Origin of the sequence: Carboxylicivirga linearis, assembly GCF_018271995.1 — a bacterium.
Lineage (GTDB): Bacteria > Bacteroidota > Bacteroidia > Bacteroidales > Marinilabiliaceae > Carboxylicivirga > Carboxylicivirga linearis.
This window is the reverse complement of sequence record NZ_JAGUCO010000012.1, coordinates 1-57,671: the sequence shown is the minus strand read 5'-3', so window position 1 is coordinate 57,671 and position 57,671 is coordinate 1. Positions and strand designations below refer to the sequence as shown.

Sequence of the window (57,671 nt, the reverse complement as noted above, 5' to 3'; positions counted from 1 at the left end):
ATAAGCCCCCAATTCTTTCCATGTAAGATAGTACCAGTGCACATAATGAAAATAGTATGCCATCATCAGCTGACTATCCTCAGCTCCGAAAGGTTGATTTTTCCTATAATTACATTGTACATTACTATAAAACCAGGGACGGTTAGGCATCTGAAGATTATAAGAGACATCAGGTTTTCCATCGTCTTTATACTTTGTTTTATTGATTTCTTCCAGATAACTAATGTTTGCGATTACCTGTAAGACATTATTATAGCTGTAGCGAAATTCGCCTTCAACCCCTTTTACCGTAACATTTTTATTGTTCTCATATTGTCCGTTTCCTTCATTTTGAGCAGCAATTAAACGGATATAGTCTTCTACTTTTCGATAAAAAAAGCCTCCCTCGTAGAATAAGCAGTGCTTTCCTGTAAAATAAAGTGTTCCAAAAACACCTGCATTGATATTGTCACTACTCTCCGGTCGAAGCTTAAAATTAGCATCGATGGTTGTTCCATTCCCTAAAAATTCCCTGGCCACAGGAAGACGAACACTTTGTTCGTATGATACTTTAAAACCTAAGGGGTTGTTCAATTGCAGGCGAGAACCAAAACCATAGCCCCAATTATTGGTAGTAAATGAATTGGGTACTTCATCAGAACCGGTTATCCAATAGTCATCTTGTTGTTCTATTTTAAGATGATTAATATAATCTTTTACAAAAAAGGTGTTATTCAATTTATTATTCCAAAAACTTTGGGAATAAGAGATTCCAATTATTTGTTTCCCCAACACATCTTCAGATGGTTCAAAGGATTCATCCAGATCGTCGTAGCGCTTATTTGATAAATAATTTATTAAATAGTTGAAATTGAATGTATGTCGATCATTCAATAAGTAATTAAAATTGACCCTACCAATGGTTACAGGTCTATCAATATGCCTGATTGATTTGGGGCCACCTCTAAGCTCATTGCCATCTCCTTCAAAAGATTTAGAACCATCCCATTTATATTTATAAAACGATGTATCAGTTACTATTCTATTATCCCAGGTGTGCATTAAACTTAAATCGGCCGCTAAACCCTCTACTAAAAAATTATGTTTTTGATATTGCCCTGATATATTAAACGAATTATTGCTACGGGTAGCAGCTCCTCGCACCCATTGTTGTTGCGATCCTGTTTGCAACTCTTTATCAGAATAAAAGTAAGAAGCTGATACCGAAAACAAATCAGCCCATTCTTTCTTTGCAACTCCCACCTTTATTTGAGAGAGAACCGAGAAAAAATCATCATGAAAACGTTTCGCATCTACGGTATGAAATCTACCACTGTAATCGGAAACCTCTACCCCTTTCATTAAATAATTATTCTTGGAATAATTAATACCTAAAGACGGTTGTATAAAAACACCTGATTTTGGGGATATATATTGAGCATTAAAATCGGCTTTATGAGTACTAAACGAGCCAACTCCATACGAAACATCCAAAAAGTTTTTTTTGTTTTTTTTAGTTATGATATTGATTGTTCCTCCCAAAGCGTCACTTCCAAGAAATGCAGGAACTACACCTTTGTACACTTCAATGCGTTCTACAATATTTACAGGTATATTGCCTAATGTAACACCGTTTCCGATGGAAGAAAGAGGTACTCCATCGATAAAATAACGAATGGAGTTACCGGCTAAACCGTTAATAGAAAGATCAAAGTCAGACCCGACTCCTCCATCTTCCCGTATTTTTATACCACTACTACTGCCAACTAAAGTGTTTAAATTATTTAAGCTACTGGTAAATTTTTTAATATTGATGGCATTGACTGAAAAAGCACTTTCACGTAGTTGTTGACTTGCACTTTTTCCATACACATCAACACTTGTAAGTTCTTTTGATTCATCTTTTAAAATAAAATGAATCACTTGATTATTATTTATTTCTATATCTTTTTTTAGGGTATGATAGCCATAGGCCATTACTGTTACAGTATATTTACCCGAAGGAATTTTTAAAGAGTAATTACCTTTACTGTTGGAGTAAGTACCCATTGCAGTTTCTTCAATGGCAACCACTGCCTGACTAATGGGGATATTAGCCGTATCTCTGACTTCTCCTGTTAGGTTAAAAACATTTTGTGCTTGAATACCTATTGGTAAAAAAGCAAATAGAATTAAGTGTATTATCAAAAACTTCACTTTCCAATCTCTTTAATTACTTAATTGAATTTCCCCTGTTTAAATACAAACCATAAAAACATATGAAATCAGCCATCGCTATTCTTTAAAAAGTAGGAGAGGAAACAGCCAGGCTGAAATCATATGTGGCAGATTAAAACATAACACTACTATTCTTAGTCATTCATGGCATCTGATAAATGCTGCATCCAAATGGCAACAATTTCATCGTAATCACCTAAACCCTTCATTACATCAGTAACCTGGTAACCTTCTGCTTCTAATCTTTCTCTCCACGATTGTTCTTCCGGATCTGTCTCGCCAGTATTTCCGTTCATATCATTATTGGCATGATCGCCGGCAATAGACATCATAGGCGAAATGGTTACTTTTGTTGGTTTTGGAGATAAAGTTGCTAGCTCATTAATAATTCCGCCAATAGAAGTTGTACCATCTTCAAACCCGATGCCTTCAACCGTACCGACAAAGAAGTTAGGATTGATTTCTTGCAATTCGGTTTGCAACTTCAGATATTGTGCATCGGCAGTATGAGGGGTTCCGTGTCCCATAAAACAAACCGGACCTTCGGCAACTGCTTCTTTAAATTTATCAGCCATTATTTCGGCTACTTGTTTAATATCAGCATCTGATGTTAAAAGTGGATTACCAACCAAACACTCAACACCCCGATACTTAGTCTCCAGATCTTCAACAGCTTCTTGTAACTCGTCGAATTCCTCACCCGGAATAACGTGCAACGATTGGATGGTAAATTTTGAATAGCCTTCCTGTACCATCACTTCAAAACACTCCTCAGGGGTATCTCTGTCGATAATCACACCATTTAAACTACCTTCGCCATTACCCTGACGTAATTTATTCAGAATAATATCTGAAGTGTATCCCCATCTGATTTCTTCGCCCGGGAAAGCAGTTTTTGCTTTGGTATCTACATTGGTAAACGTTTGTTGTGGTGCTTCGTACGATGATCCGAAAGTAACCAATACAATTCCTTCTTTATCGCCCAAAACAACCGACGAATTTTCGTCATCATCGCTACAAGCTGTAAACCCTGCCAGGGCCATTAAAAAATAAGCTACGGTTCTGTTAATCTTTTTCATTTAATCTAGGTTTATATAAGTAATTCTATAACTGATCGTGATATTTATGGTATTTGATATTTAATCCTACCAGATAGGTTCTACCCGGAGAAAGTGTGGCATAATGCGATCCGTAAGGACTATCATCGATAAAATTCAGCAGGTTATCGATACCTAATACGGCTGTTATGTCACAGTTATTTAAATGATAAAAGGTATGATTGGTGGTTATTTTCCAGAGTTGATATGGCTTCGCATAAGAGCGAGTATCATCTTCTTCGAGGTAGAATTTATCTGACTTATAAACCCCCGATACATTGGCGTTTAATTTATAATCTTTCCATTTTTTTGTCCACGATGCTTTGGCTGTGGCACTGTGAGCTGAAATTCCATTCAAACGGATGTTTTGGGTAAGGTTTTTGGCATCGACATAACTGTAGCCCAAATTAACTTTAAGCTGTTTAAACAGTTTAATTCCCACATGGCAATCAACTCCAACAGTTCTCGCCTCGTCGATATTATATCTCCATTTAAACTCCTCAATTTCTTTTTTACGATTGTATGATAAAGTATCGCCGGTTAAACGGGTATAATCATCGTCACCAATAATCAAATAATCAATCATATCATTTACCTTATTGAGGTAAAGCGATACTCCTGCTGTAAATGATTTGTTTTTATAATCGGCTGCTAATGAAAAATAATGCGACTTTTGCGGTTTTAAATCTTCATTGCCCATATACAATCGATGCATTCCCATGCGATCGCTCTCGTAGAAATAATAAAGCTCGCGCAAAGTCGGACTCTTAAATCCATTGGCATAAGTAGCCCGTAAGGTAAAAGGCTTTAGGTTGTACATAGCCGATAGTTTGGGTGTATACTCCATACCCGTTTTATTATAATAGATGGCTCGCACACCTGCTACTACACTAAAAGCATCAGCTAATTTTATCTCATCTTGTACATAAACCGAATAGGTACTGGCGTTGGCATCGGCAACCGTAAGGCGATATTGCGATTCTAACATTTCGTACAAAAACTCTGTTCCCACACTCAGGTTGTGAGTATCGTTTAATTTAAACACTGCTTTTGCCTGAGCAATCAGTGTTTTTTCGTCGGAGTTTTTAAAGCGATCTCCCGGATAAAAGGTTAATCGTAAAACACTACCATCAACCATGTACGACTCGTTATATTTATAAGGGTACTCGGTATAATACAGGTAGTTATTATAATCAACACTAAAATTTATTTTACTGTTTGGGTTGATGATATAATCTCCTCCGGCCGATACTCCCCTATTATTGTAATAGTAGTTGTGCATCTGGGCTTTAAACGGGAAGTACAGGGTCTTTTCGTACCACGAACCACCAGCATATACTTTTAATTTTTGATTGATGTGATAATCTAAGTCTTGTGTTATGGTATACGCATTACTTTTATTAACAGGCTTATAATAGGTTTCTTCTAAAAACGGAAGATCGTGATTGCTTTGCCAGGCATTGTTATGCTTCATGTTGTTTAACTGCCATCCATCGGTATGCCTGTAAATAAACGATGCTTTACCGGCCCATTTATCCCCATTAAAACTAAGTGTGTTTAATTGTTTAACTCTACCATAATTTTGTATTGATGAGTTATTGGTAACATTGAGTTTATACAGTGTTTTTTTGGTAATGATGTTGATAACGCCTGCAATAGCATCTGACCCATATAAGGTTGAAGACGCACCCTTCACAATTTCTATTTGCTTAATATCATTGGCATTTAATCGACTTAAATCGGTGTATCCACTCAAACCACCAGTTAACCTTTTGCCATTTACCAGAATCAGAACATAATCGTTACCCAGGCCATTAATCTTTAGGTTGGTTCCCATCGAACTCAAAGTAAAATCGAGCGAAGATGAAACGCCTGCCAAAACCTCTTCTACACTTTGTTCGCCAACTTCAGCAATATCTTTTTGGGTAATAATTTCGGTTTGAACAGGCACATTATCTAAATGATACGAAGTTCCGGTACCGGTAACAACAATTGGCGAAATAGTTTCGGCCTTTGGTGTTAAAGCAATATCGATTGTACTGATTCCCTTTGATAAAGTAATTTTCTGACTATATTTTTCATACCCCAAATGAGTAACCTGCAATATATATTCACCTTGAGGTAAATCATCAAAGCGATACTGTCCATCGGTACCCGACGAAGCAATACGATTAATATTTTCGATATATACATTGGCAAAGTCAACATTTTGCGAGTTGCTTTTATCGTACACTTCACCTTGTAAAACCACACTTTGCGCACCTACAGGCAATAAAACAACCTGCACGAGTGCCACAAATAACAATTTATGCATTGTAAAAAATTTACTAATGCATCCTGGAAATTAATTGATAATAATTCGGAAAATCATCTGAATCACTACTTACTTCTATTCCCGGAAGCAAAATATTATTAATCCAAATGGCAGGTTTCCTGACTTTCCCGATTCTCATCTCCTTCCCATTTTCGTCCGTTACGGATTTCTGTTCGTTAGTTGAACACCCTGCATTGCTGCCGGGTAACAGTGGATTGTGATTGATGAGAACAAATTAACACGTATGTGTTAACGGGATTACAGTAGCGGGTACTGTTCCGGACTCTCACCGGATTCCCTTTTCATCATCGTACCGATTTAGTACGACAATCACCAAATGTTGAGCAAAAGTAGAATTATTTTTAAACTATTTATCCATTTAGCAATAAAAATAAATGAACAATTGTAAAGAAATCGGGTTATATCTTGTTGGATTTATTTTGTAATGCCACGTATTAATGCTATACCTTCCTCGCTATTTACATTTATATTCATCAAACAAAACCGACCTAAAAGTATCAGCATTAAGGCCTTTAATGCGCTTTTTGCTTCTTAAAAGATTTAGTACAACCTGTTTTATTCAATGCCTCAATTTGCATCTCCAAATTCTGATCTTTGGTAGATACCCTTGCATAACCAATTTTCCTAACTTTCTCTTTTAAGGTTAACCCATGAGATACATTATTAAAACCAGTTTTTTAAGACTGCCAATGCCTGCGTGGGATGTATAGGGGAGAATTATCTCAGTAAATGGTGATTTGAAGATATAGCACTACCTTCCTTACTAATGACCAACTTCTACCTCAGATCCAATAAAATCAACTGTTTTGATAATACTGCATGACATTCTTTCAATACATCAAAACAAGAATGAATTATTTCCAAATCCTCTTTTTTCAGCATATAGGTGTTATAAGCATTGAGTTTATGAGCTACCTGATTCAAGTTGATACCCAGTTTTACTAAATCGTAATCCAATGTTCTGAAAAGAGTGTAAAACTCATCACTTACTTCAATATGTTTGCTCAGTCGTTTTCGAAATATTCTTTCCCTGACAAAATCACTTACACAACTAATTCTTTCCTTTGAGAACATTTTCTGCAATTTTTGTCGATCAGCTAATGTCAGATACACCTTTAACTGCACATTTCGTTTCTTATCATCATCTATTTTTGGTCTCATAATATTCATTAACTACCCATAAATTTCATCATCTCTCGGAGAGCAAGAATTTTGTTTTCAGGTACTGAAAAACACATCTTGCATTTGTTTTTAACAGATAACATATCAGCCACAATTTCCTAATAAGATTCTATTCCATTTTCTAACTTCATATACATACATTACTGCTTTTTTACATGCGTAAGCCACCTATTAAAAAGGTCATGGTTTCGCAAAAGGAAACGGAATAAATAGCCCTTGCGTGAGCAAGAGAAATCAATTCAAATAGATTTTGAGCGGACAAAGCAAAGGGCTTGTATTATGAGGTACGAAATAATAACAAGCTTTTTGCTGTCGGACTTGTGCGTTGGCAAATAAAATGTGTTCGATTGATTTCGGCGGGTTTATGCCGAACGCTTTTGCAGGGAACCATGGCCGACAGCATCTTTGCTGAAGCATGGATAAAAAAGCCTGCCTTAAAAAAAATCTCTTTGATTATCATATGTCTGTAATTTAATCCTGCTTTATTGCAGAATTTTAAATTACCGGATGGATTCTAACTTTACAATATATAAAATGTGCCAAAACCAACCAAATAGTATGACATCCTGTATCTTAAGGAATATTTATAGCTGTCAATTGAAAAAAAGTAGAAAAAATAAGATATCATTTTCTACCGATCGTTTCTCTATCCTCCTTCAAAAATTAATGTCTCTTTCTGTTGAATTGCAAGAGTATATAAACTCCATCCAATGATGTCGCTCTTGTATTAACAAAAAGTGCCATTTTAGCAATTTTTCGGAGGAGCGATACACTATACGGCAGAAATATTAAAGTGATTAAAAAGAACATAGTTGGGCCATATTAATTATCTTTTGGGAGGAAGCTCTGACTATTGGCAGAAATATGTCATAATTATGAAAAAAAGGCCATTCAAAAGCGATTAAATTGTGTTAAAAATTATTAAATCAACCACTTACAAATGTTAAGTGCAAATTATGTGCAAATAAAAAAAGCAGCTACAACTTATCGATGTAACTGCTTCTTACAGAGGGTGGGCCCACCTGGGCTTGAACCAGGGACCCCCTGATTATGAGTCAGGTGCTCTAACCAGCTGAGCTATAGGCCCGGCATTTAAAGGTGTAATACCTTTTCAGCGGATGCAAAAATAGAAAGGAATTTGTTATTATCAAAAGCCTTTAGCTATAAAATAACACTAAATGTTGCATATTTTTCATCATCCACACCTATTATTCACGTATACAATAGGATATAAAAAGTATTAATCTGAATTATTTTTTCTTTCCTGCCAAATTGCCATCCATAATACCTTTAACGACGGCAACTAACCCAATTATAAATAGAATTGGTGGATAATAGAAGATATATCCAGCTGCTAATCCTCCAAAAAACCAAACTATGGCAATAGTTATCATAACAACCCCTCCCAAAACACCTTTTTTCATCCCTTGCTTTTCTGCTCCAAAAAAGCCACTGGAAACTTCTTCTTCCTCTGCTTCTGATCTTAATTTCTCCAACCGTACTGCTTCCGCTTCGTCAAGTTCCCCATCATCACATCGATCTTGGAAGTTTGGCTTTTCCATTGTTAATCCACAAATAAGCCCCACAGAAGGGCTAAATTTTCGCTTGGTACAGACTTTGCACTGCTGCAGATTCATTATTGTCATATGATTAGAATTTAGTTAACGATACAATATATATAATTATTAAATAAATAGGGTAACTGAATCGAATATAAAATGAATCTACTTATGAAATAAAAATGGCGGTCTTTATGTAAGACCGCCTCATGAAACAAACCAATTCTTAGTTATGATTCCACACTATTAGATGTAACCCATTCGTTATAGGCTCCATCGTAAACTTTTACATTGGAATAACCAAGAGTAGATGTTAGTATAGCATATAGCAATCCAGCCCTTGTACTGGTTTGACAGTAAAGAATAACTTCTTTATCCTTTGTTACTCCTTTTGATGAAAATAGCTTCTTCAATTCATCAGAAGATTTAATTAATCCTTTTTCATCACGCATTAAATCAGAGTTTATACTGATAGCTCCAGGGATATGCCCTTTACTTTTTGGATCTGTTCCATTATAATATGCATCAGCTCTGGCATCAACCAAAACAACATTGCCATTACTAATCTTTGTTTTCACATCCTTTTCGCAAAAATAGGACGACTTATCCCAACTAGCTTCAACTTTACATTTCTTTGCCATCTTAGGATTTCTGGTTACTGGTTTACGAGCCGCTTTCCAGGCATCCAGATTACCATCCAGTAATTTTACATCAGTTGCACCCATCATTTTAAGTACCCAATACATTCGTCCTGCATTACTTCCTTTATTGCAATACAAGATGATTTCTTTATTTAAATCAACACCATGATTACCGAGTATAGTAGCTACATCCGATTCACTTTTAAGTATTCCTTCAACAGGTGATTCAGTAGATAATTCTTCCACAGGAACACTAATTGCATTTCGTATATGTACCTTCTGGTAATCAGACTTTTTTCTGGCATCAATTATAATACATTTCTGATCGTTTAATTTTCCAGCTAATTCTTTTACAGAGATAAAATCTCCCTGAGCATAACTCCCTAACGAATAAGCTATAAGAGCCAGCATTATAATAAACTTTTTCATATGAATATCTTTTAGTTAAAACTTAACTTGAAGTTGTACATAAAGACCATCGTCGTTTATCTCCACCGGATCTTCTGCCCGGTATAAGTAATTAACTTGTAGTCGAGTCCAGTCATTAAAGAAATAATTAACTCCAAAAGTCATTATGTCTTCCTTATAATCATTGATACCTGCATCAAAAAATTCATATTTAAACACAGGCTCAATATTCCACTTAGTTAAATACATTGCCTGAACATAGGCTCCTGATCTTTCATCTCCGAGGGCAATCAATTCCCCTCCACATCCTCCTCCAAGAGAACGATCGTATTCACCTTCATCAACAATATATTCGGCCATCAATCGGAAATTAGAATAATTTACTTCCGCTTCTACGGCATATGAAGTTCGTTTATCATCGTCGGTGGTAGGGTAACCTAATCGATAACTACCTCCCACATATAGAAAATCAAGGGGGTGAAATACCACACGACCAACAATATCTTTTGAGTTATTGTTATCTTTCTTCAATCCTGCTCCATTCATGTAGGCCAATCGATACTGAAGAAATGTATTACGGTCTCCTCCCAGAATCATCAAACCAATATCACGCTGTGGCACTACTAATTGATCAACAGCCCTTGAGCGAAAAACGGTATGTAATCCGCTACAGGCTGTTCCACCTAAATCTAAACTAAACGGATTTTTAAATGATCCGATTGACACATTAGCCCACTCCCAACGATTATAGGTAATGAATGCATCTAACAGGTAAGCACTTGAATTACTGCTAAGCATTGGACTCATTTCCATGATAACATAATATGAAAAATCGTAAGGTATATTACCGGTAGCACCTAATCGAGCTCTTCTGAAACCAAAGGAACTGGTTGTTTCATCTTTGAACTGCTGATCGTACTCAGCCTGAAGAAAACCAAATATTTTCAGCGCTTCGTCATCACTTGCTGTACCCTCACAGCCTTGAGCCCAACCGTGAAGTGGTACCAGCAAAGCTGTTAAAAGAACTATAAATAGCTTATTCATAATTTTATTGATTAAAACGGGTCATTTAAAACAACCCGCTATTAATAAAACGGTTATTAATCCAATGGAAGGTCTTTAGGATTGGAATCACCTCTCCACTGGTTAGCAGACCAGGCTGTACTTGAATTTGCAAACTTGTTCATTCCGAACTTAAGGCTATATGCATCATACCCTAATACTCTTAAGTAAGCCGTAATAACAGCTGAAGTTTGTCCTGTATAGCAGTAAGTAACTACTTTTTTATCCGGATCAATATTAGACACACCCGCTTCATCACTTGAACCAGGACTTACCAATAATGGATTTAAACGATAAGCTCCATCAACATGCCCAAAGGCACTATAGTCGGTAGTATTGAAATAATTATTTACGAAGTAACTGGCAGGACTATCTAATACATCAGAAGCTTCTACACCTTTAAAGCCTTGAGATATGATGTATTCAACACGTTCTTTTAAAATATCTACACCTTCGGTTGCTGTTGTTGAAAATTCAGGAATATCATAAACTCCCAATGAAGGTTCAGAAGCGTCAAAAGACCAGTTTGAATGACCATCACTAAGGTCGGCAATTGCATTGTCCCACGAAGCAGCAGTTGATTCACTCCATCCTGACATTCCCCATTTTAAGGCTTGTGCATCATGATATCCATACAAGCGTAACAATGAAGTTGCATAACAAGCTGTTTGACCAGTATAACAAACAACTAAAATAGGTTTATCAGCTGAAGCAGCCTCCGTTAATATATCGGAAAAAGCAACATTATGCGCACCCGCTATATGACTGGTATTATAAGCATCAGCATTTCTTATATCAATAATATATTTTCCACTTACATCTCCACCATCCGGCGCCGCCATAACAAACTTTTGGCCGTCGGAATTTTTAAGCACATGATTGAGATCCATATCTATCTCAATCAGATAATCCATTAAAGTTTCAGCAGGATTAACGGATGCAGTAGGATCAGTATCATCTTTACAACTGGTAAATACGATAGAACTTATGGCAATAACCATAAAAAAATAACGAAATAGATTTTTCATAACTCTTGGATTTAAATTAGAAATTGATTTGAATAATTATTATTAGCAGCCCCCTCCGTCATCATGCTTTTCACCTCCTCCGGCAAGCATTTCAAGGTTTTTCTCGGTATAATCAGGATACGATAACTCCCAGTTCTTCCATCCATCTTTAAGTACCAGTATTTTTTTATAACCCATATGCTGAAGCGTTTGAGCAGCAAGCATCGAACGTTTTCCTTTTTTACAGTATAAGATGATTGTCTCATCCTTGAGTGGCATATATAATCCCTCGTTTTCCCAGAAAAGCTCATTATTGATATTAAACTCAATACTTCCCCTGGGAATATTTACTGATCCGGGTATATATCCATAATAGAATTCATCTCGTTGGCGTACATCAATAACTGTATACACCTCCTCTGAATCCATTATCTTCATAACTTCATCAGGCTTAATAATATTAACTTCTTCGGAAGCCATACCCACCATCTGATCGACAGTAAGATTCGACGGGCTGTTAGTGCAAGAGATTACAACCCATAATATGATTGAGTAACTAACTAATTTCTTCATGATATGCAGTTTTAATTTTCGGTTTGTTCTAATTCTTCATAACCTGTAATCATTGCTTTTAGGTTTGATCCAATTGTGTGTCCTGTGGTAATCAGATATAAATGAATCATTACAAAAACAACCAATAGAAATGCGCCCAACGTATGCAATACAGCAATAGTCTCCAGTCCTTCAAGCGCAAACGGATTGTCGGGATAATGAAAGTATAGATATAGAAAACCTGTAATTAGCTGAACTGGAAAAACCAAAATAATCAGCCCAAAATAGACGATACGCTGTAATGGATTTAACTTTGATTCAGGTGTTTTGGGTACAGGATGTGGTTCATTTCTGAAAATACCGGAGATATAGTACATTACTTGCGACTTCACATTATTACGAACCGGAACAAACTGTCGACTTTGTCCAGTTACAATCATCCAGAATAAGGCAAAAATGGTGAGTACCAGAAATGCCCATCCCGAGGCAGAATGAAGACGCACCGATTCTTCAAATCCAAACAAATGGTACGAACCATGTATCTCAAATCCAGTAAGCCCCAAAGTGATGATCAACATCATCTGTGTCCAATGCCAAAACCGTTCAAAACGACTATATATTTTTACTTTTTCCATTTTACTTATTTTTAAAATATGCAATGAGGCGTCCTGCCAGATGAGCAATTATTCCAGCCAAGGCGAGATACATTAATCCAATACCTGCGTAATCAATCGCCTTTGATTTGTCACGACCGGGTAAATAAAAATCAGTAAGGTTTTCCAGCCTGCTATCATCCGAATGGCACTCGGTACAACGAAGCGTTTCATGTTTGGGCGAAACCATATGGTTAATGGGCCAATACGCTTCTGTTGAAATAAAATCGTAACTCCCACTATATGGTCTTTCATTGTATTCCATTCCTAAACGAGCTGATTCATCCCAATCAAAGTCTTTCCAAAATGCCCCTTCTCCTTTTTGAGCAGACCATAATTTCATATTTATTAAAGTATTGTATTCAGTGTCATACATCTGCTTACCCCTATGAACTTTAACAGGCCAAATTTTAGATGTAGAATCAAGATATTCACCAAACAACTTGTTAATCTGAACAGGTACTTCTGTGATGGTATCAGAGGTAAGAAAATGATCAGCAGTTCCATTAAACCAGTAATATTCAGGCTTAACATCAGTGTCCCACACAAAATTCCCTTTTATCGACAGGTAATTATGATTGCCATCTGCATCATTTTCGGAGTAAGGCTCTTCCGTTTCATCCAACATTCCGGCTGATGACCAATCCCAGTACAATTTCGTAGCATTGGCTTTAGCATATACAGGTATATGACATGATTGACAGGCCACTTTAATATAATGCTCATCAATAACAGCATCGTTATGAGGGGTTGAGGAATGGCATTGTTCACAGTCAATTCGATTCACATTCATTGATGATACCGAATACAACTTCCCTTTTATATTATGCCTTTCTGTTTTATGACAATCAATACATGCCATATCTGGTCCATCATAACTCATATGTACATCCACATGTTGTGTGCACGATAGTAAAGCCTCCTCAAGATCTCCGTGCTTAACATTATTTCCGCCACCTCCGTAAAAATGACAAATACCACAATTATTCTTTTTGGGTAAACCTACATTTTGAGCAACATATGGATAATCCGGAACCTGATAGCTACTGTTAGCTGTAGCAGAGGTAGCTGGCATTCCTGCTTGTCCTTTTTGTTTGAAATAAGTATCTGTTTGATCATGACAAACCAAACAATCGATATTTCTGTTATCCGAAAAGTCAAATGACTTATCTTTCCAGCCTAAACCAATATGGCAACGCATACACGAGCCATTGTTGCCATTAGCTCCGGTACAGAAATTATTAATCAGATTCTTCTTTCCGATACTAACTTTTCCTTTTCCATCAATCTCAGTTTCACGCTCCCATTTCCAATGAGCAGTTGACATTATTTCTTCATCTCTTCCCGTATGGCAACTTAAACATGCCTCAGTAACATTATGAGGAGATTCAAAATCTTGTTGTAAAATTTCAAATTGAGAGTGGTCAACAGATGTGATATGCTCTGAAGATAATTGAGCATTCACTTTATGTGGCTGTCCCCTCAAGCTGGCAACCTTTACTGTTATTAACAGCACACCAATGGGTAATAGCAAACTTACCAGCAAGGCCGTTAGCGTATTAGAGAATTTTTTCATAATTAAATTGGATTTGATACAAATGTATATTTGCTGAAATTTTTCTCTAAATAAACAGGCTGGCAACGCATACGCATTTTAGGGGTAACTCATCAAGGTTATTTATGATGCAGATCAATCTTTTTATTGATAATTTTCGTATGTTTGATACAAGATCCTTAAAATCATCTATATGCCCAAGTCAGTTGTATTTAACGGTTGTTCCGTTGGTGAAAATCCATTATGCTGTTTTGATGAACTCTCTAATGAAGAAGTCTCCTTTTTTGAAGAAAACAGTGTTGAAGTAAATTACAAACGAGGTGAAACCATTTGCAAGCAAGGTTCATTTGCTTCTCATATAATGGTTCTGAAAAAAGGTTTAGCTAAAATTTATCTAGAAAATGGTAATGATTCACTGATTTTAAAAATATTACCTGCTATTAACATTATAGGTCTTCCTGCCTTATTTGATGGAAATTCAGTATTTCCATACAGTGCACAAACATACATGGATTGCACCATCAAATTGATAGAAATAAACGCCTTTAAAAGTCTGATAGAAAAGAATGCATTATTCGCCAGTAAGATAATTAGCATGCTGGCTGAAAATTCAGTGATTATTAATGGTCGCTTCTTTTGTTTAACCAAAAAACAAACCTATGGAAGATTAGCTGATGTATTATTATGCCTGGCTCAAAGAATTTATAAAACCGACAAATTTCCCTTACAACTAACCCGAAAAGATTTAGCTGAAATAGCAAGTATGTCTATTGAAAGCACCACTAGGATTTTAACAAAATTTAAGGAGGATGGCCTCATTATAATACATCCCAAATTTATTGAAATTACTAACATTGATAAACTCACCGAAATAAGTCAAATAGGTTAAAACATTAGTATATTGAAGTATATACACAAACGAAGAAAGGCTTTGCAATGCAAAGCCTTTTCTCATTTGGATTTTTATCTGATTTAAGGGAAAGGGTAATCTTTTCCGTTTGTTAAATATATATAAATTTTAATCCCTACCAATAAATTATTGTTAAAACAATATTTAAATCACAACAATTACGAAATTGTAAATTTACAGATTTAAAAATAGACCCCTATGTTTTTAATGATAGCAAGGTGAATTTTAATAAATTCCAAATTACACCCCCTATTTTTAAGGAATCGAAGCGTTATTTTGTATATTATCCACAAACAACCCCCTTTATGCAAAAATATAAATAAAAATTCACAAACTCTTTATTTATATTAAATCTACATAAGTAATTTGGAAATTATGGCTGCATAAACACGAAAAGACAATCGATTAATTATTTCGATCCTGAAACTTAATGTCTTTCAACATTACCTGAAGAGTTGTTACACCGTTGTAAAAATTTTCTTCTACTGTATAACAAATATCGAAGGCATTATTCTCTTTAATTTTCTTTAAAGCACTTCCCATCGAAAAGGCAATTCCTTGTTTAATAGCTGCAGAATGTTCTTCTATCAACTCCAACTTCAGGTGATCTTTGTCTTTACCTACCGCTTTGGTTGTGCCGTAATCGAATACATTTCTAGTAACAAAAACAGGTTTCATATTACCTGGACCAAATGGGCGAAATTGCTTAAGAATACGGTTAAATTTAGGGTTGATATCCTTTAAGTGCAGTAATGAATCAACATCTATTTGAGGTACCAATTGTTCAGGTAGAATATTTTCGTCAACATATTTTTCGAAGCGCTCTTTAAAAACCGGAATGTTTTCAATTTTAAGAGTTAAACCGGCTGCATACATATGACCTCCAAAATTCTCAAGTAAATCACTGCACGATTCAATTGCTTTATAAAGATCAAAACCTTCCACTGATCGGGCACTACCTGTGGCAAAGCCTTTAGATTCGGTTAATATCACAGTAGGACGGTAAAATGACTCTGTTAAGCGAGATGCCACAATTCCAATTACTCCTTTATGCCAATCAGGATTATACAAGATGGTAGACTTTTTCTTTAATAACTCTTCATTATTAGCAATCAAATCATGAGCCTCAATAGTGATACTTCTATCCAAATCCTTACGCGTTTCGTTACTGGCATCAATGTTTTCACTCATTTCCTTAACCAGATGTTCGTTTTCCTGGTTACAAACCAATAACTCTACAGCATCACTTCCGGCATCAATTCTACCGGCGGCATTAATTCTCGGACCTATCTTAAAAACAATATCGCTTATTGTAATTTCACGTCCTTCCATGCCCGCAATCTTAATAATTGATTTCAATCCAATTCCCGGACTGGAATTAAGCTTTTGCAACCCATAATAAGCCAGAATCCTGTTTTCTCCAATAATAGGAACTATATCCGATGCAATACTAACTGCAACCAGATCTATCAAATCGTATAACTCCGATTCTTTAAAATCATTGAAACGACAGAAAGCCTGCATCAATTTAAATCCAACACCACAACCTGAAAGGTTCTTATCGGGATAATGACAATCGCTTCTTTTCGGATCTAAACAAGCAGCAGCTTCAGGTAATTCGTCACCGGGCGTGTGGTGATCGCATATAATAAAATCAATACCCTTTTCTTTAGCGTAAGCTACTTTCTCAACTGCCTTAATTCCACAATCTAAAGCAATAACAAGCGTTATTCCTTGTTCGGCAGCAAAGTCAATGCCTTTATAAGAAATTCCATACCCTTCTTCGTAACGATTAGGAATATAAAATTGAAGTTTCTCGTAATGAACTTTTAAAAACGAATAAACCAATGCAACACTAGTTGTACCATCCACATCATAATCACCATAGATCATAATGTTCTCGTTTGCATCAAAAGCTTTGTTTATTCGGTGAACAGCCCTTTCCATATCTTTCATTAGAAAGGGATTATTTAAATCGGTAAGTTTTGGGCGAAAAAAAGCCTTGGCCTCATCATAATTTGTGACCCCTCGCTGTACCAAGAGATTGGCCAACACATGATTTATATTAAGAACCTCAGCTAAGTGACTAACCATTTCGGGGTCACTTTCGGGTTTTATGCTCCACCTTTTTTCCATTAATATTAAGCCCGTTTATGACCTCAAATTTTTCTAAAAAAATGCTTAAATCAAAAAAACGTTTAAAAATAGTAACGTTATTTACGCATTATACAATTTATTTAGCAAGTTATATATTTAACCATCACTTGCTTAATTCCAGGTTAAATATTTTTGATATTTTTTTCAACAATATTTCTTTTACTTCTTCTAAATTTACCGGCTTTCCTAATTCTTTCTGAAGAGAAGTTACTCCCTTATCAACAAAGCCACATGGGTTTATATGATTAAAGTAGCTTAGATCGGTATTCACATTTAATGCAAAACCATGCATCGAAACATATCGACTAGCTTTTACACCTATGGCACATATTTTTCGTGCCTTGCTAGGTACCGTTGTATCCAACCATACTCCAGTGGCTCCATCTAAACGTTCACCATTAATCCCAAACTCGGCAATTGTATCAATTATTGCCTGTTCCAAATTATAAATATAACTCCTTACCTGAAGGTTCATTTCTTCTAAATCAAAAATTGGATACCCAACAATTTGACCAGGTCCGTGATAAGTGATATCTCCACCTCGGTTAATTTTATAGAAGGTAGCATTAATCTTATTCAGAAACTGCTCGTTGATTAGAAGATTATTTTGAACACCACTCTTTCCCAATGTATAAACATGTGGATGTTCAACAAATATCAAGTGATTGGTGATAGACTTTAAATCCTCTGGATGTTCACGGTTAAAAAGTTTAGTATCTATAACCTGTGTGAATAATTCTTCCTGATGGTCCCAAACTTCTTTATAATCACTAATTCCTAAATCTTCAAACTTTGTAATGGCGGATTTCATATCTGTTACTTTAAGGCATTAATATGTTTTTCAGCATGATAGGAAGAACGTACAAGAGGTCCACTCTCAACATACTTAAATCCTTTTTCCAATCCCACCTGTTCATACTTCTTAAATTGTTCCGGGGTAACATATTCCGAAACGGGCAAATGATTTTGTGTTGGTTGCAAATACTGACCAATAGTCATCACTTTCACACCAACCGATAACAAATCATCCATAGCTTCAAACACCTCTTCTTCAGTTTCGCCCAATCCAAGCATTATACCCGATTTAGCAACCATTCCACCGTCCGCTATATACTTCAATGTCCGCAGGCTAATATCATATTTAGCTTTGGTACGTATCACAGGAGTTAATCTTCGAACCGTTTCCAAATTATGAGAAATTACCTCCGGCTTAGCATCCATAACTGTTTGCACCAAATGATGTAATCCATTAAAGTCGGGTATTAAAACTTCCATGCTGGTATTTGGATTCAGCTCCTTTGTTTTTCGGATGGTAGCCGCCCATATCTCAGCCCCTCCATCTTCCAAATCATCTCTGTCAACAGATGTGATAACCGCATGCTTTAATTTCATGATTTGAATAGATCGGGCAATACGAAGCGGTTCCTTTAAATCAACCGGATTGGGTTTGCCCGTTTTTACATTACAAAATTTACAGGCTCGCGTACAAATATCACCTAAAATCATAAAGGTGGCAGTTCCACGTCCCCAGCACTCAGCAGCATTCGGACATTTACCACTGGTACATATGGTATGTAATTTATTATCTCGTATGGTTTTGTGCATCCAATTGTAATCTGCAGTATTAGGTAACTGAATTTTCAACCAGTCGGGTTTGGACACTCTACTTTTAATTTTCACCATTTTCTCAAACTATTTATAAGCCAAATGAATTGACAATATTACTTAAATTTTGGCTCTTAAAACATGAATAATATCGGCATTACTACTTTACCGTTCAACCGTAAATCTTACAGCTAGAAGAACACAACAAATTATGCAATGTTCATACTTAATTAGTTAAAGATTTTAAATTCAACAATTCAATGCTGCTAACAACCTGAATTTTGTCATGTTGCATGTAGATTCAATAATCTATCTTGCAGGTTCTTTGGGAAAACAACAATCTATAAACAATAAATATTTATAATGAAACAAATCTTAGCATTAGCTACGGTGGCATCATTTATTTTAGGCGCGTGCAACACCAAACCCAAAACAGAAGAGGATATGAATCCATTTTTCACAGACTACAATACTCCATTTAATGTACCTCCGTTTGATAAAATTGAGGTGAAACACTATCTGCCTGCTTTTGAAAAGGGAATTGCCGAGCAAAAAGCTGAGGTGGAAAAAATCATCAATAATCCGGAAGCACCAACATTTGAAAACACCATTGTAGCTTTGGATTATACAGGCAACCTATTGAGTGAAGTCTCATCTGTATTCTTTTCATTGAAATCGGCACATGGAACTGATTCTTTACTTGCTGTAGCACCGGAAATATTAAAGCAACTCAGCAAGCATAACGATGATATTAATTTAAATCCTGATTTATTTAAGAGAATTCAGGAAGTTTATACTCAAAGAAACAAACTGGAACTTACTAAGGAGCAATCAATGTTACTTGAAAAAACCTATAAGGGTTTTGTTAGAAGTGGTGTTAACCTGGAAGGACAAGACAAAGAAAAGCTTCGCGATATAAACATGCGTTTGTCAGATCTTACCAACCAGTTTAATATGAATGTTCTGGCAGAAACGAATGATTTTAAATTAGTGATTGATAACAAAGATGATTTAGCTGGTCTACCAGAATCTTCAATCATAGCTGCTTCTGAAACAGCCAAAAACCAAGATATGGATGGTAAATGGGTTTTTACTACTCAAAAACCAAGTATGTTACCTTTCTTATCTTATGCACAAAACCGTGATTTACGCGAAAAGCTTTACAAAGGATATTATATGCGTGGAAATAACAATAACGACCACGACAACAAAGATATTCTGGTTCAATTAACTAATCTACGAGTTGAAAAAGCTCATTTACTTGGCTACGAAAGCTATGCTGATTATGTATTAGAAGAGCGTATGGCTAATAAAGCCGACAATGTATATGAGTTACTTGAACAGTTGTGGGATAGAGCTATTCCGGTTGCTAAACAAGAACGTGCATCAATGCAAAAGATCATTGACCGGGAAGGGGGTAATTTTAAATTACAATCTTGGGATTGGTGGTATTATGCCGAAAAAGTTCGTCAGGAAAAATATGATTTGGATGAAAACGAAGTACGTCCTTACTTTGAACTAAGCAATGTTAGAGATGGAGCCTTTGATTTGGCCGGCAAGTTATTTGGCTTACAGTTTGAAGAAATAACAAATGATTTTCCAAAACCTCATCCTGATGCCCAGGTGTTTGAAGTAAAAGAAGCAGATGGGTCACACAAAGGTATATTGTATATGGATTTCCACCCACGAGCAACTAAGAGTCAGGGAGCCTGGTGTGGAGCTTATCGCAAACAACATAAAGTAAATGGTGAGAATGTTCCTCCGGTAGTTAATATCGTATGTAATTTCACTCCGGCTATTGGTGATAAGCCAGCTTTATTAAGCTTTGATGAAGTAACAACTCTGTTTCATGAGTTTGGTCATGGGTTACATCAGCTATTAAGCGATTGTACTTACAATATGCTATCAGGAACATCTGTACCTCGCGATTTTGTTGAACTTCCTTCTCAAATAATGGAAAACTGGGCAGGTGAACCAGCTGTAATGAAAGAGTATGCTCGTCATTACAAAACCGGTGAAGTAATTCCAGATGAATTAATCAACAAACTTCAAAACAGCGGACACTTTAATCAAGGTTTTGCAACTGTTGAATATTTAGCTGCGGCACTTTTAGATATGAACTACCATACGCAAACAGAAGTAAAAGAAATTAATCCTGTTGAATTTGAAGAAGATTACCTGAATAGTATTGGACTTATCCCAGAAATCATTTCGCGATATAAATCTACTTACTTTAAACATATTTTTGGTGGTGGATATATGGCCGGATATTACAGTTACATATGGTCAGGTGTGTTAGATGCAGATGCATTTGAGGCATTTAAAGAAACCAGTTTATACGATCAGGAAACAGCTAATGCTTATCGTACCAATATCCTTGAAAAAGGAGGTACTGATGACGCTATGACCATGTACAAAAACTTTCGTGGTCGCGAACCTAAAATTGAAGCATTAATCCGTCAAAGAGGCTTAGAATAAAAAATTAGCACTCACACAACTTCAATATAATTATCAAGGGGCTGTCAAATATCTGGCAGCCTCTTTTTATGTAAAAAACTTCACACACACGGGTTATAACGACATGTTAACTCTGTAAGGTCCAAAAAATATAGTATTTACATCTTCTGTTTTATAATGATTTTTCGTATAAATGTTTTATTTTCATATTTTAATGTAACCTAATCTTACAATATTCGTTAAAATCACTAGCTTTATTTCGAAGTTGTAATTTAAATCCAACATACATTTATTAACTCAAACTAAAATTAACATGAAAAAAATTCTTTTATTATTGGCCGTCATTGCATTTGTAGCTACATCATGTGGATTAAAAACCAACGCACAGGATGATACTAAAGCCGAAGAAACTACCACAGAAGTTGTAGCTGCAGAAACCGAAGATAAGGCTTGTTGCGAAAAAGATAGTACAGCTGCCTGCTGTGAAAAAGATTCAACAAAAGCTTGCTGTGAGAAAGACAGCTTAAAAACTGATGAAGTAGAAGCTCCTGAGGAAGCAGAATAGGGTTCTCAATCATCATAAGAAATTCAAAGGCCGGTTTTCCCGGCCTTTTTTAATGCCATAATTTATCATGACTTCTTTTTTTAAAAAAAAGTTGAAATTTAAGGTAGGGTAAAACAAATTTCAAACGGTATACTAATGACTAGGTGTTTGAAAGTTGAAAATAACCATAAATTTAATGTCATGAAAAATTCACTATTTGCAGTTGCGGCAGGCTTATTAATAGCGTTTACTGCTTGTAATAAAAACGAAAATCTTGTTCCTGATCAGACCATTACAGATGTTGATCTGACCATGACAACAGAGTCGGTAGTTACTACAGATGCTTCAATTGAAGATGTAGTGGAAGCTACCGAATATGAAGTTGAACTATATTCCGGAACCTCCGAAATAGTATCCCTGGTTGATGTAAATATAGATGCGCCAGAACTTAAATTCGGCGGAAGAGATAATCCATTTAGATACAGGTATAGAAATGGTGTTTGTCCTGATGTAAATGTTGATTCTGAAAATGGTACTTTCCCAAAAACCATTACACTCGACTATGGTGATGCAACAGAATTAAACAACGGACGAATTATTTCCGGTATCATTGAAATAGTTATCTCAGCACCTCGCACTGTAAGTGGAGCTACCCGTACAATTACTTTTGATAGTTTCACTGTTGATTCGGTTTCAATAGATGGCGAAATAGTTAAAACTTTTGAGTTGGATGAATATACTATCAGCATAACTCGAGACCTTACATTTACTTTAGCTGATGGAACCATAATTACTATGGTTGGAGAACGCACTAAAGTATGGGTTGAAGGAATGGATACTCCTTTTAATCACGAAGATGATATTTTTGAAATTACTGGTTATTCTTTAATCTCAGATTCAGACGGTAATGAATTCAAAAAAGAAATAACCATACCTTTAATTAAAACCGGTGATTGTAGATACATCGTTTCAGGTGAAGTAACACTCACTCAAGATGATGTAATATTTGCAGTAATTGATTATGGCGATGGAACATGCGATAACATTGCAACCTACACAACTGAAGATGGTACCATAGAATTTATCATTGGCCAAAAAGTCAGAGATAAGCAAAAGCAAAATGGTAATAAATAATATTTCCCGTTCACCAATTGAACAATTATTCCCGGAGTTTAGAACGCTATTCTTCGGGAATTAAAAAGAAATTACAAAGCATATTAGTAACTTAGCTTATAACAAAAAACAATATCTTGAGGCGGGAAGATTTTAAAAATCTGTTTGATACACATTTTGACGCACTCCGAAATTATCTCTTTTATCGATATGGAGATGCTGATCTGGCAACCGACATTGCGCAGGAAGCCTTTCTTAAATTGTGGGAGAAACAGATTGATAAGCCACCCGAAGAACAAATTAAACTACTATACAAAATAGCCAAAGATGATTTAATCAGTAAACTTCGACGGCAACAGGTTGAAATGAAGTTTAATACAAGACCTCCTGATAAAACAAAGAGTATTACACCAGAAGAAGAATTAAATTACAAAGAACTAAAAATCAGATACGAAAGAGCCCTGAAAGAAATGCCGGAAATTCAACGCGAGGTTTTTTTAATGAGTAGAAATGATGATTTAAAATATCATGAAATAGCAAACCGATTGGATTTAAGCATAAAAGCAGTTGAAAAAAGGATGAAAAATGCCTTACAATATCTCAGAGAAGCACTGACAACATTATGAAAAAGAACCTACCATATAACAATCATATTTCAGATGATGAATTCCTAAATTCGTTACCCGAAATTGAAACTTCTTTCTCTAAATCGAAAGAAGAAGTATGGGACGAATTGTCGGGTTTGATGGAAGACAAACAAAAGATCACTATTCCTCCTACTGTTACTTTAAACCGTTTTACCTTCAGACATAGGGTTATTTATGCTGTTGCAGCACTTGTTGTAGTATTGTTAGCCACTGGAGTTTTTATCCGTTTCTATACTAAAACGGTAATATCAGAAATGGGTCAACAAATAACAGCCCTACTGCCAGACGGATCAACCATTGAATTAAATGCCGGTTCAACCATTTCGTATCATCCCTATTATTGGAAGTGGCAAAGACATGTACATTTCGAAGGAGAAGGATTCTTTAAAGTTCAAAAAGGTAAATCTTTTGAAGTTGTATCTGCTAAAGGAAAAACCATGGTTTTAGGAACCAGCTTTAATATCTACTCACGTAAAGATGAATATAAGGTAACCTGTTACACCGGTAAAGTTCGAGTAGTGAATAATAGTAGTGGACAATCAGCCGATATTGAACCGAACCAGCAAGCTATGATTGATAATGGCCATGTGATTAAACAGGATAAAACCAATACAGAAAATACAATTTCATGGCGAGATGGTATGTTTATTTTTACGGCTGCACCCATCCTTGACGTATTGGATGAGATTGAACGTCAATACGGCGTGATAATTAAAACAAAAGAGAAACTAAATTATAATTATACGGGAAATTTCACCAGAGATCAATCCATTGAAGATGTATTACATACAGTATGTTTAGCATTAAATCTTACCTATAAAAAGGTAAATAATGGTTATATGGTGAGTAAATAAACAATGAGTGAATAAGTTTATCTTACTTTTATTCATTACACTTAGTTCAGTACAAATAGTAGCTCAAGAGGAAATAGAAGTTAATTGTACTGATAAGCCCTTAAATGAACTGCTTATTGAATGGCGAGAGTTATACAATATGCAGTTCTCATTTGATGATGAACTCTTGTCTCAATTTCTAATAACTAAATTAGAAAGCTATGCATCGGCAGATTTAGCTATTAGTGATATTTTAAAAGGACTGCCTCTATCCTATCAAAAAAACAACAACACATATATTGTATTTAAAAAGAAAATAATCGTCCACGCTTCTACTTACCTTTTATCAGGTAAGGTTATTGAAAAAGGCACCGGGGAACCTCTGCCTTTTTCTCATATAGAAGTTAATGAATATCAAACTATCACAGATATTAAGGGTACTTTTAGTAACACTTTTAACGACAGTGTTTTTTACGTAAAAACCTCGCATTTGGGTTATTATAAGTTAGATACCATATTAATTGGTACACATTTTCATTCTATAGAATTGACCCCATCATTTGTTGGCTTGCCCGAAATAAAAGTCACTAATAATATAGTAGAAAAATCAGCTCAGGTTGGTGAAAAATCAGGATTGATAAAACTCAATCATCAAATAGCAGAATACCTTCCCGGAAATGGTGATAATTCTGTGTTCAACCTTTTAAAATTACAACCTGGTGTTACAGCGTCGGGTGAAAACCCAAACGACTTAATACTTTGGGGCAGTTCGGAAGGAACCAGTATTGTTCAATTTGATGGTTTCACCATATGGGGACTTAAAAACCTGAATGATAATATTAGCGCTGTTAATCCATACATGGTTAAATCAATTGATATTAATAAAGGTGGTTACGATGCTACTTACAGTGATTTTATTGGAGGTATTGTTGATATTTACGGACGAAATGGGAACCGGCTAAAACCTTCATTTCATTTCTTTATAAATAATCAAACCATTAACAGTATGCTGGAGCTGCCGATAGGAAAAAAATCAAGCCTGGTAACGGCATACCGCCAAAACTATTACGATCTTCTTTCCTCAAATGATGTTCATATTCAAGAGGTAAACAACATCGACAGATTTAACTGGGACTATAACAGGCCTGATTACACTTTTAAAGATTTAAATATTAAATATACATTTCAGGGTGATAACGGAGATCTTTTTTATATCAGTGCTTTAGGAGGCGGTGATGATTTAAAAATTAATGCCCAACGCGATTCAACCTATAACCGACCCAACGGAAATTTATCTATTAGAGAAAAATTGGATGTTAGTGAAAAAACAAATCAGGTTGGTGCATCAGCTTTTTATGGTAAAACATTTTCTTCAGCATATTCCTCATCTTTAAAATTAAGCTATTCATTTTACGATAACGATTACAGTGTGTACTCTTACCGAACCATCAGGGACAATGAAAGGTTAAGATACTCAAGAGACGCAACCAACGAGATTCAGGAGATAAAAGGAGACTGGCAAAATTTATTTCAGATTAACCAAAATCATGACATCACAGCAGGTTTATCCTTTATTCAGAACAACACCATGTTAAAGGAACAGCTTAATAACGCAACCAATATAGACCTAATTAGTCACGCATCAAGAGTGGTGTTTTACGCCCAGGATGAAGTAAATCTGATGAAAGATTTAAGATTAACTGCAGGTATTAGGGTGAATTATCCTACCCATATTAAAAATACTAATATTGATCCGCGCATAGCTCTTTCTTATAAACCGGGTTTATTCAAATTTAATGCTTCGTGGGGTTTCTATCATCAATTTATTGTGCGCACCTCAATTATGGATGAAGATAATCGCATTAGATATGCATGGTATGTTGGTGGCTATAATAATGTACCCATATTAAAATCTCAACATGCTGTATTAAGTGCAGCTTATACTACAAACAATTTTTTATTTAGCCTCGATACCTATTATAAAGAAAATTCAAACCTCACACGGTATATTCAATTCTCGCAAGCTAGCTACATATCAGATGGTCAAAGCAAAAGCTATGGTTTAGACGTTTATGTCAAAAAGGATTTTAATGGTCACTCTATATGGACCAGCTATTCATTAGGTAGAACCGAAGAATGGTACGATTACTATACTGATGAAACCTACCGCAGAGCACCTCAGGACCAGACACATGAATTTAAAATAGCAGGTTTGCTAAATTTAGGTTCCATACATGCATCGGCAAGTTATATTTATGGTTCAGGCTTTCCATTGTTTACCGACAATATCAAATACGAATATGACGAGCAGGATTACAACAGAGTAGACATATCCCTAATATACCAATTTAAAAGCCAACACTTTGGTGGTGAAATTGGTCTGTCAATACTCAATTTACTCAACACTGATAATGTCAAGTACAATAGTTTTCAACTATTACCAATTGATGAATTTAATACCGTATTAGTTAATGAGGAAGCCATGAAATTCACTCCTCTTTTGCACCTAAAGATTAAATTTTAAACTACCTGAATTTGCTTGCATTTTGATGTAACCGCTTCCTTTTCAATGGTAGCAATTTGCATCATCCCCCATGTACTTACATACCGAACAATTAATTTTAACGGGTTATGCTCTATATCAAAACCTGTTAAATATCCTGATCTTAATCGACCCTTATACATAAATCTTATCTGATCCCCAATACAGATATTATTGGCTTTTTGCCAATTAACTATTTGATGATATGCATTTATGCTTTTCACTCTTAAGCGTTTAATACTATTCAACTTCTCCTAACAACGGTTCAAAAATAGGAAAGATAGTAACGCAAAAAACTATCCCTTCAGTACTATATGACTAACTGTAAAAAGACTTCCATAAACAGCTTTAATTATCGGATAATTATTTAATAGTTTTTACTTTTACTCAACCTAATCCTAATGAATGAATTCAGACACAAAACATATAACCTTATCAAACAGTAATTTAACAAATCCCAAGGTGTGGTTTGACAAACTTTTTAGAGAATTTTACACTCCATTATGTCATTTTTCCATGACAATAGTACCCTATAATTCTTTAGCGGAAGAAGCAGTACAAAATGTATTTGTGCACCTTTGGGAAAAAAGAAAAACCCTTGAAATAAAGAATAACGTTAGAGGGTTCTTATATCAATCGGTTTACAACGAAATATGTTGAAAAATGGTCTGACCAATAAAAGAACTCATTCATGTATTTTCAGCTATTTGAACAGCAAGATTTACTTAATTATTTATTTGAATTAAACCCCGATCCTTCTTTCAAGAAAGGTCAAAAACCTCAATCATACCCAACTAACATTATTATTAAAAACAATGAACTAATTTATTATGAAATAGGATATTCTGATGAAGCTATCAATGAATTTTCAATAGAACTAAATAAAATATTTACTCAAACAAACTAATTATTGAAAGAAGGGGCCGGCAATTGTATTACCAAACCCCTTCGGTCCATTCCCCGATTATTGTACAATAGTTTGCTCTTTAATAAGCATTTTCGCCTTTTCAACCTGATTTGGAAACAAGTCAACCGGAACCTTATCACCCCCCAATTTTTTAAGCACCATATAGCGTGCACAGTTTTGATTATCTCCCATACAATACTTCCGCTTATAACCTGCTGCAGTAGCAGGCATATTGCTCATTTTTTCATTAAAAAACGGACAACCTTTTACTTTCTCACAAACTGCCATTTAATTAATATTTATCTCAATTTTCATTGTCGACTGAATGTATTTTAACCTATACATTAGCCCTAAACTTTTTAATATTTAAATTTAATAGACAAATATTCTAACATGTGAATAAGAATTCCCTAATTTGATATAGGTAGAATTACTATTTAGCATTTAGGGATTCAAATGCTTTAAATAGTAGAAAAAAATGTTTTGAAAGTGATATTATTGTAATGTTCTTTCGAGTTCTTCTAATTTTAATACTCCCTGCCTGATACCCTTAACAACAAGGTGTATGACATTTTTACATCCGGTTTTTTTATAAATATTCTCCTTGTGTTTATCTACTGTTTTTTCAGAAATAAATAAGGCACTTGCAATTTCGGCACGTCCCATGCCATTGCATAAACATCTATAAACCTCTAATTCTCTATGAGACAAACCTGTGATTACCTGGCTATCCTTTTTGTTTTGTAAACGCACTTTTGTATTAACGGATAAAGCCACAATCATTTTAGGGCAGAAATAATTTTTATTGGATAAGGCAGCGTTTAATGCCTCGGTAATATCTGTAAAATTACAATCTTTCTGCAAATAACCATCAACACCAGCAGCTATCATTTTTTCAACATACTCAACCTTTTCTATTGACGATAGGCCCAAAACTTTAATATCAGAATAATATTTTTTTATAAAGTCGGTAGTATACAAGCCGTCGCGTTTAGGCATAAGTATATCCATAAAAAAAACATCAACTCTTCCACCGTTTTTCAGAAAATGTATTACATCTTCCCCATCAGAAAACGTAACTACTTCAATAACTTTACTATTTTGTAGCAAAATAGTTTTTAAACCTTCCCTAAATAAAGGATGGTCATCTACAACCCCAATAATATACCCCATCTTAATTAAATAATTCTCAATTCCCCAACTTGAAAATAATTATACCCCTTGAAATACTATTAAGACACAAAAATAGAGAATAATATCACATTCCCCTAAATATGATACATTTACATAAACCTAACCACTCATATTTATTAATCAACCAATTAATAATGTGTCATTTAAACACACTAAACAAATTGATATTAATAGCTTAAAATGTAACAGGATAAGTAATAATAACAGAAACATCTACTTTGTGAACAATAGCTGAGAAATAAAAAAGCAGCGATAAATCGCTGCTCTCTACTACTTAATATACTTGTATCGTTTTATGCTTTTCTTAGGTGTTTTTTCAAACTCCTCCGGAAACAGAGTTGCTTTCTGAATATTCATGTAAGACGGCAACAACTCATTTGCCTGTTTTTTAATATTCTGAAGTTTCTGTTCTATTTGAGCTTTGTTTAATCCTTCCGAATCTGTTACTTCATAATCGGGATAAATTAAAGCCTCCAGTTTACCCTCATAATCTCGAACAAGGCACTCCTGAACATACTCCATTGAATTAATCACGGCTTCAATTTCCTCAGGATAAATATTCTGGCCCGAAGCTCCCAGCAACATATTTTTACTACGTCCTTTGATAAATATGAAGTCATCCTCATCAATTACTCCAAGGTCACCAGTATGTAACCAACCTTCTTCATCAAAAATCTCATTTGTAGCTTCTTCGTTCTTATAATACCCTAATAAAGTGTTTTCACCTTTCACTAATATCTCACCCACAATATTATAAGGATCCTGCGAATCTATTTTCACCTCCATCCGATCAACCAACTGACCGGCAGAAAATTTCTTTGACTCAGTCCAGGGTGCGTAACTAATTAACGGTCCACACTCAGTCATACCATACCCAATGGTAAACGGAAAACCGATTTTGCGTAAAAATAACTCTACGTCTTTATTAAGAGCCGCTCCACCAATAATCATTTCTCTGAATTCTCCACCAAAGGTCTCAACCAGCTTATTTTTAATTTTAGAATAAACCACTTTATTCAATACCGGAATTTTGGTCAATGTTTTTACCTTAAATTCCTCCAATTGTGGTTGCACCCTTTTCTTAAATATCTTTTCAAGAATAAGTGGTACCGATAAAATAATATGAGGTTTCACTTCGCGGAATGCTTGTGTTATTATCTGTGGTGATGGCGTTCGTGTTAAAAAGGTAATATGACACCCAACCGTAAAAGGCCATAAGAATTCAAACAAACAGCCATAAGCATGTGCAAGCGGTAAGAAAGATACAACACGTTCTTCAGGTTTTAATATTAAATGCTCGCGTGCATAAACAATGTTTGACCATATGCTTCTATGAGGCAACAACACCCCTTTTGAAAAACCTGAGGTACCTGAGGTATAAGATAAAACCATTAAATCGTCAGCTCCAATCTGAGGGAAATTAAGTTTTTCAACATCAAAATTAGATCCGTCACCCTTCAACCATTCCTTTGCTTTATCAACGGCTTTTGAGAACATGCCACTCATATTATCAACCAATGATGCGCATCGGTTAATCGACATGATTCCCTTTAGTTTCGTCATTTTTGTTTCATCCAGTTTATCAAACAATAGATCGGTACTAAACAAAACCTTCGATTCAGAATGATTTACAATGTGGTGAATATCTGCCGAATTAAAATCAGGTAGAATAGGAACAATGACAGCACCATAGGTAATAGTAGCAATATAAACAACTCCCCAACTAGTCATATTCCGACCAATTAAGGCAACCTTATCACCTTTTTGTATTCCAATTTCTTTAAATAACTGATGTGTTCCAAGAATTCTTTCACCCACTTGCCCGTAGGTTATTGTTTCACCTTGAAAATCACTAAATGCATTAAGCGCAGTATTTTCTTTAAGTGTGGTTTCAACCAGACTTAGATATCCGTTTTCAATCATAAAATTGAATTTTATTAGCCAAAACAATCGACCAAAATACACTAAAAATCTATATCAGGGACACATTTTCAACAAAAACCCTGCCAATAGAATAGTCTAATTTTAAGTATCCGAATCAGAAAGTTAATGAATTATCGTAGGATTTCAATAAATTGTAATGAGAACAATTAAGCTCCATATCCAATGCATTTTTATATTTTTGCTAAAAAACACATCCAAATGAAAGTTTTGATTTACACCATACTAGTGGTATTAATAGTATCGTGTGCTAAGCCCAAACGCACACCTTACCTAATTTATACCCCTGATTCATTAAATCTTACAAAAGTGGAACTTTACCATCTTGATCAGGAATTTACACTTTTTGATCAGGCCGAAAGAGAACCGGAATCAACTACATGGGCTTTCCGCTCAGACTCTGTGCCGGTTGGAATCTATCAATTACGCACAGATAACGGGAAAGCAATCACCCTTCTACTCGAAGGTACAATGCCCGTTTCAGTACAATACGAAAACAATAAACTTACAATACTTGGTAACAGTACCACAAAAGAACTTTGGAAAGCACAAGAAATAACGGAAGAATTAAACGAATCCATTTTAACCTTAGGCAATTCATTTCCTGATTCTTTGGAAAGCAATGCTTTTAACCTTCATAAAGATTCAGTATTTGCTTTGGTAGAGACTCATAAAGACAACGCTCAAAAAAAAATAAAACAGATTATTAATCACAACGAAAACACCTTACTACCATTGTTACTTGTGCAATTAAAAGCAGGTAATCATCACTTATTTGATTATAGCAACGATGCTAATGTATACTTTGATGTGGCCGAATATCTGCAAACTTATAACCCCAATTACAAACCGGTTCAGAATTTTATTCATCGTGTTGATTCACTAAGAAGTTGGGTATATTACACTTCTGTAACTTTACCAGGCAAATCATTACCCGATATTAGTATTCCAAATGCATGGGATGCACCCATTGCTTTATCGCGTTTTAAAGGTAAAAACACTCTTTACATGATTTGGAATTCTGAATCCAAAGAAAGTCGCAAAATAACGAAAGAACTTATGCGATGGACTCGTCCATACCGTTATAAAGGCCTTGATTTGTGTTTGATATCAACCGATACTAATAAAGAAAAATGGCAGAATGCTATTAAGGAAGATAATTTACCAATTTGGCATTTATGTGATTTGAAAGGTAAAAACTCACCGGTTTTAGCAGGATTAGGTATTACTAACATCCCTACTTTTATACTGGTTAATAAAGAAGGAATAATTATAGATCGGAGTACTGATAAGGCAGACATAACAAAAGCTTTGAATCAGCTAATACAAAAATAAATCCTATATTTGAGCACATATAAACCACCTTATTGGTTGATAAGTTTAAACCTAAAAATAATGATGAAGCAAAGTTTATTTACTTTACTTATAATTCTATTGATTAGTGCATGTTCTACGGGTGATAAATTCAAGATCAGTGGAAACATAGAAGATGGAGCAGGTAAAATGTTGTACTTGCAAAAGATGGAATTAAACCAAACAACAACAATAGATTCTGTTAAACTTAAGAAAAGTGGTGATTTTTCATTTGCCGGTGAACGCCTGAATGAGCCAACTTTCTTATTGCTAAAAATGAGCGAGCAGAATTACATCACTTTATTAGCCGATACCACCGAACATATTGAGGTAATGGCTAATGCAAGTAATATGGAAGAAACCTATCGTTTAACCAATTCAATTGGTTCGGCTTACATACAAATTTTTAATAAACGTATGCGTATTCTCAACAGCGAAATAGACCGCATACTAAAAGAGTTTCAAGATCTTGAAGAAGATGATGCCGAAGGAAAAAAACGTTTAGAAACAGAATATCGTCAATTAATAACCGACCATAAAACATTTGTTGGAGACTTCATCATGGAAAATCCAAGTTCATTTGCCGGGTATTATGCCTTATTTCAACGTTTTAACGACAACTCTCCGGTATTGAATGTAATGGATAAATCGGATCAGGTTTATTTTAAAACACTGGCTACCAGTTTAGATATACATTATCCCGACTCAGAAAGAGCCAAACATTTATACAACTATATTTTAGGAGTACAAGTACAACAACAACGAGACGAGCTTACCCAAAAATTAATGGAGGAAGCTAAGAGTGGATTTCCCGATATTGAAGAAAAAACACCTCAAGGAGATACCGTTAAATTATCATCTTTGAAAGGGAAAACCATCTTGTTATCATTTTGGGCTTCATGGGATAAAAGCTCACGTAATGAAAACAAAAACCTGAAAAAGATTTATAAAAAATATAATCATAAAGGATTTGAGATATACCAAGTATCGCTCGACAGAAGTAAAGTACTATGGGAAAATGCTATTGAAGCTGATGCATTACCTTGGATTAACGTAAGTGATTTACGATATACCGATTCTTATCCAGCAAGGTTATATAATATTCAACAACTTCCTTCAAACTATTTAATTAGTGCTAAAGGCGAGATAGTAGGTAAAGATTTATTTGGCAACCGACTTTCCGAAAGACTAGCTGAAATATATTAAGCAAACCAAAATATATTCTTCAAACCACCTTTCAACAAGGTGGTTTTTTTGTGCCTTTTCTTTAAGATTAAAAAAGAATAATATAAACTATTAGAACATATGTTTCTATTATTCAAAAATTGAAGAATGTTAAATTAGACCACAACATCAACAGATAGAAGAATACATTTGGTCGAAACAGGTATTTTCTGATATATTTGTCCGTTAAATAGGGCCATTAAGGCAAAGAAAACACATAAACACTTGAATTCGAAGAAAATATATTTTGCCTCCGATGTACATTTAGGTGCACCGGGTATAAAAAATCATCGCGAACATGAAATCCGATTTGTAAGTTGGCTCGATTCTGTAAAGAATGATGCTGCTGAAATTTATTTAATGGGCGATATCTTCGATTTTTGGTTTGAATATAAAAAGGTAGTGCCTCGCGGATTTACCCGTTTTTTGGGTAAACTTTCTGAAATTACCGACAGTGGTATTCCTGTTCATTTTTTTACCGGCAACCACGATATCTGGGTTTTTAATTACCTTTCATCTGAATGTGGGGTAATCGTTCATCGCGAACCGGTTGTTAAAACCATTTATGGCAAAAAGTACTTTTTAGCTCATGGCGATGGACTTGGAAACTACGATAAGCATTACAATTTTTTAAAATCTGTTTTCACAAACAAATTTGCCCAATGGCTTTTTAGTTGGATTCACCCTAACTTTGGTATTGGTTTGGCCGATTTTTGGTCGGGTAAAAGTAGAGATAAGAACAATAAAATATACGGAAGCCATTATTTGGGCGATGATAAAGAATATTCAGTTCTTTATGCCAAAGATGTGCTGAAGGAACAAGCTATTGATTATTTTATTTTTGGTCACAGGCATGTGGCTCGCACGGTCAGTGTGGGACCGGAGAGTCAGCTGATTTTTCTGGGAGACTGGATACAACATTTCAGTTATGCAGTGATTGAAAATAATAGTGTGGAATTAAAATATTTCAATAGCTAAGTTTAGTTTGATATAGAAAGACATAGTAATGAAACCGAAAGCAGGTACTTATGCCGTGGTTACCGGAACAGGTAGCTACATACCTCCACGCATTGTGGAAAATGCTGATTTCGCCAATAATCGTTTTTATAACGAAGATGGGACAGTTATAGAAACCCCAGGTGAAGAAATTGTGCAAAAATTTCAACAAATAACCGACATTGTCCAACGACGTTGTGCCGAAACCAATCATGTCACTTCCGACTTGGCTGTCTTCGCATCACAAAAAGCTCTGGAAAGCGCCGGTTTCGATCCTGAAAATCTGGATTATATAATTGTGGCTCACAACCTGGGCGACATGAAAAATGGATCGATGTACCCTGATATTTTGCCAACACTGGCTTCCAGAGTAAAAAAGAAGTTGGGTATAAAAAACAATAAAACCATTGCTTACGATATAACGTTCGGATGTCCCGGATGGACACAAGCCATGATTCAGGCGAATTACTACATCAAATCAGGGGATGCAAAAAGTGCCTTGGTAATTGGTGCCGATACCTTAAGCCGGGCTATGGAACCACATGATCGTGACTCCATGATTTTTGCCGACGGGGCAGGAGCTGTGGTACTGGAAGCTCGCGAAAGTGAAGAACCCATCGGAATCTTAAAACATGCGGCTCAAACTGATACTGAAGAACATATTGATATTTTAAGAATGAATGAACCTTTTAATCCCGAGCTGAAAGGCGATCATCAATATCTTAAGATGTTAGGAAGAAGGGTTTACAACTATGCCCTTACCAACGTTCCACAATTGGCGAAAGAATGTCTGGATAAAAACGGTTTACAACTATCCGATGTAAAAAAGATATTAATCCATCAGGCCAATGCTAAAATGGATGAAGCCATTTTAAAACGCATTTTCCGTTTATATGGTCGTAAAGATGTTGACATGAGCGTAATGCCAATGACCATCAATACATTGGGGAATAGCAGTGTGGCTACAGTTCCTACTTTGCTTGACTTAGTTGTTAAAGGAGAACTGGAAGGTCATGAATTAAATAGTGGCGATTATGTAATGATGACATCGGTTGGAGCAGGAATGAATATCAACGCATTTATGTACAAAATGCCATAAATAAAAATTACACCAAATATCTGATTATTCAGAAATACAGATAAATGAAGCAGCTTTCGGGCTGCTTTTTTATTGCAAATAAAGTTCGGGGCAAACTCAGGTAATAAGTAATTATTATTTTAGCTTATCATTTAATTTAAAACGATGGATCCAATAGTGCTTTACTCAATCGCCGGTTTATTACTTGGTAGTGTAATAACATACCTCCTTTTTAATGCTAAACTCAATAAGCTAAAAATGAGTAATACTAACCTGATAAATGATAATCAAAGGCTAAATGACGAAAACAAGCAATTGAAAACAGCTGTAGAACAGTATCGTTTACAAGCTGAAGATTTAAGTAATCGTTTAACGGGTATTGATGTTGAGAACAATCATTTGGTAACTCAAATAGAAGAATTAAGAAAGGAAAAGAAAGAAATTGAAGTTCGTTTAACTACAAATTTTGAAAATATTGCCAATCGCATATTAAATAAAAATGCAGATCAAATCAGCCTCGATCAAAACAAACGTCTGTCAGAGGTTCTTCAACCTTTTAAAGAAAAGATTGAATCGTTTGAGCGAAAAGTAAATGATACATACGAAAAAGAGTTACGTGATAAGCTGAATCTGGAAGCAGAGGTAAAACGCCTTTATGAACTGAATCAGAAAATTAGTGTTGAAGCCGGAAACCTAACCAAAGCCTTAAAAGGAGATGTGAAGAAAATGGGAAACTGGGGCGAATTAATTCTTGAACGCGTTTTAGAACAATCAGGTCTTCGATTGGGCAGTGAATACGAAAGAGAAGTAGTTGATAAAAACAGTGATGGTAGAACCATTCGTCCGGATGTAATTGTTCATCTTCCCGATGAAAAACATATTATAATAGACTCAAAAGTATCGTTAATCGCGTACGAGAGATATGTAAACGCCGAGACAGAAGAAAGTAAAAACAGCGCTCTAAAAGAACATGTTTTAAGTGTGCGCAAACACATCAACGAACTTCATGAAAAGAAATATGCCACCTCATCAACATTTAACTCCCCTGATTTTGTTTTGATGTTTATACCGGTTGAAGCATCATTTGCAGCAGCTGTTGAGGCCGATCATGATTTATTTTCTTCGGCCTGGGAGAAGAAAATTGTACCCGTAAGTCCATCTACCTTATTAGCAACCCTTCGTACCATAGCCTCCATCTGGAAACAGGAGAACCAGAATAAAAATGCATTGGAGATAGCACAAAGAAGTGGTGATTTATACGATAAACTGGTTGGTTTTATTACCGATTTAGAAAAGATTGGTAAATCCATCGATCAAGCCGGAAGTCATTTTGATAATGCCATGAATAAGCTTAGTACGGGAAAAGGAAACCTTATTAGCCGGGCAGAAAAAATACGTGAATTAGGTGCTAAAAACACCAAACAAATACCTTCGCAACTCAAAAAAGACGAAAGTTAAATCTTTCGACCCTTCCAGGTAAGTGGAACAAAAAGTGGGTACACAAATACACTTAAAACATAAAAAGGGTAGAGTAATTGAAAAAACAGTAACAGTCGTAAACAAGGCATCAAGCCAAACAAATAACTTCCTTCCCTTAACAGACGAAAATCGATCACTGATTTACTAACAAGTAATAGAACAAAAACAAAGGCTGAAAAGGGATTAAAAAAAGCAGTTACTAACAACACCAATTGCATTAATGTAAGTAATGATACCAATGCTCCGGTAACCAGTATTTTTTTATCAGAGTAATATTTTGCTTTTAAAGCCCATCTCGATTTTTGTCTGAGCACTTCACTATAGGTCGATTCCGAAGGTGTATAAACCATTGATTTTGGTGACTTCAGGTAATGAACTTTCTTTCCTTGTTTTTTAGCCCATTCCAGTAAAAACATATCATCACCAGAAGCAATTGTATTCATTAAATCAGCATTCAAGTATAAATCTCGCTTACAGCCTAAATTAGCACCATTCAACATGATGGGGGAATGATTAAGTGCAGCTGCACCACCTGTAATTTGTAAAGCTGTAAACTCGTATGCCTGAAAAGCAGACAACAAACCTGAATCATTCTTCAAGCGAACAGGTGCAATTATTAAATCTGAGTTATGTTTTTTGTAAAAGGAAGCGATTGTTTGTAACCAATTGGATTCAAAAGAACAATCAGCATCTGTTGTCACAAGTAATTCACCTTTTGCCATTTGAGCTCCGACTTGTAAAGCCTGTTTTTTACCTTGACCTGATGAATTAGATAAACAGCGAATACTAAAAGGAAAACGATTTACCAGTTCTTTACAGACATTCAAGCCTTCGTCTTCTGAATAATCATCAACTAAAATTAATTCCCAGTTTGTAAAGATTTGCTGCGATAATGATGATAACAAATTAGGTAAGTTATCTTGTTCATCTTTATAAGCAACCACAACAGAAATAAAAGGTGGTTGATCTAAATTTTCAGTAATAAATACAGGCTCTTTTTTCCAAACTCTTCTCCATTTTTCTGTTTGAAGGAGGTACAGAAAAAAAATTAATCCTGTAAAAATGAGAAAAATTATCAGCATTATTTAGGCAATAAAAAAGCCAGGTGCCACCAGACACCTGACTTTATACTATTCTTAGTTCATTAATTTCTCTTTGTTAATATCCAGGATTCAATACGATTGCTTTCTAAAATTTCTTCCTGCTTTTTCTGTGCTTTATACACTCTGTCGAAAGACTCGATACTAACCAATGTCATACCATTATGATCCAAGGTAGTGCATTTATCAAACCCTTTAGCTTCCAATGATTTTATATAACTCTGAGCATATTCAGCATTTTTAAAACTACCTACGATAATATGATGTGGCTTTTTAATATCAACCTGTTTTACTTCTGCTGTTTTATCCTCTTCTTTAACTTCAGGACTTGCAACCACATCTCCCTGTAACTTCTCATCTAAATGAATGCTATCTTCAGTCTTTGGCTTTTCAATTACTGGTTGTGCAACTTCTTTTTTAACAGGTTTTGCATCCTTGCTAAAGAATGAAAAATAGATAATTACACCAATAAGCGGTAATAACACAAAAACAATAAGAAAAATAAGGATAGCTCTATTCTTTCTTTTCTTATCCTCTTGAATATACTGATTGGTAATATTGGTAACCGTTGTTTTTGATTCTTCCGTTGGGGCAGGTTCTTCTATTTTTGTTTCGATTTTCTCTTCAATCTTTTCTTCCTCCACTTCAACTAAAGGCTCCTCATTTACTTTTGTTTCTTCTGGTGTTTTAACAGGCTCTTCAGGTTTATCCTCAACTTTCTCCTCTTCATTAACCGCACCATCCAAATCCAATAATTCACTCTCTTCTTTCAAATCCTCCTCATTGTTTATTTCATCAGCCTGCGTAAATCGTAAAATACCAGTAGAATCTTTTGTGAAGGTACCTAATCCCTTAATTTGATATTCACCAACCGAATCAAGCTTTGCCTTAACATCTTCCACATACTTATCCACTTTCTCTGTAGCTTGCTCATTGGTTAAATTATCTGCAGACGATACATGATCGATTAGAAGACCATCGTTAAAGCTTAAGAAATTATTAAATAAGATGGTAAAACCGTTTTCTTTAGCAACTATAAAAGCTCCAAAATTAGGAATGATGACACGGTTATTTTCTTGTATGAGGGAAAGTATGTGTTTTTCCATTATTGATGCGTAATCAGGTTATTGATTAATATTCAAGTTTTAAAGATAAGGAGATTTCTAAAAATAGAAATAGATTTAAAGACCTCTTTTTTATGATTTTAACTTATTGAACCCATTAATCCCTTTTTAATGTGCAATATCGCCCCTCCGATTAAGGCTGGAATAACCACATTAAAAAACCATAATAAAAGAATAACCGTGAGTAAAACAGGCTCACTAATCCCTAAATTGTAAAAAACTAAAAACGCTGCCGATCCCCTGATACCAATATCAGCCAAAATAAATGAGGGTACTATTGTGATGATGAAAAAGTAAATAGGTGTAAGTAGAAACAATTGCGATATATCAACACTGGAATAAAAAATTCTCATTAAAACAATTAATTGAATGTTATAAATGATAAATCGAATAATTGTGTACAATACAGATTTAAAAACAATGCGAATATTTACTTTTCTTAGTTGATTCAACCATTGACTCCATTTATTTTTGAAAGAAAGTAAGATAATAACGAGGATAGTTGAGATTAAAAAAAAAGCCATAATCCATATTAACCAATGACTATTTGTAATCTTCCAATTCAATTTAAAATCGATAAAATAAAGAGATAATACCCCAAAAACACCAATTACTATATTTTGAATAAAACCGCCAATACTGGTCATCATTAGCGCATTTAGGCGTTGCCCTTTTTTCATCAACACCATTCTTCCCCCTGGTTCAGCTAAGCGGGCAGGAGAACCCACAGCAGTATACGAGCCCGCAAAAAACTGTATCAACGCTTCTTTAAAGGGTACATTCAAAAACGGCCTTATGAGTATTTGCCATTTTTTAGTTTCAGTTAAAATGTTACCAAACCAAAGTAATAAGAAGAGAATAAACAGAAAAAGTGTCTCCCTATCAGGCTTCGAAAACTGTAACAATTCATTCCAATGCTGAAATTCGGTTAACCTTTTTACGATAAAATAGTAAGCTCCAAACGAAACTAAAATAAATATAAGTCGCTTTCCCAATCGCAGATATGGCCATTTAGGCTTCATCTGTAGTCTTATTAATAAACGGAAGTACCAAAAAAGCAATAAGTCCGACTACAATAATCATGGAATTTTGTGCAGCATGAACCACCAAAGCAAACACACCTGCTGCATCAGCTGAAATACCATATAACTTAAGGGTTGCAATTACCATAAAATGCCATGGTCCAATTCCTCCTTGTACAGGAGCCAACATTCCTAAACTTCCTGTTAAAAGAATAGTAATTCCAGCATCAATGGTTAAAACAGATGTTTGATCCATGCTAAAGAAACATACATAAATCATCAGAAAATACATTGTCCATATAAACAAAGTATGGAAAATAAACGCCGGTACATTCTTTATTTTTCTAAATGATCCCAGTCCATCAGAGAACTTTTTCCAAAGATTACGAACATGTCTCAGGAATTTAATTCTACTGGAGTACCGGATTACTACAAAAACGCATACAACCAATAAAACAACGATGGCATAAAATACAGGGGACGTTAATAAGTTGGTGATAGCGGAGGTATTAACATTGTTTTTTAAAAGAACCAGAAATAAATCAAACTGAAGAAATAAAACCACAAAAGTAATTAAGATCAGCATCAATAAATCAGATAAACGCTCAACAACCACTGTTCCAACTACCCGAGTAAAAGACATTTTCTCATACTTACTTATCACACCACATCTGGAAACTTCGCCCATACGTGGAAAAACCAGGTTGGCAAGGTAACCTGTCATAACCGCCCAAAAAGTATTGCTGAATCTTGGTTTTCGCTCAACGGGTTCTATCAGTATTCTCCATCTTAATGCCCGGCTAACATGACTTAACAAGCCCAAAAGCACAGATAAACCAATCCAGCTAAAATCCATATCGTTTTTTAGTACCTGCATTATTTCATCAGCTTTCTGATCTTTATACAGTTGCCAAATAATAAATATACCAATAGACGGAAATAGGATGTATTGAATTATTTTAGATAGTCGCGTCTTCAATTTTGAAAGAATTTAAATTTTTGGGTACCTTACATCAGAGCTATCGTATTAAAAATATACCTTTGCAGCCTGAAAAAGCGCCGAAAGATATACAATTAAGTGTTTTTGAAAAAATACTTTTTCGTTTCACAAATTATAATTTCAAATAATGGTAAGAGCTAAAAAACATCTCGGACAACACTTTCTCCGCGATTTAGATATTGCACAACGTATTGTTGAGAGCCTTTCGCCTTCACAAAAAAAAGTGGTAGAGTTAGGCCCGGGAACAGGTGTTCTTACCCAATATCTGGTTAAAAGAGACAATATTGACTTGAAATTGGTTGAGTTGGATGTTGAATCGGTTGAATATTTAAAAGCTCATTACTTTGAGCTGGAAGGACGCATTTTTTATAAAGATTTTCTAAAGCTTGATTTAACAGAATTATTTAGCGAGCCTTTTGCTCTGATAGGTAACTTTCCCTATAACATTTCTGGTCCTATCTTTTTTAAAGTATTTGAATACAGAAACCAGATACCTGAGGTGGTAGGTATGTTGCAAAAAGAAGTGGCTGAAAGATTGGCTGCCGGACCTGGTTCAAAAACATATGGAGTATTAAGTGTTTTGTTACAAGCTTTTTACAAAATCGATTATTTATTTACAGTTGATGAGCATGTGTTTGATCCACCTCCAAAAGTTAAATCTGCTGTCATTCGACTGGAACGTAACGATGTTGAAAAAATCGAATGCGACGAAAAACTATTTGTGAGAGTTGTTAAAGCCATTTTTAATCAACGAAGAAAAGCCATTCGCAACTCACTAAAAACCATCGATTTCAACAAAGAAGCGATTGCCGATCATGATTTTTTAACAAGAAGACCTGAACAAATGAGCGTTCAGGACTTTATTGAATTGACAAAAATGATCGAGGAGAATCCTATTAGCTAACTGAAACCCATTAAATTTTAATGATTATGGTGAATTTTGAATTAACAAGAGAGTATATAGACCGTTTACAAGAACTCATTTCTGCAAAGGATGAGAATACTATAACATCTCTGTTAACCGATCTTCACCCGGCTGATATTGCCGAAATATATGAGGAATTATCCATTGAGGAAGCTAAGTTTTTATACTTCCTGATGGATGATGATAAAGCCGCTGATGTTCTTACTGAACTTGAAGAAGATGATCGAAAGAGATTTCTTGAAAGCCTGCCAAGTGAGATTATTGCAAAGCGCTTTATCGATAATATGGACTCCGATGATGCTGCCGATATTATTGGAGAAATGGATGATGAACGACAGCAAGAGATTCTTTCACATATTGATGATGTAAACACTGCCGGCGATATTGCAGACCTACTGAATTACGACGAAAATTCGGCGGGTGGTTTGATGGCCAAAGAGCTGATTAAAGTGAAAGAAAACTGGAATATCCCAACTTGTTTGCGAAGTATGCGTCGCCAGGCTGAAGAAGTTGATGAGATATATTATGTATATGTAGTTGATAATGATGGAATTTTAAAAGGAACCTTATCTCTGAAAAAAATGCTGCTTAGTCCGGTTGATTCCATTGTTAAAGACATTTACAATGCAGATGTAAAATCTGTTAAAGAAGATGTTGAAGCAGAAGAGGTAAGTTACATCATGGACAAGTACGATTTAGTAGCTCTTCCGGTAATTGATTCCGTAGGGCGATTGGTTGGGCGTATTACTATTGACGACGTTGTAGATGTTATTCGAGAAGAAGCTGAAAAAGATTACCAGTTAGCATCAGGTTTGACTAATGATATTGAAGCATCAGATAATGTTATCCGTCATACACGTGCCAGAATCCCTTGGCTTTTAATTGGCTTAGTAGGTGGTATTCTTGGATCAAGAGTTATAGGTGGGTTTGAAGGAATTATTGACGAACATCCACAACTTGCTTTTTTTATGGGTCTAATTGCTGCAATGGGTGGTAATGTGGGCATGCAATCATCAGCTATTGTAGTTCAATCATTAGCATCAGGTAATTTAGGATTAGACTCTACTGTTGGTAAACTATTGAAAGAAGTACTAATTGCTTTATTGAATGCAACTATCTTATCAATACTTATATTTGCTTATAATAAAATAGCAGGTGCCGATTTAGCTCTTACTTCAACGGTTACAGCCGCCATGTTTTCAGTTGTAGTTTTTGCCAGTCTGTTTGGTACTTTTGTTCCTCTACTTTTAAATCGATTAAAGATAGATCCAGCTGTAGCTACCGGACCATTTGTTACAACACTCAACGATATTATTGGAATGTTTATCTACCTTACTATTGGTAGCTTCTTCTTTTCATTGCTGGTTTAAACATTATTTCGTGTTATAGAATTTATAGTTGCTTTGGTTGCTAAAATTGGTGTGTACATTTAAAATATTATCACACACTTCTTGATTGATATACTTTTATCAATGAATAAGTAACTATTAATTTCAATATGAAAATTGTTTTTAAATTTCTTCTGGTATTTATACTGGTTTCAAATCTTTCGTGTTCTAAAAAAGTACACATTGAAACCCAATGGCAATCATCAGAAATAAAAATTGATGGAGAGTCTTCTGACTGGCATATTCCTCTTCGGTTTTTCGATGCTAATTCAAAACTGAATTACGAAATAAGTAATAATAACGAAGGTATTTTCTTTGCATTTCGTTTAAATGAAATGGATGCCATTCATCAATTCAACCAAAACGGAATAAGCATAGAGTTGGATACTTTATCCTCTAAAACACTATCATGCATTTTAAAATATCCTTCACGAGGTGGACGTCCAACACCTTCGCAGGAAGGTACAAAACAGCCTGACTTTACAAAAACTTCGCAACCAATTGAAAAACCAATGCAGCAGAACAGTATTTCATTAAAAGGCTTTTTGGGGTATAAAAAAGAAGTAATGCTGGCTATGGAAGAGGTGAATGATATAAAAGCTTCTCATTCAATTGATATGGATAAGGAACAGCTTTTCTGTGAAATATTTATACCCTATAAAAGTATCAATCCTAATACTGATAAACTAATACAATCAAATTCTCTATTCAATATTGTTTTATCATTAGGAAATGAAGAAAACAACCATCCATCACCCCCTCTCGGAGGAAGACCAGGAGGTAGTGGAATGCCAGGCGGTGGTCAGGGAGGACCACCACCTGGAGGAGGAATGCAGGGTGGTGGAACTATGCCAGGAGGTGGAATGCAAGAAGGTGGCCACGGAGCTCCTGATATGAACAGAGACACTCAATCAAAAGCATCAAAAATTAAATTAGAAGTGCAATTGGCGACACAGCCTACTAAATAATGACGAATACTTTTTTTCAAAATCCGGATCAGGTAAAACTGGTTCGGATTTCTTTTTTGATATTAAACCCTTATTTCTTCTATTTGTTAATTGTTTAAGAATTTAGATCTGAATACATGAAAGAAATGTGGAATGAACGGTTTGGCAAAGAAGAATATGCTTACGGAGTTGAACCTAATAAAGAATTCAAGGAATTTATTGATCAGTTAAAACCAGGTAAACTGTTGCTTCTTGGAGAAGGAGAAGGTAGAAATGCGGTATATGCTGCAAAAAAAGGTTGGCAGGTAACGGCAGTTGATTTTAGTGAAGAAGGCAAGAATAAAGCTCTTTTATTAGCTAAAAACAATCACACCACCATAGATTACCTGGTAAAAGATGTTACGCAATATTCGGCTCCGGATAATACTTTCGATTGTATTGCCCTTAGTTTTTTACATATGCCTTCTGAAGAATTCTATCCTATGCTGCAAAAGCTTCATCAATCATTAACTGAAAAAGGGAAATTGTTCATCGTTGGTTTTCATACCGATCAATTAAATTACAACAGTGGAGGACCTAAAAACAAAGATTGGTTGTTAACATCAGAAAGCCTCCAACAACAATTAAACGAATATACAATTACACGAAACGATCATTTATTAGTTGAATTATCGCAAGGATATGCCCACCAGGGAACAGGAAGTATTGTAATTTTCAATGCAACTAAGTAATTTTATTAGAATTTGTTTATACACTTTCAATAAAACAACTAATCTTTAATAACTTATTATGATGAAAAAGACATACATCCTGGGTATTCTCCTTATGGCTGTCATTTCTATTACAGCTCAAACAGCCAAAAATTTTATCGATCAGCCATACATTGAAGTAAACGGTAAAGCTGAAATGGAAATCATACCTGATATGATTTATCTGAAAGTGATAATTGATGAAAAAGACAATAAAGCTAAAGTATCGCTGGAACAATTGGAACAGAGAATGATGAAAGCATTATCAGATATTGGTATTGATACTAAGAAAGATGTTGCTGTGATTGATTATTCAAGTAATTTTCAGGAACATTGGATTAAGAAAACCAATATAATGACCACCAAACAATACGAAGTAATAGCTTATAATGGCAAAACGGTTGCTCAGGTATTTATGGTATTGGAGAAACTGGATATTTCAAATATATCAGTTACTAAATTAGATCATTCTAAAATTGAAGATTATCGACAACAAGTAAAAGTTGATGCTATTAAAGCTGCCAAAAACAAGGCAAAAATGCTAACGGAGGCAGTTGACCAGAAGATAGGAAAAGCTTTGTATATTCAGGAAATTTCACGCAATATTTACGCTCGTACTGCAGCAATGGAAAGTAATGTGGTAATGAAAATGAGCGCAAATGATAAAAGCGGGTATATTTCTGATATTGAGTTTCAGAAAATTAATTTAGAAGCTCAAATACTAGCTCGTTTTACAATCGAATAGAAACAAAAAAAACCGCAGCTAATTGCTGCGGTTCTTCATATTCAAATATTTTAATTACTGAGGATTAACTTCAGCCAATGCTTCTGTTACATTGATTACAAAATCACCCAGTTTTTCACATTCCGAGAAAATATCGTTGAAGATAATGCCCGCCTCATAGGTATAAACTTTGTTTTTAATGTTATCAAGGTGTTCTACCTTTAACTGATTACGATAGCTATTAATTTCCATCTCAATTAATTGTGCTTTCTCAAGATTAACATTCTCAGAACTATCTTCCAGATTATTAATCATTAATTCGATAGCTTCATCAACCAGGCTAAACATTAATTCAAGCTTTTTCATAATTTCTTCAGAAAACTTGATGTTTGCATTACGCATTCGAACCATCGATCGAGCCAAATTGTAGTTACTATCTCCAATACTCTCCAGATCGTTCACAACCTTTAGCATGGCGCGTACACGTTTTCGACCTAAATCACTTAATCGTCCCTGATTAACTTCAGCAAGGTAATTGGCAATTTCAACTTCTACATTATCCGATATACCTTCATACTTCTCAATACGAGCAAATTTCTTGGTGAATTTGGCATCTTTATCCTGATGAATGAGCTTTTTAACCATCACAAACATCTTTTGTGTTAACTGTCCAAACCAATGTACCTCTTTACGAGCCTGTATTATCGACAATTCAGATGTTGAAAGCATTCCGGTTGTAATAAACTTCAATCTAAATTCTTCATCTTCATTTTCAGATGATGGAACCATCTTAATTACAGCTTTATTAAAAAACGGAACAAACCAAATAAATATCAGAACATTAATAACATTAAACGAAGTATGGAAAATAGACAGAGCCGTAGGTATAGCTGCCACTGAATCTTTTGGTGAAACTCCCATTTTTTGAGTGATAAAATAATCAATACCACCTACAAATGAGTTAAAGATTAGAAGCATCCAAATAACACCTAACATATTAAATAACAAGTGCACGCGTGCAGTTCGTTTGGCAGAAACATTAGCTACCGCAGCCGCAATATTAGCTGTGATAGTCGTACCTATATTTTCTCCCATTACCATTGCTGCCGCCAGATGAAAAGGAATCCAACCCTGATTACACATTACAAAAGTAAGTGCCATGGTTGCACTCGACGATTGAATAACGACCGTAAGCAAGGTTCCGATAAACAAGAAAATAAGAGTTGATCCAAAACCCAGATTCGTATAATTCTGAACAAAACTTAGTATCTCAGGATTTTCCTTAATATTTGGAACTGCCTCTTTTAAGTACTCTAAACCTAAAAATAATAAGGCAAAACCAACTATAAACTCGCCCCATGATCTGTTGGAAGGTTTTTTTGAAAAGATTAAAGGTAAACCCAGACCTATCATAGGTAGTGCATACGCACTGATTTTAACTTTAAATCCAAATAATGTTATAATCCATCCGGTTACTGTAGTTCCGATGTTGGCCCCCATAATAACCCCTATGGATTCTACCAGTGACATTAGCCCGGCATTTACAAAACTAACCAACATTACGGTTGTTGCTGATGAGGATTGAATAATGGTAGTTACTAAAAACCCGGTTAAAACACCTAAGAACCTATTAGATGTCATTGCTGACAGGATAGTACGCATTCGCGATCCTGCCACTTTTTGAAGGGCTTCGCTCATCATCTTCATTCCGAAAAGAAACAAACCCAACGAGCCGATCAGAGTTAGAAAATCAAAAAGTGAATAATTCATGTTGTGAAGTAGCTATTCTATAAATTCAAAAATCGGGTTCAAATATGTGAATTTTTGAATTTAATAACGTAAATATTCGAATGAATTAACAATTATTTGAGTAAAATAGCTTTTTGATTAGAATTAATCTAAATAATATATAGCAGAAAGTGAATTAAATTATCAATGAATCCAGCTAGAAGTATTTGATAATTCAATATTTTAATACTGCCTACAGAACCATCAAAACCAGCACTAATGAAAGAACAAAAAGCTGGAATATTAGAAAACGAACAGGTATATCTATATTTTTAAAACTTCTTTTTAATGTGAGTGAAAACTTCATAAAAATATGATTTAAGGCATTTTAAATAAATGCTTCTTTGATAAAATAGATTCTTTTTTCCCGGTTCAATTATCTTAGACGTGTAAAATCTAAAAAGGTTGCTTATAAATATTAAGTTTTTCCCTTTTTTATTTGAGAAGTAGAAAAATACATACACCATCTATAGTGTTGATAATATACAGATTAAGACACTCACAAGCCGATTTCATATAAATTTAAAATGTATTAATTTTTACAAGGTCTTTTTTTTTAATACCAAATTGTCTTAATTTGTTTAGCATATGAAAAGCACTAACATTCATATAATTTCTTTCCGATCGGGTAATTCAATATTACTTGAAAGTACTGCTTGTACAATGATGTGTATGATGATGACAATGTAATTGTCACAACGCATCGTATCTGAAAATCAAATAGACATAGTAAACAGACCGGTGCGTTAAGCAGCGGTAAGAACGAATTGGAATATTAACCATAAAAATTAAATACAATGTCTGATTTTCATTTTGAAACATTGCAATTACACGCCGGACACGACGTTGACGAAACCACTCTATCAAGAGCAGTACCTATTTATCAAACCAGCTCGTATCTGTTTAAAGATTCGGAACATGCTGCCAACTTATTTGGCTTGAAGGAATTCGGTAATATTTATACCCGAATAATGAATCCTACCACCGATGTGTTTGAAAAGCGAATTGCCGCATTAGAAGGCGGGGCAGCCGCAGTTGCTGTATCATCTGGACAAGCAGCTCAATTTATTGCCTTAACCAACTTTTTAGAAGCCGGTGACAACTTTGTATCAACATCTTACTTATATGGAGGTACATATAACCAATTTAAAGTTCAATTTAAAAGATTAGGCATTAAGGTTAAGTTTGTTGAAGGAGATGATCCTTCATTATTTGAAGCTGCCATTGATGAAGGAACTAAAGCTATTTACATTGAAACTATTGGGAATCCCCAATTTAACATTCCTGATTTTGAAGCTATTGCTGCTATTGCTCAAAAACATGAGATTCCATTAGTGGTAGATAACACTTTTGGAACCGGAGGATATTTATTCCGTCCATTGGAACACGGTGCCAATGTAGTAGTAGAGTCCGCTACCAAATGGATAGGTGGCCACGGTACCTCAATAGGCGGTGTAATTGTTGACGGTGGTAATTTTAATTGGGGTAATGGTAAGTTTCCTTTATTTACCGAACCATCTGAAGGATACCACGGCTTAAAATTCTGGGAAGTGTTTGGTGAAGGTAGTCCATTTGGTAACATTGCCTTTGCAATTAGGGCCAGGGTAGAAGGCTTGCGTGATTACGGTTCAGCCTTAAGTCCTTTCAATTCTTTCTTGCTCATTCAAGGATTAGAAACTCTTTCGCTACGGGTTGATCGTCATGTTGATAATGCCTTAAAAATAGCGCAATGGCTCGAAGCTCACGATCAGGTTGAATATGTGAGTTATCCTGGATTGGAATCAAGTCCTTATCACGAGTTAGCTAAAAAATACCTTAAAAGAGGATTTGGTGGTGTGATGAGTTTTAAAATTAAAGGTGACACCTCTAATGCCGACAAATTTATTCAGAACCTGAATTTAATTAGTCACCTGGCCAATATTGGTGATGCAAAATCATTAATTATCCACCCAAGCTCAACAACGCATGAGCAATTATCATTAGAAGAACAAAAAGCTTCAGGGGTAGAACCAGGAAAATTACGTTTGTCAGTAGGTATTGAACACATCGATGATATTAAAGCGGATTTACAACAAGCTTTTGATAAATTATAATTCAAACAAGAGAGGTGATTTATTTTCATCTCTCTTCTTTTTTATTTCCCCATAGATAAGCTTTATTTTTGCAGACAAATTGAACCAATTAAGTAATGAAAAAGAAACTAAATATCGGATTATTTGGCTTTGGTGTAGTAGGAGAGGGCCTGTATGAAGTGCTTAAAACAAGTCCGGCATTTGATGCCAAGATAACCAAGATATGCGTTAAAAATAAAAAACCACGTTCTCTTTCTGAAGATCACTTTTGCTATAATGCTGATGATATTCTGGAAGATCCGGAAATTAATACGGTTGTTGAGTTAATTGACAACGCTGATCAGGCATATGAAATTGTGAAGAAAGCTCTTCAAAAAGGTAAAAATGTAGTTTCAGCCAATAAAAAAATGTTAGCTGAGAACCTTTCCGAAATGCTTCAATTGCAAAGAGATAATAATGTTTCGTTGTTATACGAAGCATCTGCTTGTGGTAGTATTCCGGTTATCAGAAATCTGGAAGAATATTACGATAACGACCTTTTGCTATCTGTTACAGGTATCTTAAATGGATCTTCCAATTACATTCTTTCAAAAATATTTGATCATAACCAATCGTATGCATCTGCTTTAAAAGATGCGCAAGATTTAGGTTTTGCCGAAAGCAATCCTTCATTTGACGTGGAAGGCTATGATTCGCTGTTTAAACTTATTATTTTAACCTTACATAGCTTCGGAACAGTCGTCAATCCGAATGATGTATTAACCTATGGTATTTCAAATATTTCGGACTTTGACATTAATTATGCCCGCGAAAAAGGGCAGAAGATTAAACTGGTAGCTCAGGTTGAACGTCTGGAAGACAAAAACATCAGTTTGTTTGTTCTTCCTCGATTGTTAGGCAAGGATAAACACATTTATAGTGTTGAGGACGAATTTAATGGTGTTGTTATTAAAGGATTAGCTTACGATAAGCAGTTTATGTTTGGAAAAGGGGCAGGGGCACATCCAACCGGATCGGCCGTTCTATCTGATATAACTGCCTTGGCGCATAACTACTCATACGAATACAAGAAATTAAATTATTCAGGTGGTTTTACCTACAATAAAGATAAAGCTATTGAGTTGTATGTTCGTTACCAGGATAAGAGTGTATTAGATCATTTTAATTTTGATCAAATAAATGAAGAATATCGTGGACCTGAAAACAGCTATACCATTGGATTGATAAAAATATCAGAGTTATTAAAAATTCAGGATAAACTACGCGAACTGGATATTTTTATTGCCATTACAGGCTCTACTTTGAATTATTAATAAAGCATTTATAAACTTTATCGAACGGTTCTTTATCACGCTAATGTATAGAGAACCGTTTTTATTTCGTCAAACTTGAAAATACTATATAGAAACTCCTCTTAATAGTAAAACGTTAGATTTGTCTACAAACTTCAAACTCATAATATAAGCATTTACTCACCAAACAATTCTCATTTATTCAGGTTTTACTATTACACCAAATGCGTTATTTATTTTAAAAGAAACTTTATTTATTAAACCAAGTAAAAGAAAGCCAGTGGTTCTTAATCTCATACATTCATTTTGAGTACATAAAAACAGAAATGGTGGACAAATTGGTATTTTAAAATAGTACCAATAATTCTTACTGAATATTTGATATATTCAACCCCTTATTGAAAATTGATTAATAAAACTAAATTCCAATGAATATCAAAAATCTAACATTAACAGCATTTGCTGGTATAATGTTGCTCCTATTTGTCAGACCAACGTCTGCGCAAACACTAACAAGTGGCGAAGTTGAAACATTATACAATAATTACTTTAACGCCACACCCAATAATTATGTATCGGTGCACGATCCATCGGTTGTTATCGGATATAAAACCGGAAATACTATCACCGGAGAGTATTCAGAAAGTGCAACCAAAGTATATTATATTTTTGGTTCGCATATGGCGTGGGCTTACACCTACGATCTGGAAAATTGGACCTCTTTCCAAAATAATATAAACAGTTCATACAACACCCTTTTTGCTGATCCGGCTGCATGGGCGGCAAAAGGAAGCAGCGATTATAATCTAGGAGGTAATATGTGGGCTCCGGATGTAATCTGGAACACAGACATGCAAAAATGGTGTATGTACATGAGTATTAATGGTAATTCGTGGTACAGTTCCATTGTTTTATTAACCGCTGAATCGTTAAACGGCAATTGGACCTATGTTGGTCCTGTAGTATATTCAGGTTTTACGAATCAGACTGAAGCGGCTGAAACTGATTTCTATGATGTGATTGATTCATCAGAAGGATTTCCTTCTCGTTATTTACAAAACCGTAATGGTGTCCGTACCTATGGTCAAAATGCTATCGATCCTGGACTTATATATGATGATGAAGGTAACTTATGGATGAGTTATGGTTCGTGGTTTGGTGGAATATATATGCTACGCCTGGATGCACAAACCGGATTGCGCGATTATACTTATACCTATACTACCAACGATGGTACATCAACCAATGCCATATCAGATGAATACATGGGTACAAAAATAGCCGGAGGTAATCATGTTTCTGGAGAAGCTTCTTACATACAAAAAATTAACGATACGTATTATTTATTTATGACCAATGGCGGTTTAACTGCTACAGGTGGTTATAACATGCGTGTGTTTGCCTCTGATGCAATAACCGGTCCTTACAAGGATATGAGTGGGCAGGATGCCAGATACTTTACTTATAACACAGGCGTTGGATCCACTAATGGAACTGTTGGCTTGCGATTAATGTCGTATTACAAGTGGAGCTGGATGGAGAAGGGCTTTACTGCCCAGGGACACAATTCAGCTGTTGTAGATGACGATGGTAAAAGCTACCTGGTTTACCACACTCGTTTTAATGATGGTACCGAAGGTCATCAGGTACGTGTACACCAGCTTTTCCATGCAAAAAACGGATACATTGCTGCTGCTCCTTTCCAATATGCCGGTGAAACATTAACAACAGAACCATATGCAATCAATGATATAGTTGGTACATACGGAATTCTTTACCATGGTACGGGTACTAATTATTCTAATCTTGAATGTGTACAAGAGCAAGAAATACAAATCAATTCTGATGGATCGATAACAGGAGCCTACACAGGAACCTGGTCGCAAGACGCCGATGGTCCGTATATTACCCTAACCATTAATAACATTACTTTTCAGGGTGTATTGATAAATCAGAAAATGCAAGGACTGGACTATACCACCCTTTGCTTCACGGTTGTTGGTAATGATATGTCGGTTTTTGGTTACAAAAGAGCAGGAGAGGGTAAACCATTTCCTGAAGATGCAACCGTGGCATACAACGTATATAATTTTAACGGAACCATTCCTTCAACAGCATATAGTGGTTCACAATTATCATTACCCAGCCAGGGATATTTTGGCGCCATCTATGAATGGAGTTGGGATACTTCTTTAATTAGTGAAGAAGGAATAGTGCAGGATATAGCATCAGATGTAACAACAGATCTTACATTGACAATAACATGCGGTGACTACAACTATGTAAGCACCTATTCCATTGATTTAATAGCCAATGGCATTTCTGATTTATTGCCCATTGAAGAAGCTGCAATATTAGAATCATATAACGATATAAGCGAGTTTGCAGCGGCAACACCTAGTGGACTTATTAATAGTAAAACAGGTATTTCGTTAAGTTTCTACCTCGAAAATATTACAAGCGACTGGGATTTAATAGCACACTCGAGTGATAATTCGTTCCGCTTGTTTTTATCTGTTTTACATTACAATGGGGCTGATTTTTATGAAGCTGCAGCTACTTTATCATCAGCGGCCACATCTGCAGGCTACCATTCAGGTAATGCATGGCAAATATTTTTAAATACCAGCTGTTACGTAACCGTATCTTACAATACCGATGGTACCATATCGTATTACAAAGACGGAGTATTAATGCTCACTTATCAGGCTTCTATATCGCCCAGTTATGGTTCAGGAGTAACTCCTGACGATATTGTTACAGCTGTTATCAACTACTATAAAAATAGACAATTGATATTCGATTACGATGTAAAAAATATTGTTGTAGGATTTGCAGCTGACCTTGACTTATCAAACTACAAACCTATAGATATTTCAGACTACATTTTTTATGAAGACTATGACTATCGAGGATGGACATCATCATGGACAAGTCCTAATGGTATTGTTTCCGCCCTTTACAGCTCATCGCTTGAGAGTAATTATATTGAAGTGAAAACAGACGGAGGATCGGGTAATCGCAGCGCTATAAATACTTTTACGGACGTTGATAATTTGATGAATTATCATTTTTCATTCGATGTTTGTTTAAGACCCGGTAATGTTGTTGATCGTTCGGTAGGTGAGGTAGCTGTGATAAGTACCGACAATAATAATTCGAATAATGGTACCACCAACTCTGGTTATATTTTTAAGCTGGTAACACCAACGTACAACGGAAGTAATGCAAGCATCTGGTATGTAAACGGAGTTACATCGCTTACCATCGCACCCGGAACCTGGGTAACCATTAGTGGAAATGTAGATGTTAGTGCCAAAACAGCTGATGTTACAATCATTAATCGTGCAACAGAAAATACCCTTTACAATGGCATAACGGATGTAAACGGTAATGGATTATTGAAGGGGCTTTGGGCTCTTGCCGGACGTGGTACAGGAACCATAGGTATAGATAACATTATAGTAAGGGATGGTAACTATAGTACCTCAATAGAAACCATTACTAAATCTGAAATAGATTATAATGCAGAAGTTGAGCTTTATAATTTAACAGGAGTTCTTATAACAAAAGGCCTGTTCTCAACCATTAATGTGCCCACTGGTATATACATCGTTCGACAGGGCAATAATGTGCAAAAGAAATTTATTAAAATGCGTTAATAACCGCAATACAGAAAATATAACACAATAAAAAAGCAGCAAACCATACTGATTTGCTGCTTTTTTATTGTGTAAAACAATCTATTAATCCCTTATCTTTCTCCATATTTCAATAAAGTCGTTATTGACTCCTTCAACAAACATTAAATCGTCTTTTATTTTAACTTTAAAAACATATATTACCTGTTACCACAACGGGTTCCACCCGCAGCTATTATTACTATTCAATCCTATCAGTATTTAAAAATATATGAAAGACATTAATAGTAGTGTTGTCTTAACTGATAAGGGAGTAACCACTGTATAAAACTTATAACATTTAGCATCGCCAAACTTTGCTATAGTAAAATGCTTATCGTTGGAAGATTACTTTGTTATAAATGTAAATTTGCCATTTTCAATACTGAAAATTTCACCTCTATTAATACTTTTTGTAGAAAAGGTACCTGAAACCTTTGAATAATCATTGCAGACATTAATGACATCGTTAATTGTAAAATAAACCTCATTGTTGAAAAAATTATTGATCGATGCCGTATCATAATTAAAATATTCAAATACCTCAGATGTATACCAAGATAACTCAACTCCTTTTAGAAAAACAGTATCTTTTAATGCAATTTTATTATCATACGAAATACTTGGCGAGGTATATTTATAAGTACTTCGTAACTCTTTAGATAAGCAGCTCTCAAATAAATAATAATTAAAAAAATCTTCTTCTGATTGTTTATTATCAATCATATAATTCCAAAAAACTATATAAGTAGCAGGATGTAATTGAATTTTATATTCATCATCCGTTATTAATCTATCAAAAGCAATGGATCTTTGATAGTATCGCATTTCGTTACTTGAATTAACTTCTACAGGTTGAAAAACTGTATGACCTGAAATTCGTTGTTGATAAAACTTAAAATGTTCTCCGTTTATATCGTAAGATATACAAAGTAGTATCTTGAGGAATGTCTGTTAATGAATAATTACAATCATTATTTTTCTCTTTTGAACAAGAAAAAAGAAAGATGGCAAAAATAAGAGTCAATAAGGTTCTATTCATGATTTTAAAATAATTATTAATTATATCAACTACTATCAATCTTAACACATTATTAGTAGTGTTGTTTTACACTATAGAGTGAAATTAAAATAGATAAAGAAGGCAGGACGAGCTAACAAAGCCCTACTTTATTTCCAGTGTTGTGTCAATGTATTTTATTATTTCGGTTTTAATTCTGATTCTATTCTTTGAATATTTATGTCTTTCTTTTGTTGTTCTTTTTGAACCTTAGCAATTGACTTTTTAATGGTTTTATTAATCCACAGAAAAGGCAATAAATTAAGCAAAGCCAAAGTCTAGGCTACCACTTTTGTATTAATAATAATTCCCAGTTGATCTATTGAAAAGTCAGAGGAGGCATAAAACGAATAAAAGACTAATGAAGAAATAAGAATCCTGGTAAATAACTCTCTTGTAATTGTTTCTTTGGCAATTTTCTTTTCATCTTTATAATATTTTTGCTTAAACTGTTCTTCAATTGCAACAATTAATTTTTTCTTGGCATTATCCATCTTTTCAGAATCATAACCTCTTTGGTAAAGCAATTTCCCGGCATATAATTGAGGTTCAATATTAATTCTATTTGTCTCTGAAAAGAGCTCAAAAAGAGTCTTGTTTGATTTCATTTCTAATCTTGCTTTCCAATTAATCATTGCGTTCGTTTATTTACTCCTAACGGCAACGCCATATGTAGTGGCCCGAGGAGCGTTTGGAATATTCGCTTTCTTGTTTTTGCCAAAGCTCGCGCGTGAGCTGAACTCCCAAATCCCGCCAAAGCCCAGGGCTACTTTATGATGGCTTGTTGGGTGTTGTTATTTTATCTTGTTGAGCATGTCAATTGTGAGATTTGATATAACGGTAACAGCCTTGGTTATTTCGTTTCTCGCCTTTTCTCTCAGTTTGTCATGAAATACAGTATTCTCTTTCCAACTATCCAGATAATTCATGTCAGAATAGATTGTTTTGCTTAATGCAAAAGGAATAGTAAAAAAGAAAAATAGAAAAGTAATTAGTTTTTCCTTTCTACTTCTTGGTAACAAATCTAAATGCTCCTTGTCAAACTTTGGCATTTGAATTATAAATTCTTTTAGTGTCGAATCGAACGCATAATGTATTGAAACATGGTTGTTTATTTTCTCTAGCTTCTCTAGGATATAAGACACAATTCGTTGTTCATTTGTGTTGTCAAAGTAGTTATCGCATAAATAATATAACTCCCTAAAATACCGATGTATTTCTGTATCATACTTCATGTTTTTCTATGTTTATGAGTTATATTCTAAGCAGTTATTGTAATAACCCACAACGTACCTGTAAGTACTATTGTGTTTATATTTTTATTAGTTATTTAAAAAGGTGTTCTTTCCAAGCCTATATGGTATGGAAAGCACACCTTATAATGTTGAATTGCTAAAAATGTTGTCCAACTGATTTCTAATCTCTAGTAAATTTGACTTATATAACTGCCAGGAGATATCTTTTAAAGGCTTCAAACCAATTGGCAGTTTAAACTGATGCCGGTGTTCGGCAGCTTTGATTGGTATAGTTCGATTTAGTGTCACAAATAGGTTTTAGCTTATTGTTGGTTAAA

At 34.9% G+C, this 57,671-nt stretch carries 49 protein-coding genes, 1 tRNA gene and 1 riboswitch (1 of these 51 running past the window's edge); of the genes, 22 read left to right on the top strand and 28 right to left on the bottom strand.

Going from position 1 to position 57,671, the window contains the following annotated elements; genetic code table 11:
• The 13 genes from KEM10_RS14810 to KEM10_RS14750 form a co-directional block, all read right to left on the bottom strand.
• A protein-coding gene (locus KEM10_RS14810) for a TonB-dependent receptor (protein ID WP_212216806.1) crosses the window boundary here: on the bottom strand, nucleotides 1-2,175 show its 5' portion. 183 nt of this gene lie to the left of the window's left edge; only the first 2,175 of its 2,358 coding nucleotides appear in the window; its start codon is at nucleotides 2,173-2,175; its stop codon lies off the left edge, out of view.
• A gap of 155 nt (nucleotides 2,176-2,330) precedes the next feature.
• Nucleotides 2,331-3,275 carry a sirohydrochlorin cobaltochelatase gene (locus KEM10_RS14805; RefSeq protein WP_212216805.1) on the bottom strand — a complete coding sequence of 315 codons (945 nt, stop codon included), beginning with the start codon at nucleotides 3,273-3,275 and terminating at the stop codon, nucleotides 2,331-2,333.
• Nucleotides 3,276-3,300: 25 nt separating this feature from the next.
• Nucleotides 3,301-5,607 carry a TonB-dependent receptor gene (locus KEM10_RS14800; protein WP_212216804.1) on the bottom strand — a complete coding sequence of 769 codons (2,307 nt, stop codon included), beginning with the start codon at nucleotides 5,605-5,607 and terminating at the stop codon, nucleotides 3,301-3,303.
• 92 nt (nucleotides 5,608-5,699) lie between these two features.
• Nucleotides 5,700-5,960: riboswitch (cobalamin riboswitch) on the bottom strand.
• A gap of 180 nt (nucleotides 5,961-6,140) precedes the next feature.
• Complete coding sequence (locus KEM10_RS14795; RefSeq protein WP_212216861.1) at nucleotides 6,141-6,248, bottom strand: recombinase family protein; 108 nt, start codon at nucleotides 6,246-6,248, stop codon at nucleotides 6,141-6,143.
• Nucleotides 6,249-6,405: 157 nt separating this feature from the next.
• Nucleotides 6,406-6,789 carry a plasmid mobilization protein gene (locus KEM10_RS14790; RefSeq protein ID WP_212216803.1) on the bottom strand — a complete coding sequence of 128 codons (384 nt, stop codon included), beginning with the start codon at nucleotides 6,787-6,789 and terminating at the stop codon, nucleotides 6,406-6,408.
• 1,034 nt (nucleotides 6,790-7,823) lie between these two features.
• Nucleotides 7,824-7,897, bottom strand: a tRNA-Ile gene (locus KEM10_RS14785).
• A 163-nt stretch (nucleotides 7,898-8,060) separates the two neighbouring features.
• On the bottom strand, nucleotides 8,061-8,456 hold the full coding sequence (locus tag KEM10_RS14780) for a hypothetical protein (protein WP_212216802.1): 396 nt from the start codon (nucleotides 8,454-8,456) through the stop codon (nucleotides 8,061-8,063).
• 143 nt (nucleotides 8,457-8,599) lie between these two features.
• Nucleotides 8,600-9,439 carry a sulfurtransferase gene (locus KEM10_RS14775; RefSeq protein WP_212216801.1) on the bottom strand — a complete coding sequence of 280 codons (840 nt, stop codon included), beginning with the start codon at nucleotides 9,437-9,439 and terminating at the stop codon, nucleotides 8,600-8,602.
• A 15-nt stretch (nucleotides 9,440-9,454) separates the two neighbouring features.
• Nucleotides 9,455-10,462, bottom strand: coding sequence for a porin (locus KEM10_RS14770; protein WP_212216800.1), 1,008 nt, complete (start codon nucleotides 10,460-10,462; stop codon nucleotides 9,455-9,457).
• 56 nt (nucleotides 10,463-10,518) lie between these two features.
• Nucleotides 10,519-11,508 (bottom strand): rhodanese-like domain-containing protein, encoded by a 990-nt coding sequence (locus KEM10_RS14765; RefSeq protein ID WP_212216799.1) that lies wholly within the window; start codon nucleotides 11,506-11,508, stop codon nucleotides 10,519-10,521.
• A 42-nt stretch (nucleotides 11,509-11,550) separates the two neighbouring features.
• Complete coding sequence (locus tag KEM10_RS14760) at nucleotides 11,551-12,060, bottom strand: rhodanese-like domain-containing protein (RefSeq protein WP_212216798.1); 510 nt, start codon at nucleotides 12,058-12,060, stop codon at nucleotides 11,551-11,553.
• 11 nt (nucleotides 12,061-12,071) lie between these two features.
• Nucleotides 12,072-12,674, bottom strand: coding sequence for a cytochrome b/b6 domain-containing protein (locus KEM10_RS14755; RefSeq protein ID WP_212216797.1), 603 nt, complete (start codon nucleotides 12,672-12,674; stop codon nucleotides 12,072-12,074).
• 1 nt (nucleotide 12,675) lies between these two features.
• Nucleotides 12,676-14,268: a tetrathionate reductase family octaheme c-type cytochrome gene (locus KEM10_RS14750; protein ID WP_212216796.1), complete on the bottom strand. Its 1,593-nt coding sequence runs from the start codon at nucleotides 14,266-14,268 to the stop codon at nucleotides 12,676-12,678.
• A 172-nt stretch (nucleotides 14,269-14,440) separates the two neighbouring features.
• On the opposite strand from KEM10_RS14750, the gene KEM10_RS14745 reads away from it, so the two are divergent.
• Nucleotides 14,441-15,136: a Crp/Fnr family transcriptional regulator gene (locus KEM10_RS14745; protein WP_212216795.1), complete on the top strand. Its 696-nt coding sequence runs from the start codon at nucleotides 14,441-14,443 to the stop codon at nucleotides 15,134-15,136.
• Between the two features lie 426 nt (nucleotides 15,137-15,562).
• On the opposite strand, the gene recJ is transcribed toward KEM10_RS14745, so the two are convergent.
• The 3 genes from recJ to lipA all read right to left on the bottom strand — a co-directional run bounded on the left by recJ (nucleotide 15,563) and on the right by lipA (nucleotide 18,997).
• A complete protein-coding gene (gene recJ / locus KEM10_RS14740) occupies nucleotides 15,563-17,293 on the bottom strand; it encodes a single-stranded-DNA-specific exonuclease RecJ (RefSeq protein WP_212216794.1) in 1,731 nt (576 codons plus the stop codon).
• A 124-nt stretch (nucleotides 17,294-17,417) separates the two neighbouring features.
• Nucleotides 17,418-18,125: a lipoyl(octanoyl) transferase LipB gene (gene lipB, locus KEM10_RS14735; protein ID WP_212216793.1), complete on the bottom strand. Its 708-nt coding sequence runs from the start codon at nucleotides 18,123-18,125 to the stop codon at nucleotides 17,418-17,420.
• A gap of 5 nt (nucleotides 18,126-18,130) precedes the next feature.
• Nucleotides 18,131-18,997 (bottom strand): lipoyl synthase, encoded by an 867-nt coding sequence (gene lipA, locus KEM10_RS14730; RefSeq protein WP_212216792.1) that lies wholly within the window; start codon nucleotides 18,995-18,997, stop codon nucleotides 18,131-18,133.
• A gap of 285 nt (nucleotides 18,998-19,282) precedes the next feature.
• On the opposite strand from lipA, the gene KEM10_RS14725 reads away from it, so the two are divergent.
• The 6 genes from KEM10_RS14725 (at nucleotide 19,283) to KEM10_RS14700 (ending at nucleotide 27,037) form a co-directional block, all read left to right on the top strand.
• Nucleotides 19,283-21,397 carry a M3 family metallopeptidase gene (locus tag KEM10_RS14725; RefSeq protein ID WP_212216791.1) on the top strand — a complete coding sequence of 705 codons (2,115 nt, stop codon included), beginning with the start codon at nucleotides 19,283-19,285 and terminating at the stop codon, nucleotides 21,395-21,397.
• Nucleotides 21,398-21,689: 292 nt separating this feature from the next.
• The gene (locus KEM10_RS14720; protein ID WP_212216790.1) at nucleotides 21,690-21,941 is read left to right on the top strand and encodes a hypothetical protein; all 252 of its coding nucleotides are present in this window, start codon (nucleotides 21,690-21,692) and stop codon (nucleotides 21,939-21,941) included.
• 180 nt (nucleotides 21,942-22,121) lie between these two features.
• Entirely contained in the window at nucleotides 22,122-23,054 is a 933-nt protein-coding gene (locus KEM10_RS14715; RefSeq protein WP_212216789.1) for a hypothetical protein, read from the top strand.
• Nucleotides 23,055-23,170: 116 nt separating this feature from the next.
• Complete coding sequence (locus KEM10_RS14710; RefSeq protein ID WP_212216788.1) at nucleotides 23,171-23,659, top strand: sigma-70 family RNA polymerase sigma factor; 489 nt, start codon at nucleotides 23,171-23,173, stop codon at nucleotides 23,657-23,659.
• The gene (locus KEM10_RS14705) at nucleotides 23,656-24,534 is read left to right on the top strand and encodes a FecR family protein (RefSeq protein ID WP_212216787.1); all 879 of its coding nucleotides are present in this window, start codon (nucleotides 23,656-23,658) and stop codon (nucleotides 24,532-24,534) included. The genes KEM10_RS14710 and KEM10_RS14705 overlap by 4 nt, the downstream gene beginning before the upstream one ends.
• 7 nt (nucleotides 24,535-24,541) lie before the next feature.
• Nucleotides 24,542-27,037, top strand: coding sequence for a TonB-dependent receptor (locus KEM10_RS14700; RefSeq protein ID WP_212216786.1), 2,496 nt, complete (start codon nucleotides 24,542-24,544; stop codon nucleotides 27,035-27,037).
• Here the strand turns inward: KEM10_RS14700 and KEM10_RS14695 are convergent.
• Complete coding sequence (locus tag KEM10_RS14695; protein WP_212216785.1) at nucleotides 27,034-27,279, bottom strand: hypothetical protein; 246 nt, start codon at nucleotides 27,277-27,279, stop codon at nucleotides 27,034-27,036. The two genes, KEM10_RS14700 and KEM10_RS14695, sit on opposite strands and share 4 nt — an antisense overlap.
• A 181-nt stretch (nucleotides 27,280-27,460) precedes the next feature.
• Here KEM10_RS14695 and KEM10_RS24985 point away from each other — a divergent pair, with 181 nt between their 5' ends.
• Together KEM10_RS24985 and KEM10_RS14685 are read left to right on the top strand one after the other, a co-directional pair.
• The gene (locus KEM10_RS24985; protein WP_212216784.1) at nucleotides 27,461-27,715 is read left to right on the top strand and encodes a sigma factor; all 255 of its coding nucleotides are present in this window, start codon (nucleotides 27,461-27,463) and stop codon (nucleotides 27,713-27,715) included.
• Between the two features lie 31 nt (nucleotides 27,716-27,746).
• On the top strand, nucleotides 27,747-27,962 hold the full coding sequence (locus tag KEM10_RS14685; RefSeq protein WP_212216783.1) for a hypothetical protein: 216 nt from the start codon (nucleotides 27,747-27,749) through the stop codon (nucleotides 27,960-27,962).
• Nucleotides 27,963-28,019: 57 nt separating this feature from the next.
• On the opposite strand, the gene KEM10_RS14680 is transcribed toward KEM10_RS14685, so the two are convergent.
• The 3 genes from KEM10_RS14680 to KEM10_RS14670 all read right to left on the bottom strand — a co-directional run bounded on the left by KEM10_RS14680 (nucleotide 28,020) and on the right by KEM10_RS14670 (nucleotide 31,079).
• Nucleotides 28,020-28,250 (bottom strand): hypothetical protein, encoded by a 231-nt coding sequence (locus KEM10_RS14680; RefSeq protein ID WP_212216782.1) that lies wholly within the window; start codon nucleotides 28,248-28,250, stop codon nucleotides 28,020-28,022.
• Between the two features lie 207 nt (nucleotides 28,251-28,457).
• On the bottom strand, nucleotides 28,458-29,135 hold the full coding sequence (locus KEM10_RS14675; RefSeq protein ID WP_212216781.1) for a response regulator transcription factor: 678 nt from the start codon (nucleotides 29,133-29,135) through the stop codon (nucleotides 28,458-28,460).
• Nucleotides 29,136-29,426: 291 nt separating this feature from the next.
• Entirely contained in the window at nucleotides 29,427-31,079 is a 1,653-nt protein-coding gene (locus tag KEM10_RS14670; RefSeq protein WP_212216780.1) for an AMP-binding protein, read from the bottom strand.
• 219 nt (nucleotides 31,080-31,298) lie between these two features.
• On the opposite strand from KEM10_RS14670, the gene KEM10_RS14665 reads away from it, so the two are divergent.
• The 5 genes from KEM10_RS14665 to KEM10_RS14645 all read left to right on the top strand — a co-directional run bounded on the left by KEM10_RS14665 (nucleotide 31,299) and on the right by KEM10_RS14645 (nucleotide 37,206).
• A complete protein-coding gene (locus KEM10_RS14665; protein WP_212216779.1) occupies nucleotides 31,299-32,432 on the top strand; it encodes a TlpA family protein disulfide reductase in 1,134 nt (377 codons plus the stop codon).
• Between the two features lie 60 nt (nucleotides 32,433-32,492).
• The gene (locus KEM10_RS14660; RefSeq protein ID WP_244825883.1) at nucleotides 32,493-33,656 is read left to right on the top strand and encodes a thioredoxin-like domain-containing protein; all 1,164 of its coding nucleotides are present in this window, start codon (nucleotides 32,493-32,495) and stop codon (nucleotides 33,654-33,656) included.
• A gap of 243 nt (nucleotides 33,657-33,899) precedes the next feature.
• A complete protein-coding gene (locus tag KEM10_RS14655) occupies nucleotides 33,900-34,652 on the top strand; it encodes a UDP-2,3-diacylglucosamine diphosphatase (RefSeq protein WP_212216778.1) in 753 nt (250 codons plus the stop codon).
• Between the two features lie 28 nt (nucleotides 34,653-34,680).
• Nucleotides 34,681-35,769, top strand: coding sequence for a 3-oxoacyl-ACP synthase III family protein (locus KEM10_RS14650; protein WP_212216777.1), 1,089 nt, complete (start codon nucleotides 34,681-34,683; stop codon nucleotides 35,767-35,769).
• Between the two features lie 144 nt (nucleotides 35,770-35,913).
• Complete coding sequence (locus KEM10_RS14645) at nucleotides 35,914-37,206, top strand: DNA recombination protein RmuC (RefSeq protein ID WP_212216776.1); 1,293 nt, start codon at nucleotides 35,914-35,916, stop codon at nucleotides 37,204-37,206.
• Here the strand turns inward: KEM10_RS14645 and KEM10_RS14640 are convergent.
• The 4 genes from KEM10_RS14640 to KEM10_RS14625 all read right to left on the bottom strand — a co-directional run bounded on the left by KEM10_RS14640 (nucleotide 37,203) and on the right by KEM10_RS14625 (nucleotide 41,452).
• Complete coding sequence (locus KEM10_RS14640) at nucleotides 37,203-38,309, bottom strand: glycosyltransferase (RefSeq protein ID WP_212216775.1); 1,107 nt, start codon at nucleotides 38,307-38,309, stop codon at nucleotides 37,203-37,205. The two genes, KEM10_RS14645 and KEM10_RS14640, sit on opposite strands and share 4 nt — an antisense overlap.
• Nucleotides 38,310-38,371: 62 nt before the next feature.
• On the bottom strand, nucleotides 38,372-39,433 hold the full coding sequence (locus KEM10_RS14635) for an SPOR domain-containing protein (protein ID WP_212216774.1): 1,062 nt from the start codon (nucleotides 39,431-39,433) through the stop codon (nucleotides 38,372-38,374).
• 98 nt (nucleotides 39,434-39,531) lie between these two features.
• Nucleotides 39,532-40,473, bottom strand: a complete 942-nt coding sequence (locus KEM10_RS14630; RefSeq protein WP_212216773.1) for a lysylphosphatidylglycerol synthase domain-containing protein — start codon at nucleotides 40,471-40,473, stop codon at nucleotides 39,532-39,534.
• Nucleotides 40,463-41,452: a lysylphosphatidylglycerol synthase transmembrane domain-containing protein gene (locus KEM10_RS14625; protein ID WP_212216772.1), complete on the bottom strand. Its 990-nt coding sequence runs from the start codon at nucleotides 41,450-41,452 to the stop codon at nucleotides 40,463-40,465. The genes KEM10_RS14630 and KEM10_RS14625 overlap by 11 nt, the downstream gene beginning before the upstream one ends.
• A gap of 148 nt (nucleotides 41,453-41,600) precedes the next feature.
• Here KEM10_RS14625 and rsmA point away from each other — a divergent pair, with 148 nt between their 5' ends.
• From rsmA to KEM10_RS14600, 5 genes are all read left to right on the top strand, one after another.
• Complete coding sequence (gene rsmA / locus KEM10_RS14620; RefSeq protein WP_212216771.1) at nucleotides 41,601-42,377, top strand: 16S rRNA (adenine(1518)-N(6)/adenine(1519)-N(6))-dimethyltransferase RsmA; 777 nt, start codon at nucleotides 41,601-41,603, stop codon at nucleotides 42,375-42,377.
• 26 nt (nucleotides 42,378-42,403) lie between these two features.
• Nucleotides 42,404-43,768: a magnesium transporter gene (mgtE, locus tag KEM10_RS14615; RefSeq protein WP_212216770.1), complete on the top strand. Its 1,365-nt coding sequence runs from the start codon at nucleotides 42,404-42,406 to the stop codon at nucleotides 43,766-43,768.
• A gap of 128 nt (nucleotides 43,769-43,896) precedes the next feature.
• On the top strand, nucleotides 43,897-44,754 hold the full coding sequence (locus tag KEM10_RS14610; RefSeq protein ID WP_212216769.1) for a hypothetical protein: 858 nt from the start codon (nucleotides 43,897-43,899) through the stop codon (nucleotides 44,752-44,754).
• Between the two features lie 116 nt (nucleotides 44,755-44,870).
• Nucleotides 44,871-45,464 carry a class I SAM-dependent methyltransferase gene (locus tag KEM10_RS14605; RefSeq protein ID WP_212216768.1) on the top strand — a complete coding sequence of 198 codons (594 nt, stop codon included), beginning with the start codon at nucleotides 44,871-44,873 and terminating at the stop codon, nucleotides 45,462-45,464.
• Between the two features lie 58 nt (nucleotides 45,465-45,522).
• A complete protein-coding gene (locus KEM10_RS14600) occupies nucleotides 45,523-46,227 on the top strand; it encodes an SIMPL domain-containing protein (RefSeq protein ID WP_212216767.1) in 705 nt (234 codons plus the stop codon).
• Between the two features lie 54 nt (nucleotides 46,228-46,281).
• On the opposite strand, the gene KEM10_RS14595 is transcribed toward KEM10_RS14600, so the two are convergent.
• On the bottom strand, nucleotides 46,282-47,976 hold the full coding sequence (locus tag KEM10_RS14595) for a Na/Pi cotransporter family protein (RefSeq protein ID WP_212216766.1): 1,695 nt from the start codon (nucleotides 47,974-47,976) through the stop codon (nucleotides 46,282-46,284).
• An 815-nt stretch (nucleotides 47,977-48,791) separates the two neighbouring features.
• On the opposite strand from KEM10_RS14595, the gene KEM10_RS14590 reads away from it, so the two are divergent.
• The 3 genes from KEM10_RS14590 (at nucleotide 48,792) to KEM10_RS14580 (ending at nucleotide 55,020) form a co-directional block, all read left to right on the top strand.
• Nucleotides 48,792-50,087 carry an O-acetylhomoserine aminocarboxypropyltransferase/cysteine synthase family protein gene (locus KEM10_RS14590; protein ID WP_212216765.1) on the top strand — a complete coding sequence of 432 codons (1,296 nt, stop codon included), beginning with the start codon at nucleotides 48,792-48,794 and terminating at the stop codon, nucleotides 50,085-50,087.
• A gap of 95 nt (nucleotides 50,088-50,182) precedes the next feature.
• Nucleotides 50,183-51,379, top strand: coding sequence for a homoserine dehydrogenase (locus tag KEM10_RS14585; protein WP_212216764.1), 1,197 nt, complete (start codon nucleotides 50,183-50,185; stop codon nucleotides 51,377-51,379).
• 407 nt (nucleotides 51,380-51,786) lie between these two features.
• The gene (locus KEM10_RS14580; RefSeq protein WP_212216763.1) at nucleotides 51,787-55,020 is read left to right on the top strand and encodes a lipocalin-like domain-containing protein; all 3,234 of its coding nucleotides are present in this window, start codon (nucleotides 51,787-51,789) and stop codon (nucleotides 55,018-55,020) included.
• A 366-nt stretch (nucleotides 55,021-55,386) separates the two neighbouring features.
• On the opposite strand, the gene KEM10_RS14575 is transcribed toward KEM10_RS14580, so the two are convergent.
• The 3 genes from KEM10_RS14575 to KEM10_RS14565 all read right to left on the bottom strand — a co-directional run bounded on the left by KEM10_RS14575 (nucleotide 55,387) and on the right by KEM10_RS14565 (nucleotide 57,150).
• Complete coding sequence (locus KEM10_RS14575; protein ID WP_212216762.1) at nucleotides 55,387-55,866, bottom strand: hypothetical protein; 480 nt, start codon at nucleotides 55,864-55,866, stop codon at nucleotides 55,387-55,389.
• A gap of 510 nt (nucleotides 55,867-56,376) precedes the next feature.
• Nucleotides 56,377-56,706, bottom strand: coding sequence for a hypothetical protein (locus tag KEM10_RS14570; protein WP_212216761.1), 330 nt, complete (start codon nucleotides 56,704-56,706; stop codon nucleotides 56,377-56,379).
• 186 nt (nucleotides 56,707-56,892) lie between these two features.
• Nucleotides 56,893-57,150 carry a hypothetical protein gene (locus KEM10_RS14565; protein ID WP_212216760.1) on the bottom strand — a complete coding sequence of 86 codons (258 nt, stop codon included), beginning with the start codon at nucleotides 57,148-57,150 and terminating at the stop codon, nucleotides 56,893-56,895.
• Nucleotides 57,151-57,671 lie beyond the last annotated feature (521 nt).

Bases quoted from the DNA above. Each gene is read 5' to 3' on its own strand.
- mgtE (WP_212216770.1), top strand. From the start codon at position 42,404: ATGGTGAATTTTGAATTAACAAGAGAGTATATAGACCGTTTACAAGAA.
- KEM10_RS14675 (WP_212216781.1), bottom strand. From the start codon at position 29,135: ATGGGGTATATTATTGGGGTTGTAGATGACCATCCTTTATTTAGGGAA.
- KEM10_RS14640 (WP_212216775.1), bottom strand. From the start codon at position 38,309: ATGCTGATAATTTTTCTCATTTTTACAGGATTAATTTTTTTTCTGTAC.
- KEM10_RS14605 (WP_212216768.1), top strand. From the start codon at position 44,871: ATGAAAGAAATGTGGAATGAACGGTTTGGCAAAGAAGAATATGCTTAC.
- KEM10_RS14780 (WP_212216802.1), bottom strand. From the start codon at position 8,456: ATGACAATAATGAATCTGCAGCAGTGCAAAGTCTGTACCAAGCGAAAA.
- KEM10_RS14765 (WP_212216799.1), bottom strand. From the start codon at position 11,508: ATGAAAAATCTATTTCGTTATTTTTTTATGGTTATTGCCATAAGTTCT.
- KEM10_RS14635 (WP_212216774.1), bottom strand. From the start codon at position 39,433: ATGGAAAAACACATACTTTCCCTCATACAAGAAAATAACCGTGTCATC.
- KEM10_RS24985 (WP_212216784.1), top strand. From the start codon at position 27,461: ATGAATTCAGACACAAAACATATAACCTTATCAAACAGTAATTTAACA.
- KEM10_RS14775 (WP_212216801.1), bottom strand. From the start codon at position 9,439: ATGAAAAAGTTTATTATAATGCTGGCTCTTATAGCTTATTCGTTAGGG.
- KEM10_RS14660 (WP_244825883.1), top strand. From the start codon at position 32,493: ATGATGAAGCAAAGTTTATTTACTTTACTTATAATTCTATTGATTAGT.
- KEM10_RS14585 (WP_212216764.1), top strand. From the start codon at position 50,183: ATGAAAAAGAAACTAAATATCGGATTATTTGGCTTTGGTGTAGTAGGA.
- KEM10_RS14575 (WP_212216762.1), bottom strand. From the start codon at position 55,866: ATGCGATACTATCAAAGATCCATTGCTTTTGATAGATTAATAACGGAT.
- KEM10_RS14590 (WP_212216765.1), top strand. From the start codon at position 48,792: ATGTCTGATTTTCATTTTGAAACATTGCAATTACACGCCGGACACGAC.
- KEM10_RS14650 (WP_212216777.1), top strand. From the start codon at position 34,681: ATGAAACCGAAAGCAGGTACTTATGCCGTGGTTACCGGAACAGGTAGC.
- KEM10_RS14800 (WP_212216804.1), bottom strand. From the start codon at position 5,607: ATGCATAAATTGTTATTTGTGGCACTCGTGCAGGTTGTTTTATTGCCT.
- KEM10_RS14755 (WP_212216797.1), bottom strand. From the start codon at position 12,674: ATGGAAAAAGTAAAAATATATAGTCGTTTTGAACGGTTTTGGCATTGG.
- KEM10_RS14725 (WP_212216791.1), top strand. From the start codon at position 19,283: ATGAAACAAATCTTAGCATTAGCTACGGTGGCATCATTTATTTTAGGC.
- KEM10_RS14715 (WP_212216789.1), top strand. From the start codon at position 22,122: ATGAAAAATTCACTATTTGCAGTTGCGGCAGGCTTATTAATAGCGTTT.
- KEM10_RS14665 (WP_212216779.1), top strand. From the start codon at position 31,299: ATGAAAGTTTTGATTTACACCATACTAGTGGTATTAATAGTATCGTGT.
- KEM10_RS14630 (WP_212216773.1), bottom strand. From the start codon at position 40,473: ATGAAGCCTAAATGGCCATATCTGCGATTGGGAAAGCGACTTATATTT.
- lipB (WP_212216793.1), bottom strand. From the start codon at position 18,125: ATGAAATCCGCCATTACAAAGTTTGAAGATTTAGGAATTAGTGATTAT.
- recJ (WP_212216794.1), bottom strand. From the start codon at position 17,293: ATGGAAAAAAGGTGGAGCATAAAACCCGAAAGTGACCCCGAAATGGTT.
- KEM10_RS14670 (WP_212216780.1), bottom strand. From the start codon at position 31,079: ATGATTGAAAACGGATATCTAAGTCTGGTTGAAACCACACTTAAAGAA.
- lipA (WP_212216792.1), bottom strand. From the start codon at position 18,997: ATGGTGAAAATTAAAAGTAGAGTGTCCAAACCCGACTGGTTGAAAATT.
- KEM10_RS14770 (WP_212216800.1), bottom strand. From the start codon at position 10,462: ATGAATAAGCTATTTATAGTTCTTTTAACAGCTTTGCTGGTACCACTT.
- KEM10_RS14680 (WP_212216782.1), bottom strand. From the start codon at position 28,250: ATGGCAGTTTGTGAGAAAGTAAAAGGTTGTCCGTTTTTTAATGAAAAA.
- KEM10_RS14565 (WP_212216760.1), bottom strand. From the start codon at position 57,150: ATGCCAAAGTTTGACAAGGAGCATTTAGATTTGTTACCAAGAAGTAGA.
- KEM10_RS14720 (WP_212216790.1), top strand. From the start codon at position 21,690: ATGAAAAAAATTCTTTTATTATTGGCCGTCATTGCATTTGTAGCTACA.
- KEM10_RS14705 (WP_212216787.1), top strand. From the start codon at position 23,656: ATGAAAAAGAACCTACCATATAACAATCATATTTCAGATGATGAATTC.
- KEM10_RS14790 (WP_212216803.1), bottom strand. From the start codon at position 6,789: ATGAGACCAAAAATAGATGATGATAAGAAACGAAATGTGCAGTTAAAG.
- KEM10_RS14745 (WP_212216795.1), top strand. From the start codon at position 14,441: ATGCCCAAGTCAGTTGTATTTAACGGTTGTTCCGTTGGTGAAAATCCA.
- KEM10_RS14805 (WP_212216805.1), bottom strand. From the start codon at position 3,275: ATGAAAAAGATTAACAGAACCGTAGCTTATTTTTTAATGGCCCTGGCA.
- rsmA (WP_212216771.1), top strand. From the start codon at position 41,601: ATGGTAAGAGCTAAAAAACATCTCGGACAACACTTTCTCCGCGATTTA.
- KEM10_RS14580 (WP_212216763.1), top strand. From the start codon at position 51,787: ATGAATATCAAAAATCTAACATTAACAGCATTTGCTGGTATAATGTTG.
- KEM10_RS14760 (WP_212216798.1), bottom strand. From the start codon at position 12,060: ATGAAGAAATTAGTTAGTTACTCAATCATATTATGGGTTGTAATCTCT.
- KEM10_RS14610 (WP_212216769.1), top strand. From the start codon at position 43,897: ATGAAAATTGTTTTTAAATTTCTTCTGGTATTTATACTGGTTTCAAAT.
- KEM10_RS14595 (WP_212216766.1), bottom strand. From the start codon at position 47,976: ATGAATTATTCACTTTTTGATTTTCTAACTCTGATCGGCTCGTTGGGT.
- KEM10_RS14600 (WP_212216767.1), top strand. From the start codon at position 45,523: ATGATGAAAAAGACATACATCCTGGGTATTCTCCTTATGGCTGTCATT.
- KEM10_RS14570 (WP_212216761.1), bottom strand. From the start codon at position 56,706: ATGAAATCAAACAAGACTCTTTTTGAGCTCTTTTCAGAGACAAATAGA.
- KEM10_RS14645 (WP_212216776.1), top strand. From the start codon at position 35,914: ATGGATCCAATAGTGCTTTACTCAATCGCCGGTTTATTACTTGGTAGT.
- KEM10_RS14685 (WP_212216783.1), top strand. From the start codon at position 27,747: ATGTATTTTCAGCTATTTGAACAGCAAGATTTACTTAATTATTTATTT.
- KEM10_RS14750 (WP_212216796.1), bottom strand. From the start codon at position 14,268: ATGAAAAAATTCTCTAATACGCTAACGGCCTTGCTGGTAAGTTTGCTA.